Annotated in this window: 46 protein-coding genes and 1 pseudogene; 17 read left to right on the top strand and 30 right to left on the bottom strand. The window is 41.5% G+C overall.

The features are described 5' to 3' along the window. Positions 1-108: 108 nt before the first annotated feature. Positions 109-627: a helix-turn-helix domain-containing protein gene (locus CXF70_RS15565; RefSeq protein WP_101803420.1), complete on the bottom strand. Its 519-nt coding sequence runs from the start codon at positions 625-627 to the stop codon at positions 109-111. 214 nt (positions 628-841) lie between these two features. On the opposite strand from CXF70_RS15565, the gene CXF70_RS15560 reads away from it, so the two are divergent. Genes CXF70_RS15560 through CXF70_RS15540 form a run of 5 tightly spaced genes read left to right on the top strand, consistent with a single transcriptional unit; the run spans position 842 to position 5,001 of the window. After that, the gene (locus tag CXF70_RS15560; RefSeq protein WP_101803419.1) at positions 842-1,093 is read left to right on the top strand and encodes a PLDc N-terminal domain-containing protein; all 252 of its coding nucleotides are present in this window, start codon (positions 842-844) and stop codon (positions 1,091-1,093) included. Beyond that, positions 1,068-1,958, top strand: a complete 891-nt coding sequence (locus CXF70_RS15555; RefSeq protein ID WP_101803418.1) for an ABC transporter ATP-binding protein — start codon at positions 1,068-1,070, stop codon at positions 1,956-1,958. Before CXF70_RS15560 ends, CXF70_RS15555 begins: the two co-directional genes overlap by 26 nt. After that, on the top strand, positions 1,955-2,722 hold the full coding sequence (locus CXF70_RS15550; RefSeq protein ID WP_101803417.1) for an ABC transporter permease: 768 nt from the start codon (positions 1,955-1,957) through the stop codon (positions 2,720-2,722). Before CXF70_RS15555 ends, CXF70_RS15550 begins: the two co-directional genes overlap by 4 nt. Before the next feature lie 19 nt (positions 2,723-2,741). Then, the gene (locus tag CXF70_RS15545) at positions 2,742-3,455 is read left to right on the top strand and encodes an ABC transporter ATP-binding protein (protein WP_101803416.1); all 714 of its coding nucleotides are present in this window, start codon (positions 2,742-2,744) and stop codon (positions 3,453-3,455) included. Beyond that, positions 3,448-5,001, top strand: coding sequence for a hypothetical protein (locus tag CXF70_RS15540; RefSeq protein ID WP_101803415.1), 1,554 nt, complete (start codon positions 3,448-3,450; stop codon positions 4,999-5,001). The genes CXF70_RS15545 and CXF70_RS15540 overlap by 8 nt, the downstream gene beginning before the upstream one ends. Positions 5,002-5,361: 360 nt before the next feature. Here the strand turns inward: CXF70_RS15540 and CXF70_RS15535 are convergent, their stop codons facing one another. Then, positions 5,362-5,820 carry a hypothetical protein gene (locus tag CXF70_RS15535; RefSeq protein ID WP_101803414.1) on the bottom strand — a complete coding sequence of 153 codons (459 nt, stop codon included), beginning with the start codon at positions 5,818-5,820 and terminating at the stop codon, positions 5,362-5,364. Positions 5,821-6,590: 770 nt separating this feature from the next. On the opposite strand from CXF70_RS15535, the gene CXF70_RS15530 reads away from it, so the two are divergent. From CXF70_RS15530 to CXF70_RS15510, 5 genes are all read left to right on the top strand, one after another. Beyond that, positions 6,591-7,340, top strand: coding sequence for a gluconate 2-dehydrogenase subunit 3 family protein (locus CXF70_RS15530; RefSeq protein ID WP_101803413.1), 750 nt, complete (start codon positions 6,591-6,593; stop codon positions 7,338-7,340). A gap of 13 nt (positions 7,341-7,353) precedes the next feature. After that, positions 7,354-9,066: a GMC family oxidoreductase gene (locus tag CXF70_RS15525; RefSeq protein ID WP_101803412.1), complete on the top strand. Its 1,713-nt coding sequence runs from the start codon at positions 7,354-7,356 to the stop codon at positions 9,064-9,066. A gap of 21 nt (positions 9,067-9,087) precedes the next feature. Then, entirely contained in the window at positions 9,088-9,300 is a 213-nt protein-coding gene (gene tatA / locus CXF70_RS15520; RefSeq protein ID WP_101803411.1) for a twin-arginine translocase TatA/TatE family subunit, read from the top strand. 10 nt (positions 9,301-9,310) lie between these two features. After that, the gene (gene tatC / locus CXF70_RS15515) at positions 9,311-10,174 is read left to right on the top strand and encodes a twin-arginine translocase subunit TatC (protein WP_101803410.1); all 864 of its coding nucleotides are present in this window, start codon (positions 9,311-9,313) and stop codon (positions 10,172-10,174) included. Between the two features lie 375 nt (positions 10,175-10,549). Next, complete coding sequence (locus CXF70_RS15510) at positions 10,550-10,954, top strand: DUF2512 family protein (protein ID WP_101803409.1); 405 nt, start codon at positions 10,550-10,552, stop codon at positions 10,952-10,954. A 411-nt stretch (positions 10,955-11,365) separates the two neighbouring features. Here the strand turns inward: CXF70_RS15510 and CXF70_RS15505 are convergent, their stop codons facing one another. From CXF70_RS15505 to CXF70_RS18590, 4 genes are all read right to left on the bottom strand, one after another. Continuing rightward, positions 11,366-12,484, bottom strand: a complete 1,119-nt coding sequence (locus tag CXF70_RS15505) for an MBL fold metallo-hydrolase (protein WP_101803408.1) — start codon at positions 12,482-12,484, stop codon at positions 11,366-11,368. A gap of 78 nt (positions 12,485-12,562) precedes the next feature. Next, complete coding sequence (locus tag CXF70_RS15500) at positions 12,563-12,946, bottom strand: DUF302 domain-containing protein (protein WP_101803407.1); 384 nt, start codon at positions 12,944-12,946, stop codon at positions 12,563-12,565. 186 nt (positions 12,947-13,132) lie between these two features. Beyond that, positions 13,133-13,714, bottom strand: a complete 582-nt coding sequence (locus CXF70_RS15495; RefSeq protein ID WP_101803406.1) for a class I SAM-dependent methyltransferase — start codon at positions 13,712-13,714, stop codon at positions 13,133-13,135. A gap of 214 nt (positions 13,715-13,928) precedes the next feature. Further along, positions 13,929-14,222 carry a DUF2243 domain-containing protein gene (locus tag CXF70_RS18590; protein ID WP_101803405.1) on the bottom strand — a complete coding sequence of 98 codons (294 nt, stop codon included), beginning with the start codon at positions 14,220-14,222 and terminating at the stop codon, positions 13,929-13,931. Positions 14,223-14,411: 189 nt separating this feature from the next. Here CXF70_RS18590 and CXF70_RS15485 point away from each other — a divergent pair, with 189 nt between their 5' ends. Then, positions 14,412-14,744, top strand: coding sequence for a four-helix bundle copper-binding protein (locus CXF70_RS15485; protein WP_101803404.1), 333 nt, complete (start codon positions 14,412-14,414; stop codon positions 14,742-14,744). A 155-nt stretch (positions 14,745-14,899) separates the two neighbouring features. Here CXF70_RS15485 and CXF70_RS15480 read toward each other — a convergent pair whose 3' ends face one another. The 5 genes from CXF70_RS15480 to CXF70_RS15460 form a co-directional block, all read right to left on the bottom strand. Next, positions 14,900-15,151, bottom strand: a complete 252-nt coding sequence (locus CXF70_RS15480) for a copper ion binding protein (protein ID WP_101803403.1) — start codon at positions 15,149-15,151, stop codon at positions 14,900-14,902. A gap of 224 nt (positions 15,152-15,375) precedes the next feature. After that, positions 15,376-15,654: a glutaredoxin family protein gene (locus CXF70_RS15475; RefSeq protein WP_101803402.1), complete on the bottom strand. Its 279-nt coding sequence runs from the start codon at positions 15,652-15,654 to the stop codon at positions 15,376-15,378. A gap of 19 nt (positions 15,655-15,673) precedes the next feature. Further along, entirely contained in the window at positions 15,674-18,133 is a 2,460-nt protein-coding gene (locus CXF70_RS15470) for a heavy metal translocating P-type ATPase (RefSeq protein WP_101803401.1), read from the bottom strand. Between the two features lie 18 nt (positions 18,134-18,151). Then, complete coding sequence (copZ, locus tag CXF70_RS15465; protein WP_101803400.1) at positions 18,152-18,367, bottom strand: copper chaperone CopZ; 216 nt, start codon at positions 18,365-18,367, stop codon at positions 18,152-18,154. 41 nt (positions 18,368-18,408) lie between these two features. Further along, complete coding sequence (locus tag CXF70_RS15460; RefSeq protein ID WP_101803399.1) at positions 18,409-18,867, bottom strand: CopY/TcrY family copper transport repressor; 459 nt, start codon at positions 18,865-18,867, stop codon at positions 18,409-18,411. 833 nt (positions 18,868-19,700) lie between these two features. Between CXF70_RS15460 and CXF70_RS18485 the strand changes: the two genes are divergently transcribed. Continuing rightward, positions 19,701-19,910 (top strand): YbbN family protein, encoded by a 210-nt coding sequence (locus CXF70_RS18485; RefSeq protein WP_233208658.1) that lies wholly within the window; start codon positions 19,701-19,703, stop codon positions 19,908-19,910. Between the two features lie 496 nt (positions 19,911-20,406). Beyond that, complete coding sequence (locus tag CXF70_RS15450) at positions 20,407-21,900, top strand: multicopper oxidase family protein (RefSeq protein ID WP_101803398.1); 1,494 nt, start codon at positions 20,407-20,409, stop codon at positions 21,898-21,900. 366 nt (positions 21,901-22,266) lie between these two features. Here CXF70_RS15450 and CXF70_RS15445 read toward each other — a convergent pair whose 3' ends face one another. Next, complete coding sequence (locus CXF70_RS15445) at positions 22,267-23,358, bottom strand: flavin monoamine oxidase family protein (RefSeq protein ID WP_101803397.1); 1,092 nt, start codon at positions 23,356-23,358, stop codon at positions 22,267-22,269. Positions 23,359-23,946: 588 nt separating this feature from the next. Here CXF70_RS15445 and CXF70_RS15440 point away from each other — a divergent pair. Continuing rightward, a complete protein-coding gene (locus CXF70_RS15440) occupies positions 23,947-25,833 on the top strand; it encodes an LTA synthase family protein (RefSeq protein ID WP_101803396.1) in 1,887 nt (628 codons plus the stop codon). A 97-nt stretch (positions 25,834-25,930) separates the two neighbouring features. Here CXF70_RS15440 and CXF70_RS15435 read toward each other — a convergent pair whose 3' ends face one another. From CXF70_RS15435 to CXF70_RS15380, 12 genes are all read right to left on the bottom strand, one after another. Beyond that, positions 25,931-26,566, bottom strand: a complete 636-nt coding sequence (locus CXF70_RS15435) for a lytic transglycosylase domain-containing protein (RefSeq protein WP_101803423.1) — start codon at positions 26,564-26,566, stop codon at positions 25,931-25,933. Positions 26,567-26,680: 114 nt separating this feature from the next. Then, positions 26,681-26,977: a redoxin domain-containing protein gene (locus tag CXF70_RS15430; RefSeq protein ID WP_233208657.1), complete on the bottom strand. Its 297-nt coding sequence runs from the start codon at positions 26,975-26,977 to the stop codon at positions 26,681-26,683. 199 nt (positions 26,978-27,176) lie between these two features. Beyond that, a complete protein-coding gene (locus CXF70_RS15425) occupies positions 27,177-28,064 on the bottom strand; it encodes a hypothetical protein (RefSeq protein WP_233208656.1) in 888 nt (295 codons plus the stop codon). A 231-nt stretch (positions 28,065-28,295) separates the two neighbouring features. Continuing rightward, entirely contained in the window at positions 28,296-29,480 is a 1,185-nt protein-coding gene (gene ccsB / locus CXF70_RS15420) for a c-type cytochrome biogenesis protein CcsB (RefSeq protein WP_101803394.1), read from the bottom strand. Further along, complete coding sequence (gene resB, locus CXF70_RS15415) at positions 29,477-31,117, bottom strand: cytochrome c biogenesis protein ResB (protein ID WP_101803393.1); 1,641 nt, start codon at positions 31,115-31,117, stop codon at positions 29,477-29,479. Before resB ends, ccsB begins: the two co-directional genes overlap by 4 nt. A gap of 13 nt (positions 31,118-31,130) precedes the next feature. Continuing rightward, positions 31,131-31,667, bottom strand: a complete 537-nt coding sequence (resA, locus tag CXF70_RS15410) for a thiol-disulfide oxidoreductase ResA (protein WP_101803392.1) — start codon at positions 31,665-31,667, stop codon at positions 31,131-31,133. A 42-nt stretch (positions 31,668-31,709) separates the two neighbouring features. Then, positions 31,710-32,417 (bottom strand): cytochrome c biogenesis CcdA family protein, encoded by a 708-nt coding sequence (locus CXF70_RS15405; protein ID WP_101803391.1) that lies wholly within the window; start codon positions 32,415-32,417, stop codon positions 31,710-31,712. Between the two features lie 119 nt (positions 32,418-32,536). Continuing rightward, positions 32,537-33,451 carry a COX15/CtaA family protein gene (locus tag CXF70_RS15400; protein WP_101803390.1) on the bottom strand — a complete coding sequence of 305 codons (915 nt, stop codon included), beginning with the start codon at positions 33,449-33,451 and terminating at the stop codon, positions 32,537-32,539. Positions 33,452-33,590: 139 nt separating this feature from the next. After that, positions 33,591-34,031, bottom strand: coding sequence for a disulfide oxidoreductase (locus CXF70_RS15395; RefSeq protein WP_101803389.1), 441 nt, complete (start codon positions 34,029-34,031; stop codon positions 33,591-33,593). After that, positions 34,031-34,714 carry a DsbA family protein gene (locus CXF70_RS15390; RefSeq protein WP_101803388.1) on the bottom strand — a complete coding sequence of 228 codons (684 nt, stop codon included), beginning with the start codon at positions 34,712-34,714 and terminating at the stop codon, positions 34,031-34,033. Before CXF70_RS15390 ends, CXF70_RS15395 begins: the two co-directional genes overlap by 1 nt. 28 nt (positions 34,715-34,742) lie before the next feature. Continuing rightward, positions 34,743-35,837: a copper resistance D family protein gene (locus CXF70_RS15385; RefSeq protein ID WP_101803387.1), complete on the bottom strand. Its 1,095-nt coding sequence runs from the start codon at positions 35,835-35,837 to the stop codon at positions 34,743-34,745. After that, a complete protein-coding gene (locus tag CXF70_RS15380) occupies positions 35,838-36,395 on the bottom strand; it encodes a copper resistance CopC family protein (protein WP_101803386.1) in 558 nt (185 codons plus the stop codon). A 196-nt stretch (positions 36,396-36,591) separates the two neighbouring features. Here CXF70_RS15380 and CXF70_RS15375 point away from each other — a divergent pair, with 196 nt between their 5' ends. Then, positions 36,592-36,969, top strand: coding sequence for an ArsR/SmtB family transcription factor (locus CXF70_RS15375; RefSeq protein WP_101803385.1), 378 nt, complete (start codon positions 36,592-36,594; stop codon positions 36,967-36,969). After that, on the top strand, positions 36,966-39,074 hold the full coding sequence (locus tag CXF70_RS15370; protein WP_101803384.1) for a heavy metal translocating P-type ATPase: 2,109 nt from the start codon (positions 36,966-36,968) through the stop codon (positions 39,072-39,074). The genes CXF70_RS15375 and CXF70_RS15370 overlap by 4 nt, the downstream gene beginning before the upstream one ends. 88 nt (positions 39,075-39,162) lie before the next feature. On the opposite strand, the gene CXF70_RS15365 is transcribed toward CXF70_RS15370, so the two are convergent. The 5 genes from CXF70_RS15365 to CXF70_RS15340 form a co-directional block, all read right to left on the bottom strand. After that, positions 39,163-39,753 carry an SCO family protein gene (locus tag CXF70_RS15365; RefSeq protein ID WP_338088708.1) on the bottom strand — a complete coding sequence of 197 codons (591 nt, stop codon included), beginning with the start codon at positions 39,751-39,753 and terminating at the stop codon, positions 39,163-39,165. A gap of 255 nt (positions 39,754-40,008) precedes the next feature. Continuing rightward, entirely contained in the window at positions 40,009-41,436 is a 1,428-nt protein-coding gene (locus tag CXF70_RS15360) for a murein hydrolase activator EnvC family protein (RefSeq protein ID WP_101803382.1), read from the bottom strand. 414 nt (positions 41,437-41,850) lie between these two features. Continuing rightward, entirely contained in the window at positions 41,851-43,296 is a 1,446-nt protein-coding gene (locus CXF70_RS15355) for an alpha-amylase family glycosyl hydrolase (RefSeq protein WP_101803421.1), read from the bottom strand. A 657-nt stretch (positions 43,297-43,953) separates the two neighbouring features. Continuing rightward, a complete protein-coding gene (locus tag CXF70_RS15345; RefSeq protein ID WP_101803380.1) occupies positions 43,954-44,898 on the bottom strand; it encodes a cation diffusion facilitator family transporter in 945 nt (314 codons plus the stop codon). A 26-nt stretch (positions 44,899-44,924) separates the two neighbouring features. Next, complete coding sequence (locus CXF70_RS15340) at positions 44,925-45,761, bottom strand: cation diffusion facilitator family transporter (protein ID WP_101803379.1); 837 nt, start codon at positions 45,759-45,761, stop codon at positions 44,925-44,927. Between the two features lie 396 nt (positions 45,762-46,157). Between CXF70_RS15340 and CXF70_RS15335 the strand changes: the two genes are divergently transcribed. Then, positions 46,158-46,577: a VanZ family protein gene (locus tag CXF70_RS15335; protein WP_101803378.1), complete on the top strand. Its 420-nt coding sequence runs from the start codon at positions 46,158-46,160 to the stop codon at positions 46,575-46,577. A 212-nt stretch (positions 46,578-46,789) separates the two neighbouring features. On the opposite strand, the pseudogene CXF70_RS15330 reads toward CXF70_RS15335, so the two are convergent. Beyond that, positions 46,790-47,614 (bottom strand): annotated as a pseudogene (locus CXF70_RS15330) (arsenic resistance protein). Between the last annotated feature and the right edge of the window lie 202 nt (positions 47,615-47,816).

Genomic DNA, 47,816 nt, shown 5'->3' with positions numbered 1-47,816 from the left:
AAGTTGGCTTCCCTCTTCCTTTCTTATATTTGTTTTTAAAGAACTTCCGATAACGTCATCACATGTAAACAAAGTTTTAAAGAATAATTTCTCTTCAAAGAAGAGATGTTACGGAATAATCACCATGGAAATCGTCCGATCCTTTCCTTCTTTATCCTCTTTTCTATTATAGTACTTTTCCATTAATGTGCTTAATTCCGTCTGAAAATCATCGAATAAATCATCTGTTAAGTTCAATTTCACTAAGGAAAATGTCGCTTGATCTTGAGAATTTTCGGTAACTCTATTCTCATGATAATCCTTATAATTTTGTAAAATATACATAAAAAAATAAGTTACAAACTTTATTTTATCGCCGTAAGAGGCAGACTGCCAATCTTCTTCGCTAATCTTATAAGCTTGAGTATTCAGGGCATACAGCTTTTCTTCAACTTTTCCAATACGATTTATGCCAACGACTTTCAATAAATCATCATCAACCATTGAGTTTACGTGTCTGTATAATGTCGCTTGCGATACTTCTTTCAATAATTTATTCAATTGCATAATCGATAACCCTTCATCGACATCTATTAATTCCAAAGCTATTTTGAACCTGACCTGGTTTTTAAATAAATCAAACTCCATCTATTTCGATCTCCTTTTTATTCATGCTTAGTAAGCTATTTATTAGTCTTTCTTCCAGATTACCAACCTCTTATAAACATCCATATCAGGATTTTCTTACAATAAAAAATGAGATTACTCTTTAATTTATTTTTGAGTATACATCTAAAATACAATAGAGTTGTTGACTTTTCAATTATCATTATTGATAATGATAATTGAAGGAGTGTTTTATATGAATACAGATATGACTGTTCTACTTGAAATTGATTGGCCGCAGATTCTTCCTTTTGTCTTGCCAATTATTTTATTTAACTTATTACTGATTGGAGTCGCGCTCTATGATTGGTTCAAAAGAAAAGATCTGATTGTCTCGCCATATATTTGGCTGGTCACCATTACATTGCTCCAATTGCTCGGACCGATATTGTATTTAGTGATTGGAAGGAGAATGATCCGAAATGATTACAGTGGTGAAGCTTCATAAGACGATCAAAAAAAGAAAAATCTTGAGCGATGTCACCTTCTCGATTGCAGAAGGCGAGTGTGTCGGTTTATTAGGTCCGAACGGCGCCGGAAAAACGACGCTCATTAAATGCATGACTGGAATTCTGCAGCATGAACAAGGGAACATTACATTCAATTCCAACCCTATCGTGCAGCACAAGAAAAATATTGGCTATTTGTCTCAGCATACGGACTTCAAACCTTGGATGACGTGTGAGGAATCGCTCTTTTTCTTCGGAAAATTGTCAGGCTTGGACAAGACATTTTTAAAGGGGAATATTTCAGCGGTTTTAGAAGAAGTCGGGCTCAAGGATAAAGGAAATTACAAAGTGGAACAATTATCTGGCGGCATGAAACAGCGGCTCGGGATTGCTCAGGCCATTTTGCACCAACCGCTGCTGCTGATTTTGGATGAACCGGTTTCTGCGTTGGATCCGATCGGCAGGAATGAAGTGAAAAAATTGATCGCTCGCTTAAAGAAGCGAACGACCATCATCATTTCGACACATATATTGGACGACGCCAGCGAGTTTTGCGACCGGTACATCATCATTAAAAATGGAATGATTGTCGGAAACATAACCGAAGAATTTCAGAAATCAGACCGTAAACAAATTCTAGTTAAGATGGGAAATGTCCCGCAAACAAGTGAAGCATTGAAAAGCTCTGAGGTCGAACGCGTTGAATGCCTATCACCGAACACCTTTCTTTTGACGGGAGCTGTAGAATTGGATTTACAGAAAGTCGTAAACGACTTCGCTGCAAAAGAAATGGATATTACATCCATTGAGTTTTATGAAAGAGGGATAGAAGAAATTTTCCTGGAGATGGTGTCGGACACATGACAAACTTTTATACATTAACGTGCACTGAATTAGTAGAAGCTGCAAAAGAATTTAAGTTCATCTGGTTATCACTATTTTTCGTGATCTTGGGCATTACTCAACCGCTGATCACTAAATACATGGACGTTATCCTCGAAAATGTTGGCGGCGCAGATGGGATCACCATCGATCCGAACCGGCCAGTGCCAAGTTCTGCTGAAGTTCTCCTGTCGACCATTTCCGGCCAATTCAATCAAATCGGACTCATCATCTTGATTATTAGCTTCATGGGGCTGATTGCAGCCGACCGTAACAGCGGTATGCAAGATTTCATATTGACCCGTCCTGTTTCGCTGCGCTCCTACCTATTGTCAAAACTAATGGGACATTGGGTAATCAGCATGTTCAGCATATCCATTGGGGCAGTCGTTTCCTATGGTTACACCATTTTCTTATTCGGTTCTTTCTCTTTTTCAAACTTTTTCCTGTTTCTGCTGTTGTACAGTTTATGGATCCTCTTCGTCGTGAGTCTGGCCATCTTGATCAGCACCTTTGTCAAGAGTCCCATCCTAATCGCCGTTACGACAATCGCCGCTTCTATTTTCTTTATTCTGATCAAGGGGTTCAACCACTTCTTGTTCCAGCTGTCCCCAGGCGGCATCTTAAACCTCGCGGAGAACCAGTTGCTGTCGGTCCACGACTCCAATTACTTCAGTATTGCAACTTGTGTGGCATTCATTTTACTTAATCTCTCATGGGCCAATATGAATCTCAAAAAGTCTTAATTGAAGGAGGCTAGTTCAAATGTTATCGATAAACAACTTGACCAAGTTATATAAAGGATCTGAAAAAGGCATTAGAAATTTAACCTTGGATTTGGTGGAAGGCGATATTTGCGCCTTCATCGGCATGAACGGAGCTGGAAAAACGACTTCCATCAAATCCATCGTGGGTATTCATAGCTTTGATCAAGGCGCTATTGAATTAGATGGCGTGAGTATAGAGAAAAACCCACAAGAATTTAAACATATGGTCGGTTACTCTCCCGACACTCCTGTGCTCTATGGGAACATGACGGGGTATTCGTACCTGGAACTGATTGGAAGCATTTATCAAATTGACAACGAGACGATAAACGAACAATTGAACACCTTGCTGAAAAAGCTCAATTTCGGTAGTGCTATCCATGATTTGATTTCTACTTATTCGCATGGCATGAAACAAAGACTCGTTCTTATTTCAATCCTTATGCATAATCCAAAGCTAATCATATTGGATGAACCCTTTGTCGGGCTAGATCCGAACGCCACTTACTTTTTACAGGAAGAAATGAAAAAACGGGTAGCTGAAGGATCCATTGTGTTGTATTCGACCCACGTTTTAGAAGTAGCGGAAAAGCTATGCAATAAAGTGGTCATGATCCACAACGGCGAAGTGGTCGTCAATGATACGATGATCAACCTATTGTCTGAGAGCAGCTTGGGCGAAAAATTCAGGAGCATCACAGCACATGAGTAAGCTAATTCAATTGCAAAAGTATATCTTGGCAAATGATTTTCAGTTTTCCAGATTGGAATCATCCAATAACCAGGACGACCGAAAGCACGCTGTTCTTACGTTGGCAGGCTATTGTGCCGCTGTTGTTATGGCCATTGGATATATTGTCTATATCGCTTTTGATTTGTACATCAACGAAGAATCCATGTTATTTTTTCCGATTCTTTCGTCTATTTTGTTTTGGGCCTTGGGGTTCTGGACCATCTTAAGCAGCATTAAAAAAATGATTTTTTCTTCAGATACTGAACTTATTTTCAGCCTGCCTATTCCATTATGGCAAGCCAAGCTCTTTAATGTAATCAAACTCATGATTCTTTATTTACTCATTACTGCAATAGCCGTTTTTGCTGGCATCTTGTTGCATATGTTCATTCTTCCCGACTTCTGGTTCGTTCTATTATCCAGTCTTATCCTTGTAGTGATACTTCCTTTACTAGTTATTACAACAACATTCATCATTTCATTAGCAGTAAAAATTCTTCTTAATTTTTTAAGAATCCATAGTAATGTGATCGAAGCTTTGCTTATATTCTTTTTATTCCTTTCACCTCTTTTATATATCACATACAACTCTGCGTCATTGAATTACAAAGACATTTTTTCTACTAGTTCCCCACTCTACTTGTTCGGCATCATTAGCAACTCTACCTCAGAATTCGGATTCTTTTACTTGCTGAGCTTGCTAGCAATAACTCTCGTTCTTGTTCTCATAACCGGATACGTATTTACTAAAAGATATGCTTTCTTAGTTGCAAGCTATTCTACTTCGTCAAAAAGGAGAGCACGTGATTCTAGCACGGTTTCTTCCAATAGTTCATTTAAATGTCTATTCTCAAAAGAGCTGAAACTTTATCTATCATCTATTACCTATGTCAGCAATACAGTGCTTACACCGGCTTTATTACTCATTGGCAGCCTGGCTTACTTGTTCAATAGTTCCCCTCTTTTGTATGACACTACCTTGGAACTGTCCTTTATCACGTTATCAAGCAAATATATCTTCATTCTATTTACGACTGTATGTATTCTTTTGACCACAACCACTTCATCAAGCCTATCTTTTGAAGGCCAAAGCATCTGGATTTTGTTGACGTCTCCCCTCCCTTTAATGGACCTTGCAAAAGCCAAAATTGCGTTAAACATGATGCTTTTTGTGCCAGGATTAGCTTGTGCTATTTTGGTCTATACTCAAAATTTCAGTTCATCGTTATTGGATTCACTGCTCTTCATTTCTTTTACAATCACAAGTTTATTGCTTATTAGCATCACTGGCTTCTTTGTCAATTTGAAATTCCCAAATTATAACTGGTCCAGTGAGATGGAAATAATCAAGCAGGGTAAATCCACTATAATCATCGCTATTATCAGCACAGGTCTCATCTCAATTACGGCGATTTTAATCACACTGGATTTCAATTTTACATTCCATCTTCTCTTATTGGTCAATGTCTGCATAATTTTATTCTTAATTTATAAGCTAAGGGGAAGCTCATTACTTATGGAATAAAGGAATGAGCTCCACCACGTATGAATTAAACAACATCTCTTGAACAGTTGGCACCAGAAGCTTTGGCGTCGTTTTCCTGTTAATGCAGCTCTTGGAAGATGGATTTTGAATTTGTTGTTTCTTCTTTCTTCCCATTAATCGAATGGTTACAGGCATTGGTTACACTCATTGTTGGTGTGTACTAAATAGAAGGGAGACATTCAGAAATCACCAAATGTCTCCCTTCTATTTTGCAGCTTCCGATAACGCTATGATATGTAAACTGATTCAATGAAGAATAAAAATAAGCACCCCATTTTTATGGAAGTTCCATTTAGTAATAATGTTTATACCGCTAGAGCCCCATCAGCTACATATGGCTTACAGCATATCCATAAAAGACAGGACATGTTCTTTCACTTTTTCTTTCTCTTCCGTTGTCATATCCTCTAATCTAAAATGTTCAATACTTTCATCTGGGGTTAGGATGGTTGATGGTTCCTGAATTTCCTCTTTGCGTTCTTTGCCATCTTCGGCTTTGGTAATATGAGATTTATCAAATTTTGAATGGATAATTTCTGTTCGTATATAATTTCCTTCCGTATCATAAAAGTCCTCAATCGCTTTAATATCTGTTTCCACATGGTTTTCACTTGTTTCTGTATTGGTGATTGCATTTACTTTCTTATAACCCGTTCTTTCGGAAAAACCTTCATCGTTTTCCTCCAATATTTCAATAACGTATACCTCAATATGTTGCGTTTTCTCCACATTACCGCAGGCACCTAAGATAAAAACGGATACCAGCAATAAACCAACTATTAAAAAAATCCTCTTCAATTTTATACCCCCTTTATTAAGAAATTTTTCCACAAAGACAAATATGCTTATTACAAATTTCTGCCACATTAGTTGAACAAGCAACCTTTTGATTCTGAACGTTTAATTTTAATATACTTGAATTTCAACTTAATAGATAGATTATTCTGGAAATAAAACCGTTCGTAAAAGTACACTTACACGAACACGAACGAAAAAAGAAGAGACTTTCTATCAAGTCTCTTCCCTGCCGATAATCCCTCATATGTTAACGGAGATGCATTCCAAAGTCGCCACATGAAATTTTGGCGGCTTTTGATGATTTTAAAAATATACGTTTTAATTAAGTGCAGCAGCCTCGGATTTTTCCGTCTCTTTCAGGATCTGTTCTCCTCATTCGGCGTTTTCAATATTTATGCAGCAATTTAATATTTCTCCCGCTTCCTCTGTTTTTAACTCCTCACAACAATTTCTGATTACTTGCAATTCTTTCTGAACATCTTCTATCGATGTTCCTCTAGCATGAAGCAATTCACTCTTTTGCTTGCTGAGTCATGAAAATACACCTCCCTAAATTTATGTTATTTTTCAAACCTCTACCTTGCTATATTCTTAGATAAACACTAAATAAAACTTACTTTGTTTGATTTACAAGTAAGTATTAACGGTCTGGAAAGTCCCAAGGACTCTGAGTTGTGAAATTGCCTCAATTTATAAGATTAAACCTAAAGTAATAGGGTAACAGATAATTATAGTTGGAATTTTTAGTTTTTTAAAAGGAGGATAAAAAGATGGCGAAAGATAAAAATAATTTTTCCAGGCGCGACTTTTTGAAAACCTCAGGTATAGCCACCGGAGCATTAATTGGTGGCGGGGTAATCGGTGGTCTCATTGGGGCGAACACTAGTCAGGACATTGCGACGCCTAATACCCCAGCCCACGGTGATGGTGAAGAAGGGTCAGCCGGCGGCGTCAGAGGGTTGATGTTTTTTAAAAACAATGCTGAATTTGAAATTCTTGCACAAGCTACAGAACGGATTTTTCCGGAAGATGATTTAGGCCCAGGAGCAATCGGCCTTGGGGTGCCATACTTTATCGACCGGCAATTGGCGGGAAGTTACGGCGAAAATTCGAAAGAGTATATGCAGCCTCCTTTTTTTACTGGAGAAAGAACACAAGGCTACCAAAGCCGGCTTAGAAGAAATGAGATGTTCCGACAGGGTGTGCAAGTAATGCAGTCAGAAGCGAAAAGCCGGTTTAATGCCAATTTTGTCGATTTGGAAGGCGAGCAGATGGATGAAATATTGACAGCTTTTCAAGAAGACGAAATTCCAATGAAAGGGACATCTTCTCTGTTCTTCTTCCGGCTTATGCGGCAGGCTACACTAGAAGGAGCTTACGCAGATCCTATTTATGGAGGGAACCAAAACATGGAGGGCTGGAAAATGAAGGATTTTCCCGGGCATCAAGCAGCTTACATCAATGAAATCGAAAATGAAGACTTTGTAGAAATTGAACCACAGTCGCTTGGTATGGATTAGAGGAGGAGATTAAATGGCAAAAACTTTGGAAAAAGTGGATGTAGTAACAGTGGGAGTCGGTTGGACAGGTGGAATCATTGCAGCGGAATGTGCAAAAGCCGGACTCACCGTCGTAGGGCTTGAACGCGGTCATGAACGCGGCACAGAAGATTTTAATATCGTACATGATGAGTATCGCTATGCGATGCGTTACGAATTGATGCAGGACTTATCAAAAGAAACGATTACGTTCCGCAATAAGCGTAACCAACGGGCACTGCCGATGCGCCAAATGGGTTCCTTTCTGTTAGGAGAGAATTTAGGGGGAGCTGGAACTCATTGGAACGGACAAACGTGGCGTTTTTTGCCTTACGATTTTCAAATTAAGACAATGACCGATGAAAAATATGGAGCGGATAAACTTCCCCCAGAGTATACGATTCAAGATTGGGGCATTACGTACGACGAACTAGAACCTTATTTTGATAAGTTTGAAAAAACCGCAGGCATTTCAGGAGAAAATGCTAATCCATTTGCAGGAGAACGCTCGAGTGATTATCCAACGCCTCCTATGAAAAAAACGCCGTTACTTCAAAAATTCGAAACAGCAACATCGAATTTAGGGTATACACCTTTCATGATGCCTTCTGCAAATTTGTCGGAAACATACGAAAATCCGGATGGCCAGCAAATCAATGCTTGCCAATATTGTGGCTTTTGTGAACGTTTCGGCTGTGAATACGGGGCAAAATCCTCTCCTGAAGTTACAGTTGTACCAGCAGCAAGAGAAACCGGCAACTACAACATCACATTCAACGCAAATGTCGTGGAAGTGTTAAAAGATGGAGACCGTGTAACAGGCGTTCGATATATCGACACGCTCACGTTCGAAGAGTTCATTCAACCGGCAGAAGTGGTTGTATTGACCAGTTACGTGATGAACAATGCCAAATTACTAATGGTCTCGGGAATCGGCGAAATGTATAATCCGGAAACCGGTCGCGGATCGTTAGGGAAAAATTACGCCTACCAAATATTACCAGGTGCTTCCGGATTTTTCGAAGAACAAATGAACACGTTCATGGGAGCCGGTGCACTGGGAATGTCGATTGATGATTTCAATGGAGATGCTTTCGATCATAGCGGCCTTGATTTTATACACGGTGCCAGTTTTTCAATGACACAAACAGGACAAAGGCCCATTGCTTCGAATCCGGTCCCTCCGGATACGCCGTCTTGGGGAGCGGAGTTCAAAAAAGCCTCCATCCATAGTTACACGAGAACTTTAAATGTAACCGGACAAGGGGCTTCCATGCCACACCGGGATAATTACATGGCTTTGGATGATACTTATAAAGATATTTACGGAGTTCCGTTGCTGCAACTTACTTATAATTTCACTGATCAAGACCGTGCTCTACACTCGTACTTGACGGAAAGAGCAGTAGAAATTATGAAAGAAATGGGAGCAAAAACCGTGGTCGGCCGGGAGCCAGTGTCTGATTATGACATTGTACCTTACCAGACAACACATAATACCGGGGGGACCATTATGGGTGCAGACCCTGAAACGAGTGTTGTGAATAATTACTTACAACATTGGGATGCTGAAAATCTGTTTGTGGTAGGAGCTGGGAATTTTGCGCATAACGGTGGCTATAATCCGACAGGAACAGTAGGTGCACTTGCATACCGTTGCGCTGAGGGCATCATCAAGTACAGTGAAAATGGAGGATCACTTGTTTAACCAAAAAAGGAGGAATAGATTATGGGTGGAATAGCATCAATAGGGGTTCCAGGGTTGATTATCATATTGGTTATTATTCTTATTATTTTCGGACCAAGAAAACTTCCTGAAATAGGCGGTGCTGTCGGAAAGACGTTTGCAGAATTCAAAAATTCGACAAAAGGCCTTATCGATGACGATGATGAGCCGAAAGAAAAAGAAGTGAAGGAAGAGAAAAAATCAGAAAAAGTGTGAAGGTGGTTATATGGATCCTTACGGAGATCGCAAATTGATAAGTCCTCTTCATAAGAAAGCGCCGACTCCTGACAAACCGGTGGAAAAACCACCGGAAAAACCATTGAAAGAGCCGCCGGAGAAGCCCGAGCCACCAAAGGAAAATTCCGAATCTCAGATAGAGTCTTTGGTGGGTCATTTAGGCGAATTGCGGACGCAGTTGATTAAAAGTGCTTTTGTTTTTACACTCTTTTTGGTATTGGTCTTCTCGACGCTGAATTTTTGGTTTCCTTATGTCGTGAAAGGACATAGTTTAGTGATTCTCGGACCGTTAGAAGTTATCAAATTTTATACATCGATTTCGGTGACTCTCGCACTTGGATTGTCTTTGCCTTTTCTCAGCCATTTTTTATGGCAGTTCGTTAAGCCAGGGCTGGAAGATAAAGAGGCAAAATTCATTGGGTTGTATTCCCCTGCTATGCTCTTTCTTTTTATTATGGGGGTAGTATTTGGCTATTACGTAGTTAATCCTTTGAGTTATCAATTTTTAGTCGGGATGGGATCTGCCAATTTCGATGTCTTGATTTCTGCCAGTGAATATATTCATTTTCTAATTATGACGACCGTTCCTTTGGGTTTACTATTTGAGTTGCCGATAGTTGCGTTGTTTTTATCATCTATCGGTGTATTGACATCAGTTTCCATGAGAAAAATTCGGAAATGGTCTTATATAGTATTGGCCATCGTTTCGGCCCTGATTACACCGCCGGATTTCCTTAGTCAGCTGCTGGTATTGATTCCGATGGCGATATTATATGAAGGAAGTATATTTATCGTCAAAAGAATGGAAGTCAGAAAAGCGAATATGGAAAGTTCTGCAGCTAAAGTGAAATGATTTTAAACACTGTACAATGGAATTCAATTTCATTATGTGCAGTTTTTAAATCATTAAAAGACCGAAAACAGATGCTTTATCCGACTGACCTCTTGTTTAGTTTCCTCTGGATAGAATCGTTTTTACGAAACCTTTGGAACCAACACAGTAAAAGCACCTCCATTTTGTCGTTGTTATTATATATAACGTTGGGGGTGTTTTTTCTTTTCTCCCAATTAATTGGATCATTCCAGAATATTCATGGGTATGTCAATGTAAGGAATCCAATTTCTTAAGGAAATTAGATTTCAAACATTAAATGGCAGAACCTATGTTGAATGCTATAAAAAAGGTTAAATCTCTCATAATCCCACTTTTAACTGGAGGAGATACTTCATGAATCATGCGAAAGCTCTTATCATTAAATTTGCTATGATCACCGCCATTCTCTTGATTGTCATGACGTGGATTTTTGATATTTCATTTGTCGATACGCTTTTAATCAGCTTGGCATTGACTGCGCTCGCTTATATGATGGGCGATCTGCTAATTTTCCTGAACGCAGGAAAGCCTGCGGACCAGGATACGCGCAACGCCATCGCGACGATTTCGGATTTCGTTCTGGCTTTTCTCGTCATCTGGTTTGTCGGCCAATTGCTGACCGGTGACATGGCACAACTTGTCACCCCTGCGCTTACTTCAGCTTTGATCATAACCGGAGGCGAATGGTTTTTCCATAAATACATGGATCACAAGGTGATGCCTGAGTACAATGAATATAAATCTGTCAAAGGCAGTTGAATAGGAAATATCGCACTTCGTTAAAACTGCCCTGCACATCGGATTCACGATATATCGACTTTGTATACTTTCCTAATCTTAAAAAAATCCGGACGATACCTCGTCCGGATTTACTTATGGAAAAATTGATATTTGAAGAAAAACCATGGAAGAGCTGTCGAGTACCTTACCGCAGAAAATTTATAAAGGTCTTTTCAATTCAACAAAACCCAAATGAGTAAAATATCTTAAAGAAAAAACCGTTCGTAAAAGTACACTTTTACAGACAAAAGAGGAAGGCGGGCGCTAATCAGCATCCGTCTTCCTCTTTTGTTCTATATTTGAACTGACAATTAAAAACGGATAACCCGTTGACCTGTGCCCAGTTTAGGGCTAACTGTTTCCGCGGTCAAGGATTATCCGTTTCTTCTATTAGACAGCGCAGTTGTTCGGGCCTGTCTCCATTTCTTTTGCTTCTTCAGGCGGCGGATTGATTTTGCCCATATTTGTCTGCCGTATTTCCTCATAGGCATTCGGCTGGTCTTTCAAGCCTTCCGTCACCCGCTTGATGAATTTCTCTTCATCGTTTATCTGCAGGCCTTCATTGTTCCGATAGAGGACAGACAGTTTCTCGGAAACACTGCCGTCTTCATTCAGTTCACTGACGTCCGCGTAATGGGCTGGAAGCACAAGCAGATCATCGGCCAATTTTTTGTAACGGTGATAGAGGGTTTCATACAGATCATCTGCCCAATCTCCCGCTTTACCGGCCAGATCCGGCCGCCCGATGGATTCCACAAACAGAATATCCCCCGTCAGCAGATACTTATTGTCGATCACGAAAGTCGTGCTGCCGATGGTATGCCCTGGGGAATACACTGCTTCGATTAGTGCGCTCCCGACTTCAAGTTTCATCCCGTCGGTAACTGGCTCAAAACTAAAGACGACTTCTTCCGCATCATCCGGCGGCAGATAATAGGAGGCACCGGCCGCGTCCGCCAGCTTTTTCCCTCCAGAGATGTGGTCAGCGTGCAAATGCGTGTCGATGACATGGTTAATCTGGATGCCGTTTTTTCTGGCAAATTGTTCGTAGGTTTCCGTCATGCGACTGGCATCGATGACTGCAGCCACTCCGTCCGATTCGATCAGGTAGGACAGGCAGCCTTTACCGAGACGAACAAATTGATAGATGGATCCACCATTCACTTCGCCAATTTTGACCGGTTCGAGCTGTTCACTCCAAGAAGCCATCCCGCCTTCGATTGAATAAACATTGTCAAATCCGTTTGCAGTCAGAAACTCAGCTGCTTTCTGGGAGGTATTCCCTTTGGCGCACACCGTGTACAACGGTTGATGTTGCGGGAGCTCTTTCAGTTCCATTCGACTGGACCCTTTCAACTGCTCCAAAGGGATATTGATTAAATGCACCTGTTTTCCTTCAATTCGCCAATCCTCTGATGACTCTTTGTCTCGGACATCCAATACATAAACCGGTTCCTGGTTCATTACCTGGTCTGCAATGTCTTGTGGAGATATTGATTTTACCGTCATGTTGAATTCCTCCTAGCACTCAGCCCAATTATTACGGGAAGGGGTATATTATCATATAAAAAATATAGCCACTAGCCGTTACTTCGACTTGTCAATGCAGCCGATCAATCGTTCTTCAATATCTACCGCAATTTTTTTGATGGAATCATTATTAACCATTTCAATCAACGCACTCGGCTTCGGCATGCCGATTTTCGTGGTGCCGTTTTCTTCATAGACGACAATTTTGCAGGGAAGAAAGTAGCCGACCAGCAGGTCTTCTGACAGTACCCGGTTCGCTTCCTGCGGGTTGCAGACTTCAAGTACTGTAAATGGCGTGTCAAAGTCAGTGCCTTTTTCCTGAAGTTTGGCCGTTAAGTCAAAGTTCCATAGAACGCCGAACTTTTCTGCCTTTAAATTCTCCTCAAGCGTCTGAACAGCTTCGTCTCTGCTTTTTGATGTTTCTACCGTGTAATTGAACATGTTAGTGCACCTCTCTTTTTGTAAAATCATTCTTTTGATAAAATTCCCTCATTTACCCGAACAAAACCTATTTTTATTAACTCGTTCTTTAGAACTTCTCAATAACGATAAATACAAGAAACGCGAATCCTGCCAGGAACGCAATTCGTTGAGACGGTCATAATGAATTCCATAAAATTTTCATGATTATCCCTTTCCTTTCACAAGCTTCGCAACGATTGCGTAATGGATATCATTCAACTGAATAGTTTCTGAATGGAATCCATTCTTCTCCAGCAGTTTCTTCATTTCCTCCGAAGAAATTTTATCTCCCAGGGGTGGGCCGATCTCCGTCTGAACCGCTTCCCATTCGATTAACAGGAAGATACCGTCAGGCTTTAAAATTCTTCTTACGTCGCTGAGGGCCTTATGAAAATCAGGGACTTCATGAATGACGAACGCAGCCATTACCTTGTCCACTGTTTTATCTTCCAAAGCAATGTCTTCCAAATCACTTTGGATATAGTGAATATTCTCAACCGATTCTTTTTCCGCAGTCTCTTTTAGCATGGACAGCATTTTGGGTTCAATATCAACCGCATAAACTGGATATTCCGTTTTTTTAGCCAGCGGAATAGTAAAGTAACCATTCCCGGCGCCTAAGTCGGCTACAACGTCATTCTTTCCAACCTCTAAATAGTGCACAATTTTTTCTGCTGGCAGCAATGCTTGACGTTCCTCACTTAGTAATACTCCTGCTTTATTGGGATTAAATCTCTTTTCAACCATGTTATGGCGCCTCCCTTAAAACCCCTGGGGGTATTATTTCATATAAGCATATCGTTTAATCCGTCCCAAAACAACAGATTCGGTTTAAAGGGATATTGACAGGATTGTCAATAAAAATACCGGAGTTCGCTTCCTCCTTACTCTCCTACTACTTCCTCTATTTAAAAAGAAGGATTTAAACTATTCGACTAAGAACATCAGTCATATTTGTAAATTAGGATTTACTAGATGGATTCCTTGTTTGCAACAGTAGAACAATTCCAATTAACAAAAGGAATCCCCCAGCCAGGTTCCATGCTAAATCGTAAGGCAGAGTATTGACATTGTAACGAACTTGGTGAATCCTTAAAATTTCATGAGCGACGATGCCATCAAAAACCTGGAGTGTTCCCAAGCCTAAAAATACGCTGCCAATCCATTTTTTCTTCCATAAGGCGCCTCTCCTGCGCAGGTCTGCAAATAGAAAGAGTGAACCTATAGCTGCAAACCAAGCAAAAGAGTTAAGCAGGCCTTTTCATTTTGTATCGGAAACCATGCAAGAATAGCAGGGGATTCCCCAAAAAACAAAAAAGTTTTTCTTGAAATCCCTAAAAATCGTGCAGTTTCTGTGGAGTTTTGGAAATCCTGTTTAGTAGTGAAGGCAGGGGGAAGAGTTAGTAGTGAAGCAAGAAAAATAAAATAAAATGGAGGTTTTAACGTGGCACATGAACAACATCAGGAACTCATTCGGATTTTGCACGACTGCGCAGCAGAATGCAACCACTGTTTTGACGCTTGTCTGAAAGAAGAAGACGTGAAGATGATGACTCAGTGCATTCGGTTGGACCGAGAATGTGCGGATATCTGCGCATTGTTGGAACAGGCAATCTCCCGCAATTCACCGTTTGTGTCGGAACTGGCGGCAGTTTGTGCGAAAATTTGTGAAGCCTGTGGAGACGAATGCGCGAAGCATGCTGAGCACCATGAACACTGTAAACGCTGTGCGGAAGCTTGCCGCAAATGCGCAGAAGCTTGCCGGAGCATCGCTTAATCGAAACAAAAGGCCCGTCGGAAAGAGAATTCTTTCCAGCGGGCCTTTTGTTTAATGACCGATCGACAAGTTGTTGGATTAATATAATCATTTGATAAATAAAGGAGCTACCTGTTTTTTATGGTCTTAAGAATTCAGGACAGCCTTTTTCAAAATCAATGACAGCAAGAATCGCCACGGCCGCCTTCTTCAACAGATTCATCGACCACCTCGTAGCCCGTTTCTTTAATCGCCTGTTTAATTTCAGCCAAATCAATTGTACGTTCATTGAAAGTGACAGCTACTTTTCCGTCAGAAAGTTGAACTTTGACTGATTCCACGCCATTTCTTTCACTCACATTTCCCTCGATTTTATTCACGCAAGATCTGCATGACATTCCTGGCACAGTTAGTGTTGTTTGTTGCATTTAAATTCCTCCTATAATTTTATTGAGTTAAATTGAGTGTTCATTACCTTACCCCTGTAAGGTATCTGATTTTGTTTTAATAAAGCTGTTTCTATTTGATGAATCACCTGTATGAACAGCATGTGATTCTCCCTTTTACCTCATCCCTTAGTGTCTATTCCATGTTCTTCTGCAAAAGAGACGAATGGCCCGTGAAGAGGAAAAGAATGACTGAATTGCTTTTTTCACATTGTTAACATGCTAATGATTTCATTCTTGTTGTTCTCAAAACCAGTAAAGTGTTTGATCAGCTTTCTTTTGCCGAATAACCCTTTTTTATAAAAAGCAAACAGCGGAACGATCCGCGTGCCAGAAATCTTTTTTAACTCTTCCTCTAAGCTAAGGTTTTGGCTTACATCTTTGTTGGCATAAGGAATGTGATTAGAAACTAAATATTTTTTTGCGTCTTGGCAATCGGAACATGTCGGCCTTGTATATAATTCAAGTTCCAGTTTATCTTCCATTTCAACCTCTCTCCTTTCCTTAATTAGTGACTGACGGTTTAAACTGTTTCAAACGCAAAGCATTTACTACTACCGAAACGGAACTTAAGCTCATTGCAGCGCCAGCAAGCATCGGGTTTAATAAGGGGCCGCCAAGGAGATAGAAAATTCCCATGGCAAACGGAATGCCTAGTACGTTATATGCAAAGGCCCAGAATAAGTTTTGTTTAACATTTCGAATGGTTGCCTTACTTAATTCCACAGCTGTTGAAACATCCAGTAAATCACTTCTCATGAGGACGATGTCTGCAGATTCCACTGCAACATCCGTACCTGAACCAATGGCTATGCCAATATCGGCTTGTACGAGGGCGGGTGCATCGTTGATGCCGTCCCCCACCATGGCCACTTTCTTGCCTTCTGCCTGGAGTTTTTTCACTTCATTTGCTTTGTCTTCTGGCAATACTTCGCTCAATACACGATCAATTCCGACTTGTTTGGCAATAGCCTCAGCTGTGCGTTTATTGTCGCCGGTGATCATTGCCACTTCGATGCCCATCTTTTGAAGTTTTTCAATGGCTTTTAAGCTGTTTTCCTTGACTGTATCGGCTACTGCAATGATCCCCGCAATTCTGTTGTCAATCGCAATGTACATGGGCGTTTTCCCTTGACCGGCTAACTCATCTGATGTGGTGGCCAGTGTATCCAAGGAAATATTGCGTACATCCATTAATTTTCTGTTGCCAGCCAGTACAGCTTTGCCATCTATCGTTACTTCAATTCCATGTCCGGGGATAGCTTTAAAGTCTTCTGCCTTCATAAAGGCAAGCCCTTTTTCTTCTGCTCCCTTAACAATGGCTTCACCTAATGGATGCTCAGAGCCCTTTTCCGCAGATGCTGTTAATTGCAGCAATTCTCTTTCAGAGATTTCCTTTGTCGTGACAATGTCTGTCACTTTAGGTTTCCCTTCGGTAATCGTACCTGTTTTATCAAATACGATCGTTTGGATTTTATGGGTTGTTTCCAGTGCACCACCGTTTTTGATTAATACCCCGTTTTCGGCACCCTTACCGGTACCAACCATAATCGCAGTCGGAGTGGCAAGGCCAAGAGCACATGGGCAGGCAATCACTAAAACGGAAATAGCAATCGTTAAGGCGAAGAGTCCTGTTTCTCCTCCGAAATACCACGCTAATGCAGAAAGAATGGCAACTCCAATAACGATCGGCACAAAATACCCGGAAATAATATCCGCCAATTTAGCAATCGGTGCTTTAGAGCCTTGTGCGTCTTCTACTAGTTTAACGATCTGGGATAAGGCGGTGTCTTTTCCCACTTTGGTTGCTTGATATCGGATTGTGCCATTCTTGTTGATACTTGCCCCTATGACATTGTCGCCAGCATTCTTTTCTACTGGAATGCTTTCACCCGTCAACATGGATTCGTCAACAGATGTTATGCCTTCTGTTACCACACCATCGACTGGTATTTTTTCACCTGGTTTAACGATGACAATATCCCTTACAACTACTTCATCAACAGAAACTTCTGTTTCTTCTCCATTTCTTACAACCAGTGCAGTCTTTGGCGCTAATCCCATCAATTTTTCAATGGCTTCTGATGTTTTACCCATGGAACTGACTTCAAGGTATTTCCCCAGCGTAATCAACGTCAGGATGACAGCGGCAGACTCGTAATAGAGATTTTCTGCATAACCGGAATAACCTAACCAAATCGCTAGTGTTGCCCCTAGACTGTAGAGGAATGCCGCACTGGTTCCTAAGGCGACCAAAGAATACATATTTGGATGTCCTCTAAATAACGTCTTATAGCCTACTGTGAAAAAATTCCAGCCAAGAATCATGACCGGTAGCGTCAAAATGAGTTGGAGCAGTGAAAACCATTCCGGATTTTCCATTGGATTTACTATTTCCGGCAGTGGCAAGCCTACCATATGGCCCATCGAGATATAGAGCAAGGGAATGGTGAAGGCGACTGAACCTGAGAATCGTCTCCACATGGCTTTAATGCTCTTTTGTTTTTTCTCTTTTTCTTCGTTGGCCGAATCCGATGTTTCCATGTCTTCCTTTGCTTCATATCCTGCATCTGAAACTGCTTGCGTAATAGCTGATACCGACACCCTTGCCGGGTCGTACTGGACCAGCAGTTTTTCCGTAGCCAAATTGACATTCGCTTCGATGACCCCGTCCATTTTCCTTGTGGCTTTTTCAATGGTTTGGACACAAGAGGCACACGTCATCCCGGTTACATTAAATGACTTCTGCTCAGTCACTGTTAATGCCTTATACCCGGCCTTATCAACAGCCGCTTGGATATCCGGTACGGATACCTCGCTCTCGTCAAAACTGACATTCAATTTTTCAGTAGCCAAGTTTACATTGGCTTCTTGTACACCCGGCAATTTCCGGGTTGCTTTTTCTACTGTCTGCACACAAGAGGCACACGTCATGCCTTCTATTGTCAATGTTTCTGTTGTCATTCTTTTTCAACTCCTTTTCTAAAGAACCGGTTCAGCTTCATATCCGGCTTCCTTTACGGCAGCCGTCAAGTTGTCCACCCCTTGGACTTTATCATCATATTTAACCTTGGCAGTCCCTTTTTTCAGGTTGACTTTCGCTTTTTCAACGCCTTGAAGGTCTTGCAATGCCGTTTCAATTTTATTCACACAATGAGCACAGCTCATTCCGGTAATTTCCAGAGTAATTTTCTTCATGATTCTCTCTCCTTTTTCACCTTTTTCTTTTCGGTGCCAGTTTAGTGCCTCGATGAACAAGTATGACCCTTGCATTTACACTGTCCGGGAACACAACTGCACGGGACTTCTTCAACGGCCTCTTTTTTCTTCAATTCAAGTGCCTTTTCCAATTTTTCGATATCCTGAAAACTCAACGTTGCTTTTGAAATTAAGTCAACGATTGTATTGCCTACGTCTCTATTGCAGATATTCTCGAATGTTTCATAGAGGGTACTCTTGATAAAGTCTCTTTCACTGACCGTAGCGGAATAGATAAACTTCTTTCCGTCTATTTCGGTATGAAGCATGCCTTTAGTTACAAGCCTTCCAATGAACGTTTTAGTCGTCGCCGGCTTCCAGTCCCTTTTTTGCTGCAACACTTCCCTGACTTCTTTGCTGGTAACGGTCTCTTGCGCCCAAACGACACGCATGATTTCCCATTCGGAATCGGTAATTTTAAAATCGGCTTCAGTATGCATGATTTCACTCCCTTTCTTCTTTAGCAGTTGTAATCCGGCAGGTGGTCATAATTTCCATCTGTCATCACTATTTGTAAAAGCCTCATAAAAGCTTACATTTGTACTCGACTTCATGTTATTAGTTTACATTTGTAATCGGTTGTTGTCAAGTCTTTTAATTACCTTTGTCAAAAACCATAAAAGCACCTTGAAAATAAGGGTTATTTAAATCTATACTTTCTTTTTTACTATGCAAATTGTCAACTCAAGTCGAACGAATTAAACAAAAATCGGCTGGCATGAGCCAGGTGCCATACCGGACTCGTGCCAGCCGATTAGCTGCACGACTCAAACTTTAACTTTAAGGATCACTACCGTCCCTGCTTCTCCTATAAGTCGGATGTTAACAGAGTACTGAACTCCTGAATTTTTCTTCTTTCATTTATTTATGAAATCATTGGCCTCTAAAGTTTGATGAATCAAATACATCTGGCAAAGCGAATAGAATCCGGAGCATATAAAGTAAGTTAATTATATCCAGACAAATTTGAAACCCATTTGATAACCTTTCGCCCATCTGGGGATCGCATATTCAAAGCCTGCTCTCAATTGTCTTCCTACTTTGAAGGGTATAAATGAGCCTCCACGGATAAAACCTTCCGCTCTCCTTAGTCGCTTTACCTTCTCCAAAGAGGGTATATAAGTAAAAAGAATTTAGGAGTGAAAAAATGAAAGAACTTGCCTCAATGGAAGAAGTGAAGTCTTTTAGTGAAGAACCGGGATTGCAGTTTCTCTATGTCTTAACAACTCATTGAAGTGTCTGCCACGGTTTACTTCCCCAGGTGGAGGAAGTTATGCATGACTTTCCGCGTATCCAAACAAGTCTTGCAAATGCCGAGGACATTCCCGAACTTGTCGGTTTTCTCTCTATTTTCACAGTACCGGTCCTCATTTTATTTGCTGATGGAAAAGAGATGCTAAGAGAAGCTAGAATTGTTCATGTAGAGGAATTTAAACGAAAAATCGGCAAAATATATGAGGCGTTCTACTCTTCGGATCAATGAAGAATACCAGAGACGAACGGTTTTTCTGAAATCGTTTGCTTTTTTATGCACATATTATCGATTGATTGTTACAATTTCTGTTCAACAAATGTGGCTCATCATATTGCTGGTTTGTTTGAATCTCATTCTTGATGCTTTCTCGATTGATAAAAATATTCTTTTCACTTATTTCTCCATACTTTTTCAACAAATTGCGCGTATACTGCATTAATAAAATCATAGAATGGAGGATAAGCGAGAAAATTTTAAATCTCTCACCCGATTATCGAACAGAAAATGCTGAGAGAGCCCAGATTTACGTGAAAGTAGATAAATCCTTTTTGTATGTATCGTATCTACTAGACTTCATTAAACATCACAATCAGCTCTGCGCGAGCTTGCTCGGTTCCTCAATGCCAGCAGTATCCCTACATGCCGCCGGCAAATGAATAAGCTTCCTGCAAACAAAGCTTAAAGATTCACCTAAAAATACTTGCAATGAAAGGAAATCAAAGAAATGAGAAAAATGATTTTAGGTTCAGTCGCCCTCAGTTTCATCTTAATGGGCTGCAGCGACAATGAAAGTTCTAAACAATCACAGGAGTCACCGATGAGCAATGGAAATATGGATGGTCAGAGCATGGGCGGCATGAATCAAGAAGGCGCGATGGACCATGGGAATGTGCCGTCCCTCGAATCCTCCGAAGGGATTAACGAGCTGCTTATCCCCCCTGTCTTGGAAAAGCAACAAGGCCAAGAATTCGATTATGAAGTTACCGCCCAGGAAGGCGCCACTGAATTTTTCGAGGGCGTCTCGACTGACACCTACGGGTATAACGGCAATCTGCTGGGTCCCACGCTTAGGCTGGAAGAAGGCGAACGTGTAACTGTCAAAATCACAAATGAATTGGATGAGCCGACAACATTCCATTGGCACGGTCTTGAAGTTCCTGGTGAAATAGATGGCGGCCCACGCGGTGATATCCAGCCGGGTGACAGCCAAATCATCACTTTAGAAGCGGATCAGCCGGCTGCCACCCTGTGGTACCATCCCCATGTCCATGGCTCAACAGCTGAACAAGTTTTCAAAGGCCTTTCCGGGATGCTGCTCATTGATGAGGCATCTGGCTCTGAGCCCGAGCTTCCTAATGAGTACGGAGTTGATGATATCCCCCTCATTTTCCAGGACCGCTTGTTTGATGAAAACAAGCAATTGAACTACGATAGCCTCATGGATGTTGACGGAACCTTAGGCGATACCTCTATCGTCAATGGAACCGTTAATCCCAAACTGACCGTCACTAAACCCGTCATGCGCTTTCGGCTTTTGAACGGAGCGAATGCGCGAAATTACACATTCCGCTTGAGCAACGGCGCCAGCTTCACGCAAATTGCTTCTGATGGTAGCTTGCTGGATGAACCGGTTGAAACCGAGACGCTGACACTAGCCGCTTCGGAGCGCGCTGAGATTCTGATCGACTTTTCATCCATGACTGATGAGGAGTCCCTGGCCATCATCAATGAGGAAGGCGCAGAATTACTGCCGTTTGATGTAGCTCTCGATGATTCTCCGGCTGGTTCGGCTGAAACGTGGACAGCGGATGAGCCATTCCTGAGCGAACAGGAAAAGGCGATGCCTGTCGCGAAGGAAATTGAGTTGTTCGGAATGATGGATATGGTGACGATCAACGGCAAGAAATTTGATCCGGACCGCATCGATCTGCGCCAGGAACAAGGCGTTACGGAAGTATGGGAAGTTTACAATAAGCCGGATATGATGGGCGGCATGATCCACCCCTTCCATATTCACGGCACTCAATTCAAAATCATTTCCCGTGATGGCAAGGAACCCCAGCCGAACGAACAAGGGTTAAAAGATAGCGTGCTGGTCGAGCCTGGTGAAAGGGTGAAATTACTTGTCACGTTCCCTGAAGAAGGTATTTTCGTTTTCCATTGCCATATTTTGGAACATGAAGATAATGGCATGATGGGGCAAGTTGAAGTGTATTAGCCATTTAAAGGACAGATGGAGAAATTGAGCGACAGGATAAAGTGTGCAAGGAAAAAACGTCCCGATTGTTATATGCAGTAACCAGGGGCACGGACCTAAAAACATAAAACAACTAAAAACGCCTTGCATTGAAAAAGGGGATGGAAATACCCAAAGTTCAATACATGGCGTTTTTTTGTATGGATTCAAAAAAGGGTCAAAAAAAGGATCAACGAAAAGGGCTTTGATTCTTTCCTCATATTATATTTAAACAACTTACGGTAACCTCATGATATGTAAACTCAATTTAACTTTTTTTATCACAGATCAAGAAAAACTCTTTATGAATAAAGCCTTTTCCTTTTCCGGTAATCAAATTTAGTCAACTTAATGAGTGACTTTGAAAACTGCCTGTACCGCTGACTGAAGTGCCCCTTCGAGATGTCCGCTATACTGGGCATTCGTCTCTGTACCGGCAAAGACCACTTTCTTTTCCCAGCTGCCGGCTGCCGGTGGTTGGCCATAGCTGTTGTAATTCTTAAAAGGGCTGGAGTCTTCCTCAACTGCCGTTTTCGAATCGCTCGCCCAGTCTTTATAGAGAATAGCCAGTGGATTTTCAGCTTCCTTTCCAAAGAGCTTGACCAACTGGTTTGCAACCAATTTTATGACTTTTTCTTGACCCATCTGTTCACGCACTTCCGCAGGTATGCCAAAGAAACCAAATAGTGCACCTGCACCACTTGTAGGAGAAGCATCATAGATCTCCTGCATCGGACCAGCAGAACTCAACACAAGCCCGGAAAGTCTGGCTTTTCTCCAGAACGGTGTCTCGTAAACGGCAACGGCCTTGGCCTGTGAACCCATCCACGTAGGTTTTTCTGCAATATCCGCGAGCAGATCCGGCGGAAGCGGTGGAGCAAATTCAATGTGGTGTGCCACCAGACGAGGCGGCAAAGCTAAAATGACAGCCGCCGCAGGAATGTTTTCTATTGTCCCATTTGCCTGTTCGGCTTCAACCGTGACATTTCCGGCTTCATCCATCCGAATCCTTTTGACCTGCATTTGCAGCTTAATCATTTCCGGAGGAATCGACTTTGCCAGCGCATCGATAAGCGATTGGATGCCTCCCGTTAACCGGACACCCCTTTCATCCATATTCTCCTGCAATACACAGCGCTCTGGCGGTTTGATCTGGAACCGTTCCACCAGCATGTCTCCGTCATTCTGTTGGATAAACGTTGCTAAGTTCAGTTCTTTAACAAGAGCCGCCATCTGCGGCTCATACTGGGGCCAGAACCATGTTGGGCCAAGGTCGAATCTGCCAAGGTCCGGTCTGTTCGGAACAGTAGCACTCAAAGCCCTTCCCCCAATTCTGTCTCTCGATTCCAAAATTCGGCAGTAAATTCCTTTTTCAGTTAATAATGACGTAGCGCGAAGGCCACTTAAACCTGCACCGATGATGACTACTGGGTTGTTCATGCGTTTTCCCCTTCCTAACACGATGTGAGTAAATTAACTTAAGAAATATCATAACATTAAGAAAAACAGACAACCTTAAATTGCAGACATTTTTAAGCACTTCTACAGGAAGAAAATACAGAGTTGGAATAAATAAAAGAAACTGCTACTTTCTCTCCTCCTTCTTATTCATAGTTCAAAGCGTTCGTAAAAGTACACTTATACGGACAAAAGGGAAAAGCCATGCTGATCAGCACTGCTTTTCCCTTTTGTATTTTGCGATTAGTATTACTGCAGCTTCCGGTAAGCAATCATATGTTAACTTTAGAAGCTATAAGAATTCCTTGTGAAGTCATTTACACAAGATACTTCACGCTCTCTTCTTTTTACAATTAATCACATAAGACATACACTATTGAAGGACTGAACTGAACCTGCTGGAAACGATTTTCAGCTGTATTTATGTTACGCTAAACACAATTTATTAAATACGGGTGTTACCTCGAGTTACTAGTATGGCGTAAAATGCCTGCCAGAAGTCTCAAAACTTTCATCATAAACGGGAAATCGAGAAACTCTTTCCCGGCAGAATTACAAAGGAGAATTTTTATGTTAAAAAAAGAATGGCCAAAATATTCAATCTTGGCACTGGCTATCGTTGCAACCTGGCTCAAAACTTATACAGTTTATAAAACCAGTTTTTCAATTACAATTGATAATCCCCTTCAGGAACTCATCCTTTTTTTGAGTCCTTTAAGTTTATTGTTATTTTTTTATGGACTGTCCCTATTTTTAAAAAGTGTGAAAAATCAAAACCGTTATTTATTCATTGCATCTCTTCTTACTTCCGGTATTTTGTATGGAAATGTCGTCTTCTATCGGTTTTTCACTGACTTTATTACATTGCCAGTGCTCTTTCAGACAGACAACTTTGGGGATCTTGGTGCAAGCACAGCTGCCAGCATTTACATTACCGATGTATTTTATTTCATCGATGTTATTGTATTGTTGCTGGCCATCAAATTTATTCGAATAAAAACCCGGGAGACAATATCCTCTGCGGTTCAGCGTAAGGTCTATTTCATCTTATCTGCCGCTGTGCTTTTCTTGAACTTGGGCCTGGCTGAAACGGAAAGACCTCAACTTCTGACACGCAGTTTTGACCGGGAAATGCTTGTGAAGAATTTAGGAATGTACAATTATCATCTTTACGATCTTTTTATCCAGTCCCGTTCCCAGGTACAGCGAACATTTGCTGAGAGTTCGGATCTGGTGGAGGTGAATAATTATATACGCAGCAATCAAATAGCTCCGTCAGCTGAAATGTCGGGTATAGCCGAAGGAAAAAACCTGATTATAGTAGCCTTGGAATCCATGCAGTCGTTTCCGATCAATAATGAAATGAACGGACAAACCATCACACCTTTCTTGAATGAATTGACCGAAGATGAAGACACTATTTATTTCCCAAACTTCTATCATCAAACTGGGCTTGGGAAAACTTCAGATTCCGAATTTCTGCTGGAAACGTCCTTGTATCCTCGAAGCGGCGGTGCCGTATTCTTCACTCATAGTGGAAATACATTTAATTCCATGGCTGAAAAGCTTGGAAGCAAGGGCTATTCCACCAGTGTGCAACACGCGAATACGAAAAGTTTCTGGAATCGTGACATGATGTATGACTCACTGAGCATCGATGAATTTTTAGATTTGGACAGCTTTACTGTAGAAAAAGGCCAAGCCGTCAACTGGGGCTTGAAGGATATTCCTTTCTTTGAACAATCTGTTGCGAATATGACTGAAATGCAGGAGCCTTTCTACAGCCGCTTAATTACCTTGACTAACCATTACCCATTTACGCTGGACGAAGAAGATAAGATGATTGATGCGTTTGACTCGAATTCGGGGACGTTGAACCGCTATTTCCAAACAGTCCGTTACTTGGATGAGGCTGTTAAGTCCTTGTTCGAGGAGTTGAAAGAAAATGGGCTTTATGAAAATTCCGTCATTGTAATGTATGGTGACCATTATGGGATTTCAGAAAATCATAACGAAGCCATGGCCCAATACATGGGCAAGGAAATTACACCTTATGAGTCTGCCAAGCTGCAACGGGTACCATTTTTCGTCCACATTCCCGGTTCAGGGAAAGGCGGTATCAATGAAGAAATTGGCGGTCAAATCGATATGCGTCCGACAATCCTTAGCTTGATGGGCATCGATACTTCGACAGATTTGCAGTTCGGCGATGATTTGTTTTCAGAAGAGCGAGAGGAATTTGTTATCTTTCGCGATGGACGCTTTGTAACTGATCAATACGTCTTTGCAGAAAATATTTGTTATGAGAATGGTACTGCTGAAGAGGTTGATAAACAGTTATGTGCGCCTTACATCGAACAGGCTCTTACAGAACTGCAGTACTCGGAATCGATTATTGCGGGAGATTTATTGCGGTTCTATGATAAAGAAAACGGTGAACTTTTGCCTGGCGATTAATATTAGCAATACAAAGAGGACAGATGGCTGGCTCCAGCACATCTGCCCTTTTTGTATTGTCCTGCATTTAACATAATTGTGAAGCTGTTTATTCTTTTTAATACTGTTCTTCGTATTTATAGTAATAGAAGAGTACGTCTTTCAAATACTCATCACTGTGATTATAGGTGGAGATCGCCTGCTCCAGATCCCCTTCAGAGGCGCCATGCTGGGATAAATAATTAGCTGCACTGTATAATGCATCTTGCAGATCATACGGATCTGCTATCCCGTCCTTATTGCCATCCACTCCGTACCCGCCATATTCCTGAATGATAGCAGGATCCGTTTTTTCACTTTCGCTTATGTTGCCCTTCCCCAAATCCTTGCAGGTCGGATGACTCCATCCGACAAATGTACATGGCATAAATTGCATATGCCCTTCCGCACCGACTGGTGACAAAAGAGGATCCATGGCAGAGAATTTGGTTTCCACGCGATGGTGTGCAGCCAATAAGGTCCAAGGGATATCGTATGCATTAGCAGCCTCCTTGTAAAGAGGGATGTTTTCCTTTGGTATTTCCGGTTCGAACATTTGTTGAGCAAACTTCTTCAAAGGACTATCGTCCGCTTTTCCGGAAACTAGCATCAATGCAAAGATTACCAATATAGATAAGATAGCAATAACCGACCCAAAAGCAACGAATTGCCTATTTGCACCGTTTCGCTTTCTTTTCCTGATTTTCGTTTTCATATTTTTCACACCTGCCATCACTATTTCTGTTAACCTATTCCATCCTCAAGAAAAATATTTTTTCTATTTTTCCCTTTGCATCAATTCTTCAAAAGCTCGGACCCCATAATGCTTTTAGGAATTCTCCTCGGAACAGCTCGGTTTTGTCTGTTCCATGTAGCTTGCAATATCCTGGTCGGACATTTCACCTGTAATGATTTTTATGATTTCCCCCTCTGAATTGGTCAAAATCATGATAGGAAGGGGGCAAATGTTGTGAGCTTCCATCACGCTTTTATCCTTATCGATGACAATGGGAAACGTCAGATTACGCTGTTCCGCATATTGCCTCACTTCATAATCCGATTGGGCAATGTTAACAGCCAGTATCTGCAAACCTTGGTCCTTGTATACTTGATACTGTTTGTCCACAGCAATTTAGTGTTCTCACCTGCTGGCACATGGATATTAATTGAATTAATTTCATAATTCCGAGCCCTTGCGGCTCTAAGGAGTTACAGGAACTCGAAAGACTTCGTAACGAATAGGAATTGATTGTTGACATCGGATGGCCAATTCATCAGTGTATAATCCAAAACCCGCTGAATTCGATACTTCAGCGGGTTTTGGATTATGGCTGCAAGTAGATTTCTGAATTCAAAATCATGGATTCAAAGAACAGGGAAGGCGAGGTTTCATTCCATTCGATGGAACTTAAATCTGCCGTCCGTTTTGTTATATAGCCATAGGCTAATTGTGTACGAGGATCGTCGGTCAATGGAAGTTTAACGAATGGCCCTTTAGGCGTCAACCAGTTTAACTGGGCCAGGCGGTTTTCAAGTGAAAACATGATCCACTCATCTTCCGCTTCTTCCGTTTCAAACAATGGTTCCTGTGCGACCATCATCCAGGTTTGGCTCTGATGTTTTGGCGGCAGCCAGTAATTTTTAGCTAAATCGCCTTCCTCTAAAGTGAATTCAGGGATTTCGTGTCGAAGTTCCTGTATCCAGTCACCGTTTTCCAGCTGTAGATTACTTGAAACGAAGACATTCCCCTGCAGAATTTCTGTATTTTCTCTAGTAAAGACTCCATAAGGATTTGTTGTCGGGTCCGGGCCGTAGATTTCCTCGTCCAGGCTTGCCGCAGTTTCCGGATTCCATGACTTGAAGTCTGCCTCAGCCAGATTTTTGACATTCAAGGATAGCACGTATGGAATCCATCCGGTATTTTCAATTTCTTCAAAAATGAGAGATGTGCCGTTTTCAAGTGTCCGCTCGACAAGTCTATAAGTTCCGATATTCAAGCCAAGCAAAGATAAATCATAGACAGCCGTCTTATCACTGCCTTTTTCATTAACTGCTGGCTCGCTTAAGTTGATGAACATAGGCTTTTCAATTGCTAAGGTCACATCTTCATTCGAAAAAACTTCGATTTCATTTTGCAAAAACATGACGGCTGTAAAAATAAGCAGCACCATGAAAAATACGACAAATAATAAAATCACAAACTTTCTGAACACGTTTTTCACCTCGGTTTTCTGCATGGTTACTAGTTCTCGACTATAGCATGCGAAAGAAGAGAGAAACCTCCTTATATTTGAGCATTGAATGAACAAATATAAGGAGAGATTTCTGCTGCTTGATCACTTTCCTTTAAGAATTGCTCGTAAACCAATGAAAGCTTCTCGAACCGACCCCAAAGTCGTTCTTAACTCATAAATCACAGCAAAAAGAACTCTTAGGATGCCTTTTTATGCGTAGGAGTGCAATCCAGCAATGATTAAGTTGACAACTATTAAATTGAACATAATAATCGCAAAACCGATTACACCCAACCAGGCTGATTTTTCACCTTGCCATCCTTTCCCGAGACGTAAATGCAGATATGCTGCATAGAATAACCAAGTAACCAACGCCCAGACTTCTTTCGGATCCCACCCCCAGAATCGAGACCAGGTGATTTGGGCCCAAATCATCGCAAAGACCAGCGCCCCTAAAGTAAATATCGGAAAGCCGATAATCACTGCGCGGTAATTAATTTCATCCATCAATTGAATATTAACACTTTTCATTAGTGGTTGAATGAGCTGCACTATTCTCCGGCGGACAATCAATCTAATTAACACATATAAAACAGTTCCAACTAATAAAGACCAAGTGACGGTCGTCAGTTTACTAGCATCTACTAACGGTGGGGTTTCAGCTAGTGGTGTCATGGTGTCTTCTGTCAATGGAACCGATTCATTCATACCAAAAATAGGGGGCATGTTATAAATGATTGTGGCTTCTTGTCCATCTTTGTTGACATATTGAAAGGTGGTTTCATAATTTGTCAGGGTGAAGTAAGAACTTGAAATCACAAATCCAACTACTAGCACTAAAAAATACAGAATCCCTTCCAGCCAAAATCGCTGCTTTGACTTTTTCGACAAATCAACCACTTTAAGCAAGTAAATTAACCCCGCTGCTGCACTCATCGCCAATATCCCTTCCGCAATGACAACCGTGCTGACATGAATCGCCAGCCAGTTTGTTTGAAGCGCGGGAATCAAAGGACTGATCTCATTCGGGAACATGCTTGCATACGCAATAATCAGCAAGGCAACCGGCAATACAACCATTCCTAAAACGGGTGTTTTATAAAGGGAATAAAGAATGATGAATCCTCCTACAAGCGTCATGCCGAACGCTGTCGTAAATTCAAACATATTGCTGAGAGGTGCATGTCCAGACACCACCCAGCGGGTGAAAAAATAACCTAAATGTGCAAGAAAGCCGATCACGGTGATGGTAATCGCTACTTTTCCCCAGCGCTGTTCCGAGTTGAACGACCCTTTTTTATTGCCTTTAACAGCTCCTCCAAATACGAATGTGGCAATCAAATACGCAAAGAAAGCGATATACAGTAAATTCGAACTGATGGCGGTTAATGTCATGATTGCGGTTCACCTTCCTTTTCCGTTTCTTCCTGCTGGTCGGTATAAGCAGGGAGTGATGCATATGCAGAAACTTGATCGAGATCTTTCTTCAAGCCGAACCAGTTTTTGTTAGTATGTCCAGCAAGCAGAATGTCGCCGCTGTCGGTTTGTTGCAACCAGAAACGTCGGTGGTTAAAGTACATCCCCTGTGCTACCCCTATCATAAAAATCAAGCCTCCAAGACCCAGGATTGGGAGAGTGCTGTCTTTACGGACCGTCAATCCTGAAACGTTGCGCATCTCAGCGTTTTGAAAAGTCAATTTATATTGATTGGGTCCGAAAGGCTCGATGGTGTTTTGGATGGTGATGAAACTGGTTTCCCCTTGCGGCGTTGCTGGTGTGGTCATCTTCACAAGAAAACCTGGATTGTCTGGCAGCGGGCTTGCCGTTTGCGGCTCACCGTTTTCAAATCCGGAGAAATTCGGATAATAACCGAGCAGTTTTACTGTCGATCCATTCTTCAATTCGTAGCTTTCATTTGGATCGATCAAATCAATGGTCAACTCACCCAGCGATTCCTCCGTTTCTTGGTCTGTCAGCGCGAACGTCATGGTTTTTAGTTCATTCAGTTTGTAATCCATTTGATATATGGCATAGCCATCAAACTTTAATGGCTGGTTTACACGGATAGGATACTCCTTGACAACTTCCAAGTTATCAGTTTCCCCTGGCAAACTGTTATTCGGCGCTTGATACAGCACGATATCTGTCTGGTAGTTTTTCGCGACCGTTCCCACACGGTCGAGGGCTTCACCGAATCTGGCTTCTTCGCCTTCACCCGTATACGTTTCCAGTGCAAACTTTACATTTTCCAAGCTGTATCCCGGCACTTCGGGAATGGCTCGTGTTTCCCCTTCCCGGATCCATAGTGTTTCATCGACATAAAAACCGGGGATCATCCGCAACATGACGCCGACGAGAAAAATGATCAAACCGATATGATTGACATATGGTCCCCATCTGGAGAAACGCCCTTTTTCTGCTAAAAGCCCGTTTTTATCCGTTCGGACTTTGTACTTCAATTCCTTCAATTTTGCCTCGGTTTTTTGCAGTGTATCGTCAGCTCCAGGCCCCTGCGCATAGACGCGCTGTTTTTCCATAAAGCTGGGATGGCGCAGAACTCGTTGATTTTTCAACGAGTTATAAAGAGGAACAAAACGGTCTAAGCTGGCAATCACCAACGAAATCGCCAACATCCCGACTAATGCGATAAACCAATAGGAACTGTATAAGTCGTGAAAACCGAGAAAATGATAGACGCGGCCAACGCTGCCATAAGTATCGGCATAATATGCTTTGATAGTCGCTTCTGTATTTGCTGGAACAAAAGCTTGTTGCGGGAGGATTGTGCCAAGGGCCGCTGCAACCAGCAGGATAACAATAATACTGACGCCCACTTTCACGCTTGAAAAGAAGTTCCAGATTTTGTCGATGATGGATTTGTTATAGGTTTGTGAACGTCTAGCCGTTCCTTCATAGCGCATATCCACCAATTTGCTGTTTTGTTCTTTATCAGTCAAAGACCGCCCGCACGATTCGCAAAGCTTTGTACCCAGCGGATTTACATGACCACATTGGCACTGCAAGTTTTCCATCCTAAAAATCTCCTTATTCGGGTTTGATTTCTTCCATGTAGCTGACAATATCCTCTTCAGACATCTCCCCGGTAATGATTTTCGTTATCTTCCCTTCGGGATTAACCAGAATCGTAGTAGGAAGAGGGCGAATGTTGTAAGCTTCCATCACGCTTTTATCCTTATCGATGACAATGGGAAACGTCAGATTCCGCTGTTCCGCATATTGCCTTACTTCATAATCCGACTGAGCAATGTTGACGGCCAGTATCTGTACACCTTGATCTTTGTAAACTTGATACTGTCTGTCCATCAGTGGAAACTCTTTCTCACACGGTTTGCACCAAGTCCCCCAAAAGTTCACAAACACCCCTTGGCCTTTATAATCAGACAGCTGATGCCGATCCCCGTTCAAATCAGTCAGTGCAAAATCTGGTGCCTGATCGCCAACTTGCAGCAATTCATTTTTCTCCTTTATCACCCCGTTATAGATGGTAAAAGCAATAGCGCCTACCATGACAAGCAGAATGGCTGTCCTCATGAATAAACGATTCTTCTTTTTTGTAGCCATGTATTCGAAACCTCCTTTTTCTTAATTAATCTTGCTGATTTATTAGAACCCAGTGAATCCACCCGTAAACTGCGATAGGAAATTAATAATTTCAGTCATCATATCAAAGTAGAGTAAAACACCCATTAGAATCATCAGTGCCCCGCCAACTGACATGAAAAGAGCACTTCTTTTCTTTAAGAAGCTCATTTTCTCAATAAATAATGACATCAGGAGAAAAGGGATCGAAAACCCGAGGACATAAAATAGCATGTAGAGAAGTCCCCGGTCCGGATCTGCGACACCTAGCGCAATCACGCCCGCCAGTATGGGACCGGTACACGGCGTCCATCCAGCTGCGAAACCGATGCCGATCAAGACAGAACCCACGTATCCGGATGGCCTTTTCTGAAATTGAAACTTCTTATCCGAAAGCAGAAAATCGAATTTTAAAATCCCGGTTAAGACCAAACCGAAAAACACCATCAAAATGGCGCCAAGCTGTCGTAAAAGGACTTGATATTCCAAGAAAAAGTTTCCAATAAGTGACGTTGACAAGCCCAATGCTAAAAAAATGATGGAAAACCCGAATAAAAATAAAATAGTGTGAATCAAAGCCGTGCTCCTCATCATTCCCTTTCCAGCTTTTAGGTCATTGACTGACACCCCGGTAATATAGGATAGAAAAGCCGGGTACAAGGGAAGGGAACAAGGAGAGATGAACGATAAAAGTCCTGCGCCGAAAGCGAGGAGTAAACTGACTTCTGCCATGCGGACACCTCCAGTGTATTAATTGTGCCTATCGTTCCACATTGAGCTGGATAGGATTGATGACGGTGCCGAAACGTATGCTCTACTGTTACTTGCAAATAAATATGTTAATTGCACTCTTAAATTCCGTCCGCCGCTAACTTAGCTATATAATAGGGACCAAAATAAGATTTTGAAAGTAGATATGCCCCTTGAAACACGGTTACAATGACAATAATCATATGCAAAGAAGAAGTCCATTCTTCAAGTCCTGAGATTTGTGTTAAGTAGCCTGTTACCCCATTTAAAACCAGGAGCACAAAAAATGAAACCGACTCTTTAACAAGTACTCGGCGACGGACGGACCAGAACAGCAAATACGCTGCGCTAATCAGGATGATTGCATTGCTTATTCCATGGACATTGTAAATGAATTGCGAGAGGGAAGCCGAACTTATCAGTAATTCGTTGGCAGCGATGTTGTGCAAAATTTTGCTGGCTCCACTGTGTTTGAAGAAAGCTCCTACAATGATTTCCAGGAAAAACAGACTGAACGCCAAAAACGCCGGTGTAATTAGGATGCGATAGCGGCTGTTTTCTGCTCGGGCTTTTTCATCTGAGCGGATGCGCGTACGCTGTAACGCTGTTGTTAAAAAAACAGTGCTCATTAACAGAAACAGACTGATGGTCACGTCTATTGTGGTAAAACCGGGTGGCGTTCCCCACACTACATTCAGCGCGCCAACCAGTGACTGGACTAGCAGTAGGATCATTGTGAGTAGCGCCCATACTTTAACTGAAGATTCTTTTGGGTGTCTTCTTTTCCATGCAACTATAAAATTAAGCAGGATTACGAAACCCAATAAGCTGGTAAATACGCGATGGGAATATTCAATCAGTACTTTATATTGGGTAAAATCGGGAATAATTTTTCCGTTGCATATCGGCCAGTCTGTTCCACATGCATCACCAGCATTTGTTGCCACAACTAAATTCCCTAAAATTAGGGCGAATACGGTCATGTAAGCCGTATATAAAGCAAAACGGTGTCTCATATCTCTCCTCCAAGCAGTAAATTGTACTTTTCCTGCCTCCTTCCATATTAACCCTAGGATATTTTTTTATAAGTTTGGCTAATCGTCCCTTGTTCACCAACACAGTTAAACGAAACAATGATTTAAAGCAATTGAAAAATCAAGCATCTGTTTTTTTAAGCGCCAGTATCAGCATAGCAATCGTGATTAATACAAACGCAATCAGAGCCAAAAATGGAATAGTAATGAAACCCATCCAGTTGATATATTCGGAACTGCACGGAACGCCATTAACACAAGGTTTGATCCCTCCAAATCCAGGGACCTTTTGTTCCAAATAATGCAGGACAGAGATACTTCCCCCTAAAAGAGACAAAGGCAAAACATATCGCGGCACTTGCAAATCGTTTTTAAATGTGGCGATACCTAGAATTAAAACTAATGGATACATGGAAATCCGTTGATACCAACAAAGTTCACAAGGGATAAAGCCCTCGATTTCACTGAAATACAGACTGCCAAGCATGGCAATCAGTGAGACAAACCATGCCCCGTAAAGCAACAGACTACTTATTCGAGATTCCGTCTGTGTTTCTTCCATTATTCTTCACCCGCCAATTCCTGCTCAATTAAGGCTTTTATGGCGTCGTAGTCGAACGGATCTTCGAGTTGTTGACCATTGATCACAATGGTGGGGGTTTGAGTAACTCCAGCTTCCTCCACTAACGCTTCATCCGCTTCAAGTTCTTCTTGCTGCGCAACTTGTTTCATGTCTTCTTGCAGCTGTGTTTGATCAATGGCAGGAAATGCAGATGCCACTTCCAACACTTTTTCTGGCGTGATCCAAGCGGCGTCATGGTCCACGACCGGTTGTGCTTCGTATAATGCTTTATGGAACTCCCAATATGCTTCCGGACTATGCTCGAAAACAGATTCCGCAGCCAAAGAACCTAAAATTGATTCATTTCCGTGGAAGAAGACGTTGATATAAGCAAATTTCACTTCTCCTGTATTGACATAGTCCTCTACTAGTTGGGGATAAACTGTTTCTCCCCAAGCTTTGCAGGATGGACATTTAAAGTCGCCAAATTCAACAACAGTCACAGGTGCATCACTTTCACCAAGAGTTGGCTGGCTGCTTATATCAATCTGCGCTGTTTCCAAAGCTGGTGTTTCTTGCTGATTCATTACAACTACGATTACAGCAATAATTCCTAAAACTAAAACGGTCGCCAGAACCGCCAATTTCATCCCTGATGTCTTGTTATTATTTTTCTTTTCCATTTTCATCCTCTTTTCTGTAGTTGGTTACTTATTGAATGCTCGTCATTAAACCTACATGGAACGCTAAAACACAGAATAACCCCATCAACACCGAAAGATAGGCAGGCGCTTTTTGCTTAAAACAATAAATGACAAGCGCACCGAAAGCAAACCCCAGCATCAAAAAAAACAGTCCCAGCAAATTGAAATCGAATTGCAGGTGCATGGCAGGATCAATTGGACCTCCATGTAAATATTCAAAAAGCTTAGATGCCCCGTTCCCTTTCAAATATGCTTCGATAGAGTGAGGAGGCTCTTGTTGGCCCAATACTCCTGTTGCTGCAAAGATAAAGAGAAGGGTCAGGCTTTCCGCTTTTGCCCATGGTATTGGATTTATTTCGTCACCACGCTGCAACTTCCGTCTGATTAGGATACCGTTTATAAAAGCAAACAGCAAAAGTGGGATGACCAACAAATGTTTAATCAAAATTGCTTGACCATAAGGCATCATCCAAGCATCCTGGTACTCCACTACCTCAACGGCCAATGTCATAATGAAAATTCCGCTTGCGCCGATGACCGTCAGGCAAATAAGAGCGACTGGTGTAAACCACTTAAGAAACGGCAGCCAGTTCTGGGACGAAATTGAAAACCAACTCACTGTAAGCAGAATTCCCATCCACACAGTCACGGCTGTAAAATGCAATGTATGAAAAACAAACCCACTCCAGTCTGTTAAGGAAGCGGCATGGCTTCCCCATCCCAAAGCCATAAGAAGTCCTAAAGTGAAAAGAAGAGAGATTCCGATGAAACCTTTCTTTTCAAATACAGGAGTAACAGATATAAAAAGATAGAAGAAGATTGAAAGAATCAACGTGATCGACCAGGCTTGTCCTACCTCGAACTCCCCGATGACATTTTGAATGGTCAGCATTAATCCTATATCTTCATATAAAAATAAAATCAGTCGGATGACAGGCGCCACTGACAAGAAAACGATTCCCAAAATGGAAATCTGCAGAACACGTTTGCTGATTTTCAGTTCCGGTTTCTGGTGGTCAGGAACCAGGTGAATCAGCAAAGAACCCATTAAAATCGAAAAACAAAGGTAGAGAAGCATTTCGGTTGTATAAATCCAAATCATTTAATTCCCTCTTCTCTTCGCTGCCCACATCAATGTCCCCCCGGCAATCACCGCCAATACCATTAGCACAATCACCATCACATACGGCGCTTCAGAGGACTCTTCTTGATCAATTGACTGTTCCTCAAACAGAGACGTAGTTTCTTTCACCGGATCTTCAGAGCCAGACTCTACTGTCTCCTCATTCTCTTCCGCAGGAAACGTTTCTTCCGCCGTCTTCACCGTAAAAGCATATGCCCCTTCAATCGGATGTCCGTCAGCTCCAATGATTTTCCAGTTAACGGTATACTCACCATCTGCCATGGCAGCCCCTAGTGTTCCGATCATTTTTTGTTCCTCAAGCGTAATGCCAAAAGGAATTTCCTCTCCTTCAGCATTTTCTACTGTAAAAGAGCTCGCTTCCTCCAGAGGGGTGTTGAATTCCAGTATAATTTCTCGCGGTTCCTCAGTCATTACCTCTCCGTCAGCGGGTGAACTCGCTTCCAATGCTGTGTGGGCGGAAACGACAGCAGACGATAGCAATAAAACAAATAGCGTTAACAATAGGATTTTCTTCATTTTCGTACTCCCTTCTCTAATGATTACGCACCAGACTATAACGTCATTCAATGTTCACAGTAATTTCTTTGCCTCATTCATTTTAACAAGTATCGATTAACATTAAAACAATGCTTTGAATATTAGAATTGACAAAGCAATGAATTTTTCCTACACTGAATATAATCAAATGACCATTTGAATGAGGTGGATACTAATGAATGAAATTGAAATTAATAAGTCTCCAGAAACTTGCCAAACCTTTTGTTATGACGAAGAAGTAATTGAAAGAGTTCAGCCTAAACTTGTCGGTATTCGAGGGGCAGAACTAATTTTCAAGGCCCTTTCCGATGCAACACGTTTAAAAATCGCTTACGCGCTAACACTGGAACCGGAACTATGTGTGTGCGATGTAGCAAATATTTTGGGAACGACCACCGCTACTGCTTCTCATCATCTTCGCTACTTGCGGAATATGGGGTTGGCGGACTATGAGAAGAGAGGCAAGCTGGTTTTCTATTCGCTTACCGACGAACACGTACATCAATTAGTCCGAATTGCATTTGAACACGCTGAGGAGGATCGGTACAAATGAGCGAAAATCAAAATGTTTATCAACTGCAAAACCTGTCCTGTACAAACTGTGCCGCTAAATTCGAAAAAAACATCCGTGAAATTCCGACAGTCGAAGATGTAAAACTGAACTTTGGTGCTTCAAAAATCACAGTTGCCGGTGAAGCTTCAATCGAACAATTGGAACGAGCAGGATCTTTCGACGGCATTCGGGTGTATCCCGAAAAACAACGAATTATCGAAAAAAAAGACCCTTTTTGGAAAAAGAGAGAAAATCAAACAACATTCGTTTCGCTTCTTTTTCTCATATTCGGATATATTTCTTCCGTTCAAGTTGGTGAAGAGCATGCAATGACCATCGGACTTTTCGCTTTGGCGATTCTAATTGGAGGCTTCAGCCTTTTTAAAGAAGGGTTCAAAAATCTGGCAACACTCCAATTCGACATGACCACGTTGATGACTATCGCCGTGATCGGGGCAGCCGCAATTGGCGAATGGGGCGAAGGTGCAGTCGTCGTCTTCCTGTTTGCAATCAGCGAAGCATTGGAAACATATTCGATGGACAAAGCGCGAAACTCCATCCGGTCTCTCATGGATATTGCACCGAATACCGCCATCATTAAGCGCGGGGCACAAGAATTGGAAGTTGATGTGGACGATATTCAAATCGGCGACATTATGGTCATCAAACCCGGCCAGAAACTGGCGATGGATGGAGAAGTGGCCAAAGGCGCTTCCTCGATCAATCAAGCAGCCATCACCGGGGAGTCCGTTCCTGTCCATAAAGCAATCGGCGATGAAGTGTTTGCCGGCACGCTCAATGAAGAAGGCGCATTGGAAGTACGGGTAACGAAAAAATCTGAAGATACTACTATCGCCAAGATTATTCATTTAGTGGAGGAAGCACAGGCAGAACGTGCACCTTCCCAACAATTCGTGGATAAATTCGCAAAATATTATACACCTGCTATATTAGTAATTTCGATGTTGGTTGCCGTGCTCCCTCCTCTTCTTTTTGGCGGTGAATGGAGTGAATGGATTTACCGTGGTCTTGCGGTGTTGGTAGTAGGCTGCCCTTGTGCTCTCGTCATTTCGACGCCTGTAGCGATTGTAACAGCGATCGGAAATGCTGCAAGAAATGGTGTTTTGATCAAAGGCGGCATTCATTTGGAAGAAACCGGCCGTTTAAATGTCATTGCTTTTGATAAAACCGGGACACTTACACAAGGAACACCTGAAGTCACTGACATCATCTCCTTGTCGGATATGAGTGTTGATGAAGTTTTGGAAACCGCAGCATCTATCGAAAAATTGTCTCAGCACCCCTTAGCTTCTGCTATCTTGCGCAAAGCAGAAAAATCCAATATCAATTTAACCGAAGTGGAGAATTTCCAATCGATTACCGGAAAAGGTGCAAAAGCAGAGATTCATAATCAAACTTACTATATCGGCAGTCCGAATCTTTTTACAGAAACCTTGAAGATGTCCAGTGACATTCAAAAAGAAGTGGAAGCTCTTCAGGCTGTCGGCAAAACAGTTATGCTGTTGGGATCAAGAGATGAAGTTAAGGGCTATATTGCAGTAGCAGACCAAATCAGGTCAAGCAGTTCCACAATCATTCAAAAACTTTACGATTTGGGTATTCAAAAGACAGTCATGTTGACAGGCGACAATCAACTTGCTGCAAACGCCATCGGAAAACAGCTCAATTTAACAGATGTCAAATCAGATTTGATGCCGGAAGATAAATTGGCAACCATCAAATCACTCCGTGAGCAGTTCGGCAAAGTCGCGATGGTCGGTGATGGAGTGAATGACGCCCCTGCATTAGCTAGTTCTACGGTAGGCATTGCCATGGGAGGCGCCGGCACGGATACAGCACTCGAAACCGCTGATATTGCCCTTATGGCAGATGACTTGAATAAACTGCCTTACACCATCGGCCTCAGCAGAAAAACATTGAAAATTATTTATCAGAACGTTGCCTTTGCATTAGGGTTAAAAGTACTGGCATTATTGTTAATCATTCCAGGCTGGCTGACACTTTGGATGGCCATCTTTGCGGACATGGGAGCTACGTTAATCGTCGTGCTCAATTCCCTTCGCCTGATGAAAAGCAGATATTAACCTAAGCCGAGTGAAATTTTTTTGAAGTTCACAATAACATGAATGAAAAGCCGCCGATTCGCGTATCACTGAATCGGCGGCTTTTATATTACTCATCAATCAAATTTTCAAGGTCTTTACGTATCTCTTCCACCGGTACATCTTTAAAACCGTCGTAATTGTTTGTTACTTTTCCTTCCCGGTCAATCAAATAAAAAGACGTTCCATGGATAACTTGGTTGCTGTTAGGATCCTTTTTGACAAATGACTCGAAATTTTCACTGGCAAATTCCGTTATTTGTTCCGGTGTATACCCCGTCAGCATGTGCCATTTCGATTCATCCGGAACCGAGAATTGTGTCAAATATTCCTTCAGTTTTTCGGGCGTGTCTACGGTAGGATCTACGCTGAAGGCGACAATTTTGTAATCTTCAATACCACTAGCCTTCAATTCTTCTTGGATCTCGGTCATATTGAACATCATCGGCGGGCAAACCGTCTCACAACTAGTGAAAGCGAACGTGGCAATCCAAGGCGTTCCTTTTAACTTTTCCATAGATATCGTTTCATTTCGATGATCGGTATATGAAAAATCCTTAACCCCAGAGCTGCCGCACGCAGAGAGAATCAATATTGCACTCAATCCTATTACTGCCAGAAAAAAAAACCTCAACTCAGTTCCCCCATTCGTCTGTCTCACTTCATCTTATGGAAAAGACCATTTCATTACAACAGATGCAAAGGTGATATTGTTACAAATACTTGAAGATTATATATCTTTAAGCGAGTGAACTTTATAGATATAGCCACTGCATTTATACTCGTCCAATACGCAGAGAAGAGAGTAATTGTACAATCGGAAATTCAGCTTCCCGGATAACTTAAATACCTTTACTTTTCAATCAGTTAATCAAAATAAAAGCCGGCACCTCGAAGGTTGCCGACTTTTTATAAATTATCCACCGATGTAATTAAAAGGGTTTACAGCATTTGAACGTGCGCCGTTCCACGATCCAATGTGGATTTCGAAATGAAGATGCGGACCTGTAGATCGCCCTGTGTTTCCGGATGCCGCAATTTTTTGTCCTTGAGAAACGGATTGTCCCTGAGAAACACTGATGGAGTTCAAGTGAGCATAAACAGTTGTAAACGTTTGGCCATTGATCGAATGGGTCAGCATGACGACATTCCCGTATGTTCCCATTGGTCCTGCATACGATACGTAACCTGAAGCAGATGCTGAGACTTGTGTTCCAGTTGGAACCGCCGCATCTATACCTTTATGGCTCTCTAGACCAGCTCCAATATTCCGTCCGCCAAAACTGGACGTCAGGCGACCAGTTAAAGGTGCAATGAACCCAGAATTACTTGCCGGTGCCGTATAAGAAGCTACAGCAGAGCTCGTTGATTTTTGTGGAGCTGCTTTTTGAGCAGTTGATTTCTGGCTTTCAGATTTCTCACTAGCTATTTTTTCTTGAGCTGCTTTTTCTTGAGCCGCTTTTTCTTGAGCTGCTTTTTGTGCAGCTGCCGCTCTTTCTGCCGCTGCTGCCCTTTCTGCTGCTAACTTGCGTTGTCGCTCTTCTTCAGCTTTCCTGGCTAATTCAGCGAGACGCGCTTGCTCTTTGCCAATTTCTTTTTCCAATTCTGCACTGATATCTACAGTTTCGGCCTGTTCACTTTCCAGACTTGTTTTTTCTTTAGCCAAACGGGTTTGTTCAGCTTCTAACTCTTTTTGCAGACCCGCCTGCTCTTTCTTCTGGCCATTAAGAGATTCTTTTAATGTCACAAGTTCTGACCGGCGTTTTTCCTGCTCAGCAAGCTTGGTTTCCACTTCTGCCTTTTGATCCGACAGCAACTGCTTGTCATCTGCTTGTTCTTGCATGATTTCCCGGTCTGCTTCAATTAAGGTGTTAACCGCTGAAAAGCGATCGATAAAATCAATAAAACTGTTTGCGCCCAGTAAAACGTCTATATAGTCAACGGATCCGCCGCTCAACTGAATGGCACGGGCACGCTCCTGCAGCAACTCTGTCCGCTCAGCAATTTTGCGTTCCAGTTCCCCAATTGAACCTTTCAATTCCTCAATTTCCACTTTCGTTTGATCAATTTCAAGTTGGACACCATTAACTTTGCCTTCTGTTTCTTGTATTTTAGTACTTAACTCTGTAATTTTAGCCATAATTTTTTCTAAATCAGACTGATTTATGCTGATTTCATTCGATTTTTCCTGAATTCCGGAATTCAATTCGTTTTGTCTTTGTTCAATTTCCTGTTTCTTTTGTTCAAGTTCAGTCAGTTTATCCGCGTTGGCTGCCGGCACTAAAATCGACAAAGCCAAGACTGACGATAAACCCGTCATTATTATTTTTGATTTCAAGTTCATATTCCCCTCTCAGTTTTCATCTCTATCTCTCTATTCAAACTTCTCTATTTGTATACTCTAGAATAACAATATTCCGCACTAAGGTTCGCTTAATTTGATAGTTTCGTTAAAATTCAACTATTGTATTGTAACACTTGAAACGCTGTGCTCTATTACAATAACTTTACAATTTGACTTTGATATTGAAATTATTTTGGATATAATATCCATTTACTTGCGAATGCAGTTCTCTTCCTCCTAATTCTCAAGTTTCGTCTATTAGCCAGACATCACATTCCCCAAAATAAAAGCCCGAATATGCAGATGCATATCCAGGCTATGTTCTCCAGAAATGTTGAAGGGGGGACAATCCAATTGTTGACCATTGTAGTTTTGGCGATTAACAATTTTGTAGCAGTAAGTCTTATCACTACTTCAAAGTTTCTTCTTCTCCGTCATCGATCTTTTCTTGCCTTTCCGCCATGCGAACCACAAGAAAACCATAAACGTGATATACAAAACGACTAATGCAGCCATGTAAGCTTTGTTCAAACCTCTTTGTTCAATAATAGTGAACGCTTCGCCGACTTCTCTATCCAATGTAATTTGGTATTTGCCCTCATCATTTTCGCGGATAATGTCATTTTCAAATAACCCGCGCATCTCCTTTCCTGTACCAATTACATCGGCTGGTAAAGAGAAATTTTTTGTGGAAGAAGAATTATTGATCGCAATTATCCACGTGTCCTTTTCATCGGAACGCTTATAGACGAGCCAGCCTTCCTCATCATACAATATCTCCATTTCACCTGTGCGGAGCGCTTCCGATTCGTTTCGAAGAGAGGTTAAATTGGTAATATGATCAATTAATTCTTCCCCCACACCCATATCCAGAATTGGGTGGGAATCTGGGGCCGCAGCTCCATTCACCGCAATTTCGGAACCGTATTGAATAACGGGGGTACCCGGCATCGTCAATAATTGAAACATCAGTAAATTCCATCTTGTTGGGGGGAACCCTCTTTCCTCAATTACATCAGATGTAAAACGAGAACTTAACAGGGAATCCACTTGAGTCAGATTGCCCTTCGCCTCCGCCCAATAGTCGGAAGGAACGCTTGAATCGGGATCAAAATTTTTATAGCTGTTCCGGAGTGCTTCTTCAATCCCCGGCAGTACAACTGCATCCAATCCCGAAACAGAATCCATTGCACCGTCACTCAATATGTACATACTACGAATATCTTTCATGCTTTTTGAAAAGCGATCGATAAAAGAGGGATCTAATTCATCAGTGGTTTGCAACCGAATTCCATCCACCTCAAATTCAGTGACAAACGAGCTGAAACGTTCGATCAACTTATTTTGCACTGCTGGAATGCTGGTATCCAGCGAAACCGTTCCATCTTCATTTTCAGTGAACCATCCAGGATTACTTGCCCGCCATACATGATTGTTGCTGATTCTCTGAGTGGGAATGTCGACAATAATTTTCATCTCCAGCTCATGTGCTTTTGCAATTACTTCCTGCCATTCTTCCTCTGTTCCAAAACTTGGTTCAAGCTCCTCGTAGTCCAACACTTCTTTCCCGTCATAAGTCGCACTGGAAAAGATAGGTCCTACGGAGAGTGCTGTAAAACCCATGTCTTTTAGATACTGCATTTCACTGCTGAGACCTGCGAAGTCCCCACCATTAAATGCAGTGGAATCCACAGAATTCACCTTACTATCATTTTGGATTACTTTATTAAAATAGCGGTCTACCAGCAGATCATATATTATTTCGTCTTGTAAAGATTGTTTTTCTGCAGCCATGCTGGGGGTAATCAAACTAATGGATAATAATCCAGTTAACACAGCTGAAATCAATTTCCGTTTCACTTCGGCTTCCTCCTTCAGAATGCCGAATTCCATTCCTGCATTCGATTCAGTTTATCAGAATCATTGCTTTACTTCTATGTGATTCCGCATCAATTCAGGAATCTGTCGTAAATTTTCAACGATATTGTGAATGCTGAACAATAAAACCTCCTGATTTAATAAAGACAAGCTCTTACAAAAATTAACTTTTTCTTTCTTTAAAAAGACATAAAAATTGGTTGATTTTCAATTTCTGTAGATTAAAGTTAAGAAGTATGCAGAAAGAAAGTATCCATGGAACTGCAGGCAGCTGTTTATTACAGCTGCAATACTTGGTGCAAAATTAAATACATATCAATCACTTAATTTGAAAGGAGAACCACATGAATCAAAAAAAGAAAATACTGAGGGATAACTCTTTTACTTATGGATTCCTTTTTTATAGTGTGGCGTTGCTCGCTTGGTTTATATACGATTTCTTCGTTAATGACATAATCGGTTTGCAACTGCCGATTCTGTTCATAGGCTTTGCAATTTTTTTATGGTCAAAGTTTTTCTATCTGCAAAAAAGCACAAAAGAATCTTCATGATTTTGTCAATCAATAAATGGACAAAATGAAACGAGGGACGGATTTTTTCCGTTCCTCGTTTTTGCCACAAAAAATAAGTTATTTTTAGTTAATGATGATTGTGTTTCATAGCCTCAGAATCCATCTCATTTTGACATAATTGCGATTCTGGATGCAGATGATCCGGGGTTTCAAGTTGAACAGTGACATGCCCGATTTTGTGGGCTCCCACTGTTTTTTCAATTTCTTTCAAAATGTGCTGACTTTCTGTAAACGAGATTCCTTCTTCAATGACTGCGTGGGCCGATAATGCATTTTTCCCACTGGTAATACTCCAAATATGCAAATCGTGAATATTTTTTACGCCTGGTATTGCTTCGATAGCTGCTGTTACTTCATCCATGCTTACATTTTTAGGTGTACCTTCCATTAAGACATGGAGGGCCTCTTTTGTAACCCGCCATCCACTGATTAAAACCAGTATTGCTACAACTACACTCGCTAATGGATCGGCCCATGCCCAGCCAAAGAACATAATAAGGAGCGCGGCTGTGACGGCGCCGACAGATCCAAGTAAATCGCTCATGACATGAAGGAACGCAGCCCGAAGGTTTAAATTCTCTTTGGTATCGCCACCCCGCATCAGGATCCACGCAACCAAAATGTTCACCAGTAACCCGATAACCGCAATAATTAACATGCCCGTTGTCGCAACTTCTGGCGGATCGGAAAACCGGTGATAAGCCTCATAAAAAATATAAAGGGACACCAATACAAGTGTGACACCATTAAAGACAGCAGCCAGTATTTCAAATCGCTTGTACCCATAGGTTTTGAATTGATCCGCTGCTTTTTCGCCGATTGTAAAGGCCAGTAAACCAATTCCCAATGAAATGGAATCACTTAACATATGCCCTGCATCAGCGATTAATGCCAGACTGTTTGTCAAAAAACCACCTATCGCTTCCACAAACATATAACTGGTAATAATCACAAATGCGATTAACAATGTCTTCTTATTACTGCCGTGAGAATGGTTGTGTTCGCTCCCCACATGACATCCCTCCTTCGCTGTACTCATTATTCCACTTCGATGGTAGAATGTTTAATTTTCAGACCGGATGTGGCCTCTCTCACTTTCTCTTTGATGGTATTTGTCTCACCAAGACTTTTTGCTTCGACAGAAAGATGCAAGTTTAATGCATTTTCTTCACCATCGATTGACCAGATATTCAACTGCCGGACCGACTGTACACCTGAAATCCCCTCAATCTTCGATTGGACTTCCTTAATGTCTACTCCTTCCGGAACGCCTTCTAATAGTATCTTCATCGTTTTGATAAGATTCCGGATTACATTGAACAGGATAAATAATGCAATTGCAAGGGAAAGAATGGGATCCAGGATATGAATATCCTTAAAAAGCAATACGATGCCGACAATCAGTACAGCGGCCCAGCCTAGTACATCTTCAAGCATATGCCATGAAAGGACTCCTTCATTCACCGATTTGCCCTTGTGCAGTTTAAAAGCCGCATAGCCATTTATTATAACTCCAGCAAGTGCAAACCAAATCATCCCTTGTGCATTCGAATGTTCAGGGTTAAACAATAATGGAATCGCCTGAGTGAAGATATAGACGGAACCAGCTATCAATACTGCAGCATTCAATAAGGCCCCCAAGAGTGAAAACCGCTGATAACCAAAGGAAAATTTTTTGTCCTGATCTTTGTTGGAAATCTTTTGAAGAAACCACGAAGCTCCCAAAGCAATCGCATCTCCCAAGTCATGAACAGCATCAGACATAATTGCCACACTGTTGATTAAAAATCCCCCAATAAATTCTCCGATTGAAAACAGCAGGTTGATTACAAATGCCAGTTTAATATTTTTTGAAGAATGATCGACTTTCCCCATAAGCTCTCCCCTTCCTTTGTTGGATCTCCATGTCGCTAATTTAGTACTCTATTCCCTGTCTACAGATGAGATACACGTCTGTCGCTCTATTTGACGTTTCTTTCTGCAAAAACATTTCTTTATTTCTTAAAGAACCTTTTAAGCTAAGCTGCCTATTGCTACTATAAAGATACATAATAAATAGAGTTGGCACACACCCTAATAAAGTACGGAAAGCAGAAATTTTGAATAGCAACTGGATTGAAATTATTTACAAAATGGACAAAAAATCATCATCAGCAAAAGATTATAGTAAAGAACCATTAGCAGCAGCCTGCATAACTAAAAGGGCAGCACTTGTTTGTTCTGTAGTTAACAGATTTATACAAGAGCATCTAGGGAAGAAAGGAGTATAAAATGCATTTTAAAATTTTTTTAGTCATCTTTTGGGCAGCAGGAATTTTGGTGGTGATGACTACCAGTAATGCAGAAGCTTTTCTATATAATCAGATTCTGCATTATGAACTGGACCTCTCTCCGAATTTTATTGATTTATTTCGATTAAATGATGTAGCACTTACTGACAATTTTTATCTCATACAGAAATTAGGGCATCTTTTGTCGTTCGGAATTCTGTACATGCTCCTCTATAACTGGCTCCATACACATAGCAAAGCCTTATGGTATTGTATAGCCTTTGCAATCTCATCAGAGATCATTCAGTTATTTTTTGAAAGGAACGGCCGTATTTTTGACATGGGAGTAGACTTTATAGGCATTCTCTTAGCTTATATAATCACCGTCATAGTTACCGCACGTAAAACAAAAGTACAATGAAACTATGCGAAATAACTATTTAATTGTTGCTCTTTGAACATTTTGTGAAAGAGAAAAGGTTGGCTAAATCGAGCTAGAGATCCGTTTTTTGACTGTTTAATCTTTCTGGGTTATTAGACAGTTGGGGATCCAAATCAATCTGGAAAAATTTTTTGAAACCAGCTAAGTCTTTGATCAAGGTCTATTGATAAAATGTATATTAGAAAACTTGCTTAATTTTCATCTTTTCTAAACATAAGCAATAATTGCGATACAATTTCAAGTAAAGGCAATTCAATCAATGGGCCAATAACCAGAGCTAAGGCAGTCAGCGGTTGATCTGGAAAAGCGATGATCGCAATTGCTAAAGAAACGAGCGAATTCCGGGCAATAATGGTCAAACTCAAGCTTACTTTGCCCCATAAGGAAATTTCAAGGCTTTTTCTATAGTGTGAGCCACCACAAAGTTAACGATGAAGAAAAGCCCACTTGGCAGGATCAATACCGCAATAACGATTAGGTTGTTTAGTAGGTATTTCCCTTGTGAAGCAAACATCGCCAAAATGGCCAGAGATAAAAAGAGGGTTTGCATCATCTCGAAAAAAGGGACAACTTTCTCATTCAGCAGGGTTCTGTTTTTTTATATCACACCGTGTCACATGTGGCAGGACGAACGGAATCACTAACGCCAATAAAATATTTTCTCCAACGACCGATAGTGGCACAGGTTCAATGGTTCCTGCGAAAATGAACAGATAAACGGTCAGAAGCAGGACCTGCAGAAGTACATTAACGGGCAAGACGGAGGTGGATAAAAGAAGATTTCCCTTAGCTAAAGAAGAAAACATTAAATACCAGTCCGTACAAGTAGGAACCATTAACATGAGGAACCCAATCCATAACGCCGGATAATCGGTTAAAAAGACAGCACCCAGCAGCCAAGCGAAAAGAGGTGTTCAGGTAAAATTGATTAAGACATTAGTAGTTAAAAACGTTCGATTGTTAAAGGCACCTTTTAAATCCATCAATGGAATTGATAGAAATAATCCGTACAGCATAAGCAATAAAAATGGAATGATGAAAAATTCACCATAGCGTTCAAAAAAGGAAATTTGACCGAATACAAACCCCACCCCTACTGCTGCTAAAATGATTATTGTTTGAACCTTTCAACTCTGCTCATTAAAAAACTCCTTGTTTAATAACAATAAAATTTAAAACTTACTCACCGGTTAGCAAGAGATTTTCAAAATTTCTCTA

The organism is Planomicrobium sp. MB-3u-38 (assembly GCF_002836425.1).
Lineage (GTDB): Bacteria > Bacillota > Bacilli > Bacillales_A > Planococcaceae > Planococcus > Planococcus okeanokoites.
Note: the sequence above shows the minus strand (reverse complement) of the source record. Positions and strands in the feature narration are given on the sequence as shown.

Bases quoted from the DNA above. Each gene is read 5' to 3' on its own strand.
- CXF70_RS15565 (WP_101803420.1), bottom strand. From the start codon at position 627: ATGGAGTTTGATTTATTTAAAAACCAGGTCAGGTTCAAAATAGCTTTG.
- CXF70_RS15560 (WP_101803419.1), top strand. From the start codon at position 842: ATGAATACAGATATGACTGTTCTACTTGAAATTGATTGGCCGCAGATT.
- CXF70_RS15555 (WP_101803418.1), top strand. From the start codon at position 1,068: ATGATTACAGTGGTGAAGCTTCATAAGACGATCAAAAAAAGAAAAATC.
- CXF70_RS15550 (WP_101803417.1), top strand. From the start codon at position 1,955: ATGACAAACTTTTATACATTAACGTGCACTGAATTAGTAGAAGCTGCA.
- CXF70_RS15545 (WP_101803416.1), top strand. From the start codon at position 2,742: ATGTTATCGATAAACAACTTGACCAAGTTATATAAAGGATCTGAAAAA.
- CXF70_RS15540 (WP_101803415.1), top strand. From the start codon at position 3,448: ATGAGTAAGCTAATTCAATTGCAAAAGTATATCTTGGCAAATGATTTT.
- CXF70_RS15530 (WP_101803413.1), top strand. From the start codon at position 6,591: ATGGCGAAAGATAAAAATAATTTTTCCAGGCGCGACTTTTTGAAAACC.
- CXF70_RS15525 (WP_101803412.1), top strand. From the start codon at position 7,354: ATGGCAAAAACTTTGGAAAAAGTGGATGTAGTAACAGTGGGAGTCGGT.
- tatA (WP_101803411.1), top strand. From the start codon at position 9,088: ATGGGTGGAATAGCATCAATAGGGGTTCCAGGGTTGATTATCATATTG.
- tatC (WP_101803410.1), top strand. From the start codon at position 9,311: ATGGATCCTTACGGAGATCGCAAATTGATAAGTCCTCTTCATAAGAAA.
- CXF70_RS15510 (WP_101803409.1), top strand. From the start codon at position 10,550: ATGAATCATGCGAAAGCTCTTATCATTAAATTTGCTATGATCACCGCC.
- CXF70_RS15505 (WP_101803408.1), bottom strand. From the start codon at position 12,484: ATGACGGTAAAATCAATATCTCCACAAGACATTGCAGACCAGGTAATG.
- CXF70_RS15500 (WP_101803407.1), bottom strand. From the start codon at position 12,946: ATGTTCAATTACACGGTAGAAACATCAAAAAGCAGAGACGAAGCTGTT.
- CXF70_RS15495 (WP_101803406.1), bottom strand. From the start codon at position 13,714: ATGGTTGAAAAGAGATTTAATCCCAATAAAGCAGGAGTATTACTAAGT.
- CXF70_RS15480 (WP_101803403.1), bottom strand. From the start codon at position 15,151: ATGCAACAAACAACACTAACTGTGCCAGGAATGTCATGCAGATCTTGC.
- CXF70_RS15475 (WP_101803402.1), bottom strand. From the start codon at position 15,654: ATGGAAGATAAACTGGAACTTGAATTATATACAAGGCCGACATGTTCC.
- CXF70_RS15470 (WP_101803401.1), bottom strand. From the start codon at position 18,133: ATGACAACAGAAACATTGACAATAGAAGGCATGACGTGTGCCTCTTGT.
- copZ (WP_101803400.1), bottom strand. From the start codon at position 18,367: ATGAAGAAAATTACTCTGGAAATTACCGGAATGAGCTGTGCTCATTGT.
- CXF70_RS15460 (WP_101803399.1), bottom strand. From the start codon at position 18,867: ATGCATACTGAAGCCGATTTTAAAATTACCGATTCCGAATGGGAAATC.
- CXF70_RS18485 (WP_233208658.1), top strand. From the start codon at position 19,701: ATGCATGACTTTCCGCGTATCCAAACAAGTCTTGCAAATGCCGAGGAC.
- CXF70_RS15450 (WP_101803398.1), top strand. From the start codon at position 20,407: ATGAGAAAAATGATTTTAGGTTCAGTCGCCCTCAGTTTCATCTTAATG.
- CXF70_RS15445 (WP_101803397.1), bottom strand. From the start codon at position 23,358: ATGAACAACCCAGTAGTCATCATCGGTGCAGGTTTAAGTGGCCTTCGC.
- CXF70_RS15440 (WP_101803396.1), top strand. From the start codon at position 23,947: ATGTTAAAAAAAGAATGGCCAAAATATTCAATCTTGGCACTGGCTATC.
- CXF70_RS15435 (WP_101803423.1), bottom strand. From the start codon at position 26,566: ATGAAAACGAAAATCAGGAAAAGAAAGCGAAACGGTGCAAATAGGCAA.
- ccsB (WP_101803394.1), bottom strand. From the start codon at position 29,480: ATGACATTAACCGCCATCAGTTCGAATTTACTGTATATCGCTTTCTTT.
- resB (WP_101803393.1), bottom strand. From the start codon at position 31,117: ATGGAAAACTTGCAGTGCCAATGTGGTCATGTAAATCCGCTGGGTACA.
- resA (WP_101803392.1), bottom strand. From the start codon at position 31,667: ATGGCTACAAAAAAGAAGAATCGTTTATTCATGAGGACAGCCATTCTG.
- CXF70_RS15405 (WP_101803391.1), bottom strand. From the start codon at position 32,417: ATGGCAGAAGTCAGTTTACTCCTCGCTTTCGGCGCAGGACTTTTATCG.
- CXF70_RS15400 (WP_101803390.1), bottom strand. From the start codon at position 33,451: ATGAGACACCGTTTTGCTTTATATACGGCTTACATGACCGTATTCGCC.
- CXF70_RS15395 (WP_101803389.1), bottom strand. From the start codon at position 34,031: ATGGAAGAAACACAGACGGAATCTCGAATAAGTAGTCTGTTGCTTTAC.
- CXF70_RS15390 (WP_101803388.1), bottom strand. From the start codon at position 34,714: ATGGAAAAGAAAAATAATAACAAGACATCAGGGATGAAATTGGCGGTT.
- CXF70_RS15385 (WP_101803387.1), bottom strand. From the start codon at position 35,837: ATGATTTGGATTTATACAACCGAAATGCTTCTCTACCTTTGTTTTTCG.
- CXF70_RS15380 (WP_101803386.1), bottom strand. From the start codon at position 36,395: ATGAAGAAAATCCTATTGTTAACGCTATTTGTTTTATTGCTATCGTCT.
- CXF70_RS15375 (WP_101803385.1), top strand. From the start codon at position 36,592: ATGAATGAAATTGAAATTAATAAGTCTCCAGAAACTTGCCAAACCTTT.
- CXF70_RS15370 (WP_101803384.1), top strand. From the start codon at position 36,966: ATGAGCGAAAATCAAAATGTTTATCAACTGCAAAACCTGTCCTGTACA.
- CXF70_RS15360 (WP_101803382.1), bottom strand. From the start codon at position 41,436: ATGAACTTGAAATCAAAAATAATAATGACGGGTTTATCGTCAGTCTTG.
- CXF70_RS15340 (WP_101803379.1), bottom strand. From the start codon at position 45,761: ATGGGGAAAGTCGATCATTCTTCAAAAAATATTAAACTGGCATTTGTA.
- CXF70_RS15335 (WP_101803378.1), top strand. From the start codon at position 46,158: ATGCATTTTAAAATTTTTTTAGTCATCTTTTGGGCAGCAGGAATTTTG.